Raw genomic sequence first — 55,389 nt, 5'->3', positions numbered from 1 at the left:
AATGGTGAGGTCGTACTCGGCGTCTTCGGTGCCATCGACGTGATCGATCTGGCCCCCGGCGAGCCGGTGACCATCGATACCGGGCATGTGGTGGCCTACGACCTGGCCATGAACTTCACCATTCGGCGGGCCGTGTCCGGGCGGTCGCTGCAATCGCTCAAGTCGGGCGAAGGCTTCGTCTTCGACTTCACCGGCCCCGGGCGGGTGCTGTTGCAGACCCGGAATCCAGGGGCTTTCGCGGCCTGGGCGGGATCGGTAGCATCCTCGGGCTAGTCTTTGTGACCCAGAACACAGTAGCGCTGCGCAAAAAGGCTCCCTCAGGACATGTGAATCGTGCATGCTTCACATGTTCGACGTGTCACCAGATAGATGAGGAGTAGCGCATGTCCGGATCCGCTTCGGATTTCCTGGCCCAGGTACTGATCAAGGCCGTGCAAGGCCTGTTCGCAGGTAGCTCCGGCCAGTAGCCGCCCACACGTGCCACAGCCCATCGAGTCGCGCGGGACTCGATGGGCTGTTTGCGTTTTCGACGGTACGTGCCGGAACAGATAGGTGGACAGCGAATTTCGCTGGAGGCGGGTCGGGTCAGCGGAGGAGGTCGGGGATGAGGACTCGGGTGTCGGGGACGAAGGGCCAGGTGGGGTTTTCCAGGTGGGAGAGGAGTTCCTCGTCGGTCCACCACCAGCCTGCGACGATCTCTTCCGCTTGTAGGCGGATCGGGCCGTCGTAGCGGAGTTCGTAGGCGAAGAGGTGGCAGCGCATGGGGCGGCCTGCCCATTCGCCGTCCCAGGATGCGCCGGTGAGGGGGAGGGGGCGTTCGTCGCGTGGGCCCGTGACTATGCCGAGCTCCTCGCCGAGTTCGCGGATTGCGGCCTCGGCAGGATCTTCGCCCGGGCCGAGTACGCCACCGGCAAGGCAGTCGTGCATACCCGCGAATACCGCCTTGGTGTCGGTGCGTTTGTGGACGAAGACTCGTTTGCCGTCCTCGGAGCGCACCAGGACGCCTGCGCTGGCGTGCCAGAGGCCTTGCGCGTAGACGACGGACCGCTCCTGTGAACCGATCTCTCGGCCGTGCGCGTCGTATACCGCGATCATCTCCGACATGAGCTGCGCTCCTTCCGCCCCCGCCGCGCGATCGAGCGGCCCTTCCTGCACCTTAGCGATGCCGCGCGCCCCGCCCGGCGTCGGCGTAGCCTCTGTGACGCAACCGTTTTCGTCGGAGAGGACGAGACCATGCCGCTGCCGCAATCGCTGGCCAAGATCAATCGGCGGATCAGTAACCCCGTGCTCGGGGTGATGGCCCGGGTCGCACCGGGATTCGGCATCGTGATTCACAAGGGGCGCAAATCCGGCAGGGTCTATCGGTCGCCCGTCATGGTCTTCGGGCGCGACGGCGGCTACCGGATCGCTCTCACCTATGGGCGCGATGTCGACTGGCTGAAGAATATCCGCGCCGCCGGGAAATTCGACTTCGAACACCGCGGCCGCACGGTGACCCTGACCGACCCGGTGGTCGGCCAGGACGCCTCCGCCTCCTGGGCACCGCCGATCGTCCGGCAGGTGCTCGTGGCGGTCGCGGCCGAGTACTACGTGCAGGCCCGCCCGGCGATCTAACCTGGTCCGGTCAGCGCAGAGTCAAGCGGATGACCACGCCGCCTTGCTGCCAGGTTTGGTAGATGTCGGCCTTGTTCGGATTGCCGGCGGCGTCGAAGCCGATGCCATTGAACTTGGCGTTCGCGTGGTTGTCGCGGGCGACGATCTCGAACAGGCGCATAACGGATTCGCTATCGGTGAAGACCTCGCCGTCGGCGGTGCGCTTCGGCCCGCCGAGCGAGACCTGAACGGGGACGTCCTTGCGAATGTTCTTCACCCACGGCCGCAGCGAGGTGCCGATCAGGAGTTCGCCGTCGTGCCGGGTGTAGGCGACGGGGACGTCGTAGACCTTGCCGGACTTGCGGCCGGTCACAGAGATGACGAGCAGTCGCTTGCCGACTTGCCCACCCAGAACGGGGACGCGCAGCAGCGTGCGGATGAGGTTGTTGAGTACGCCCTGGTAGGAGGGGATGGGCCCCGGGCCCGTAGTGGACGGGGTGCCATAGGGATTGGTTTCAGGTGTTTGCTCGGACATGCCGGTCTCCTTCGCTGAATCGCGGTGCACGGCAAGCGCATACGGGTTCGAGTATAGGACCCTGACGGTCGGCCCGTAGGGGCATGCGCGGGTGCGCGGTAGATTTGCTGATGTCCGGACCAGTCCGCTCTGTTGAGGAGCCCGCTTTGACCGAGGTGATGGATCGTTCGGGTCGACCCGGCGGTCGCGGGCGGCATGCCGTGGCGGAGGAGCAGGCGGGGATGGCTTGGCGGGCGGTTTCGGGGGTGGCGGTTCCGGCTGCTGTGGTGTTGCTGCTATCGGCTACTCGGTATGGGTACTTCGGGGATGAGCTGTATTTTCTGGCGGCCGGGCGGCGGCTGTCGGCCGGATACGCCGATCAGGGGCCGGGCTTGCCATTGCTGGCTCGGGTGATGGATACGGTCGCGCCGGGGTCGTTCTTCGTATTGCGGCTGCCCTCGGTGCTGCTGACGGTGGCGGCAATCGTGTTGTGCGCCATGCTGGCTCGCGAGTTCGGAGGCGGACGCTGGGCGCAGGTACTGGCGGCGGTGGGGTACGCGACCTCACCATTTCTGCTCTTGCAGGGCACCATGCTGACCACCAATGCGGTGGATACGGCCCTGTGGGTGATCATCACCTGGCTGGTGGTGCGCTGGGTGCGGGTCCGCGATGACCGGCTGCTGCTGGCGGCCGCACTGGTCACGGCGGTGGATATGCAGGTGAAATGGCTGATCCCATTCTTCTGGATTGCCGTGGTGGTCAGCAGCCTGGTGTTCGGCCCGCGCGAGTTGGTCCGGCGGCCGCTGCTGTGGCTGGGCGGGCTGATCGTGGTGGCGGCGACCGTGCCCGAACTGATCTGGCAGGCGCGCCACGACTGGCCGCAATTCGAGATGGGACGAGTGATCAGCGCCGAACAGGGGATCCTCGGCGGGCGATTGCAGTTCGTGCCCCTCTCGATCAGCCTGGCCGGATTCCTGGGCGCGCTACTGCTCATGTGGGGCCTGTGGGCGCTGCTGGTGTGGGAGTCCATGCGGCTCTACCGATTTCTCGGCGCGACGCTGATCCTGCTGTACGTGGCATTCCTGGCCACCGGCGGCCGGATCTACTACGCGGCGGGCATGTACGCGGTCATGATCGCTGCGGGCGCAGTGGGATTGGTGACCACGGCCGAGCGACTGCGACCCCGCTGGCGGCGCACACTCACCGGCGGGACCGTGGCACTGGCGCTCGCCGCCGGAGTGTTCGTACTCTTCTCGACACCGTGGCGGTCGGCCGAGGACATTCACCCGCCCAAGGACGATGCCCAGGCCGCCATCAATATCGGCGTGTACGGATCCTTCGGCTGGCACGAGCTCACCGACCAGGTCGTCCACGACTACGACCAGCTGCCACCGGAGCAACGGGCGCACGCGGTGATCATTACCGACACCTATTGGCAGGCAAGTGCTTTGGATCAGTTCGGCCGTGATCAGCTGCCGCCGATCTATAGCCCCAGCCGTGGGTTCGGCTACTTTGGCACCCCGCCCGACGACGCCTCGGCCGTGCTCGCCGTGGGCGGCTACGACGCGGTGCTGCGCACCCAGTTCGACCACGTGGAGCCGGTCGGCAAGGTCGACACACGACTCGGCTTCCCGGGCAATACCCAGGACGTCACCATCTGGAAATGCACCGGCCCGAAGAAATCGTGGTCACAGGTCTGGCCGAACTGGATGCACCTCTAGCCCGGCTATTTCGCGAACAGCGGTGTGAGGGAACACGGCGGCGGCGACCAGCCGTGCTCCCTCGTCCCGACCCCCCGGGTCATTGGCGGGAAACCGTCAGTGCGAGAACGATCCCGCTGGTGCCAGCGGCACCACCAGGCTCGACGGCCACACCGAATTCCGCTGAATCTGCTGCGAAGTGCCAAGCAGTCGCGGCAGATCCGTCGGAATCGGAATCGTCGACGGGAAGGTGCCACTGGTGATCCGCACCCGCAGCGCATGTCCCGGCTCGAGCCGGTAGAAGGTGGGCCGCAGCTTGACCGCGATCGGCACCACCTCGCCCGGCGTGAGTAGCTGCTCGGTCTCCTTGGTGACAATATGCTCCGGCGCGTACACGGTGCCGTCCGGTGCGCGCCAGGTCTTGGCCTCGTTCAGCGTGCGCTGACTCGCCAATTGCGAACCGCCGGTGATGTTCACGGCCGAACCGTCCGGCGCGACATCGTCGAGCCACACCTGGAACGCCGCATCGGTGCCGGTGGAGGAGGCGTACAGATTCACGCTGGACGGCCCGGCCAGCACGGTCGGCTCGGTCACCGGATCCATGGTGTACCGGCTGCCCCCGGCCGGTTCCTGCACCCACTCCGTGCACGGGTTGTAGGCATTGAAGACGCGGAACACGAAGTCGAGCAGCCCGGCCGTGTACTGGCCCAGGGTCTGCCGGTTGCAGATATTGTCGATGCCCGAGTAATCCAACCGGTCGGACCCGTCGGTCGCGATCGGCGGCTGTGCCACCAAGCGGTTTCCATCGAACCAGCGCTGTGTGACCGCCGCCTGCTCGAACGGATAGCGCGCGGTATCGGCCGCATTATTATTCGCGTCGATGACATGCAGTGGCCTGTCGGTGTTCTCGACCCCGTTCTGAATGTCCTTGAGCCACCGGTCGAACCACGCCAGGGTGATCTTATCGGTATCGAGCCGCGAGCCCGGGCCCACGCCGATCCCCACGTGATACCAAGGCCCCATGAGCAATTGGTAACGCCCGTCGCCCGGCTGATCGCCCGCCATGGGCGCGAACTCATCCCGCCCCGCCGCCAGGTTCTGCAGCTGCGAGAAATTGCGCAGCGGCCCTTCCTGATACAGATCCCAGAAGCCGCCGATCTGGTACATGGCAATGCCCTTGTCGACCAGATTGTGCATATCGGTCTCGAAGCGGCGCTCCTGCCACCACGAGGTGTCATACGCCAGATTGCCGCCCGCGTATCCCTCCAGTAGCAGCTTGATCGGGCTGTCATTGGCGATCACGGCCTTCAGGTGATCGATCAACGAGGTGAGGAAGGTCTGCGGTGACACCACGGCCGTCAGGAACGGCCCCATCAAGCTCAGGTATGGCACCAGGAAGCAGATGGCGGTGAGCAGCAGCGGGCTCATCATGCCGTCGTGATTGAGCACTTCATTGAAGATATTGTTCGGCATCGCGATCGGCACAATGGCTTTCAGCGGCGAATCCGGCCCGACCGATTCGGCGGTGCGCATGGCGTCCAGGGCCGGGAACGAATACCCGAACATGCCGACCTTGCCATTGGAGCCGGGCAGTTTCGCCGCCCAGTCCACCAGCTCCACGCCGTCCAGGCCGTCCTGCTTGGACGCGGGATTCCATGCGCCCGTGGACCCGCCGGTGCCGCGCACATCCGCGATCACCTCGATGTACCCGTGCCGCACCAGCATGTCCTGCGCGCTGGTGGCCTGATTGATCACGCGGCGCACGTCTTTGAGCTGATCGGGCAGCTGAATGTGCAGATCGTCGATGACGCCGGTAATGGCCGCGGTGAGCGCGCTCGTCACCGCGCCGTAGGTCGTGAAGTTCACGATCACCGGGAAGTCCCCGGCCGCACGCTGACCGGTTGCCGGATCGGTCGGATACCGCACCTCGGCCTGCAATTGGGTGCCGTCCGAGAGTGGAACCACATGCCCCAGTTCATATCCGATGCCGTACTTCTCCGGCGTCGGCTGATAGTCGGCGGGCAGGCCGAAATTCGCGGGCGCGCTCGGCACGGGGCCACTCGTCGGCACCGCGCCGGCGGGGGAGGCGCTGGATATGGCCAGCGCCACCACGGTCAACCCGGCGGTGGCGAGCGGGGCGAGACGGCAGCGGCTCGGCCGGGGCTTGATTCTCAAGGATCTACCTCTGCGGATGGTCGGGAGGCTGCGGCGGGCAGGTGCCGCCCCGAGACCTCGTCGTCGGGATTCAGCACACCGCACAGTTGGGGGGCCGGGGTACCGGCAATCGCCAAGACTCGATCGAGCGGGATTGTGCTCATTGCACAAAGTGGAATTGGTCGTCCGGGATTCTCGGGAATGCTACGGTTGCTTCGGCGATCTGGCTGGTTGCCTTGGGTTTCATCCGGGGAAAGTGTTTCCAAATGGTGCTAATTGCGCCAGGTGTTGTAGGGGGAGAGATCGGCATGGCCGATGGTGTCAGCGTGCGTGTACCGACCGGTTGGTTGGTTGAAGTCAGATCCACCACGCATTCCGCTGTCCCGCAAAGAGTCCGGATCGTCTACGGCGGCAGGGAACTGAGCTACGAAGGCACCGGATCGGGGGAGGTCATCGCCACCGAGCACGTCGTTTTCGATGTCCCCGCGAAAATCATCTGCGAGTACTCGGCCGACGACGGGCAGACGTGGCTGGAAAGTCGCTACCGGATTCACGGTCCCACCAGTTTCCAAGGGCAGTACCAGTTCGCGGTGCGCGCCAATAATGGAGACGGCGAGGACCGGGTGTCGGCGCAGTTCCTATGGCGCGAGTGAAGTAGCGGCCGTCTGCTCGAATTACGGTGCGAAAGCGGCCGATTCGAGCCGACGGGCGATGCGCGCGGCCGACAGCGTCATGGCGTCGGTCGGGCGATGCGGGTCCAAACCCGTGAGCTCATGCACCCGGGCGAGACGGTAGGTGACCGTATTGCGGTGGATATTGAGCAGCCGCGCCGTGGCCAGCTGATTGAAACCGCTGTCCACGAACACTTCCAGGGTCTCGGCCAGCAGCGGCTGCGGATCCAGCGGGGCCAGGACGGCGGCCAGTCCGGTGCGGGCGGTGTCCCCGGCCGCGACGGTGTACTCGAACATGAGGTCCGCGCGGCGGCACACCACCTGCGGGCGATCCAGGCAGCGGCCCAATTCCGCGAGCATGCGGGCCTCGTGGAAGACGTCCGGAATGCGATCGCGGGATGGCGCGGTGGTCACGCCGACCCAGAACGGTGCGGGCTGCGGCGTGCGCTGCGTCGGCGATTTCGCGGGCTGCGCGGCGGGTTGTGCAGACTGCCCGGTCGGCTGCGCGGGCAGGCGGGCGGCGAGGGCGGAGGCGGTCGCGGTGCCATCGTCTCCGGGTTGCAAGGGGAGCAGCGCGGTCCAGCCGCCGCTGTCCAGGCGCAGGAACACACCCGGAATGGCCTCGATGCGGTGCCGCAGCTCGCTGGTGTCCGCGCCCGCCCGGCCGCCGACCGCGCCGAGGCGGAACACCGCGATCAGGAAGGCATCCGGCACCGCGATGGCCGGTTCATCGGCCCATTCGATCGGATCGCGGCCGGTGAGCAGCGCATCGGCAATGGCCCGGCGGCGTTCCAGCAGCTCCCAGCGCGGATCGTGAATGCGCCGCACGCAGGCCGTCGCGATCCGGGTGGTCACCAGCGTCACGTAGCTCAGCAGCGGCAGCGCGGCATCGGCGAGGAGTTCGCGCTCGGTGTCGGAGGCGGCATCGCGAATCTGGGACCAGATGTACTCGGCCCCGATTCGGTAGCGGCCGAGCACTTCCTCCAGGGATTCGCCGTCGCGGACCCGGCCCAGCGCGATCTCCACCACCTCGCGGGTGTCGTCCTCGCTGGGGGTTTTGCCGGAGCGCAGGAAGTCGAAGAACAGGTCGACATTGAGCTTGGAGCCCCGCTCGAAGCCACTGGCCACCATCTGCTGCGGCAGATTGCGGTACGGCGGCAGCGTGGTCGGGAATTCCTCCCGCGCCACCACGGCGCGCCGATACAGCTCTTCCAGCGCACGATCCCGGGTTCGCGGTTGCATAACTCTCCTACTACGCGTACAGCGAGTCGATAGTAGCGGCGTAGTTGGTTGCTATTGGTTTGCGCCTCAGTTTTCCGGTTGCCGTGAGGTTGTCGCTGCCCGGCGCCCACACCTCCGGCAGGACCGCGAACTTCTTGATCTGTTCCACCCGGGAGAGCTTGGTATTCGCCACATCGACGCCGGATTGGATGCTCGCCAGCACGATCGGATCCTGGGCCAGCGCGGCAATACTGCGATCCGGTAGCTGGTGGCGTTCGGCGAATGCGGCGGCCAGATCGGGGTCCAGGCAGATGAGCGCGGTGTTGTAGGAGCGGCCCTCACCGATGGCGACCACCGTGCCCGCGAGGGGAGTGCTCTCGGTGACGGTGTTCTCGATATTCGTCGGCGACATGTTCTTGCCGTGCGCGTTGATGATGAGTTCCTTCTTGCGATCGACGATCCTCAAGAACCCCTCCGCATCGATCTCGCCGACATCGCCGGTGTGCAGCCAGCCGTCGGCGTCGACGGTCTCGGCGGTCTTCGCCGGGTCATTGCGGTAGCCGCGCATGACCATCTTGCCGCGGATCAACACCTCACCGTCCTCGGCGATGCTGACCTCCGCGCCCGGGAACGCGGTGCCGACCGTGCCGATCTTCACGCGATTCGGGCGGCCCATGGTCGCGCCCGCGGTGCACTCGGTCATGCCGTAGCCCTCGACCAGCGGCAGGCCCAGGCCGAGGAAGAACTCGTGGGTGTCCTTCGGGATCGGAGCCGAACCGGTGACGGCGATGCGGACCTTGTCCAGGCCCAGCTTCTCTCGAATGGTGGACAGGACCAAGCGGTCGGCCAGTGCGTACCGCGCGGACTCCAGGAAGTTCTGGGCGCGGCCATCGGAGACGGCGCGGGCGCGGGCGCGGCCGGTGCCGACGGCCCAATCCACCAGCAGGCGACGGGCTCGGCTCGGTTCGGCGGCGAAGCGTTCCTCCAGGGACGCTTTGACTTTCACCCACACGCGGGGGACGCCCAGGAATACCGTCGGATGCACCTCACCGATGGCGGCGGCGACCTGCTTCAGATCCGAGCAGGTGGTGATCTCGCCACCCGTGAGCAGGGACAGATAGTGCGCCAGCCAACGGTTGGCGGCATGGGCGTCCGGCAGGTACGAGATCACCCGATCCTCGGCGGTGCCGCCGCCGAATTCATCGATGACGCGGGCGTTCTCGATGAAGTTCGCGTGCGTGAGCTCGACGCCCTTGGGCGGGCCGGTGGTGCCGGAGGTGTAGACGATGGTGAGCAGATGCTCGGGATCGACCGCGCGCCAGGCGGCTTCGAAGTCGTAGTCGGCATTCGCGGTCGCCTCGACGGCCGCCAGGGCGATTGTTCCGGCCGGGGCGTCGTCGATACAGATCACGTGGTCGACCTTGACGCCCTGCTCGGCGGCCTTTGACACCGCGGCCAGCACCTGTGGCGCGAACTGGCTCTCGCAGATCACGACCTTATTGCCCGCATTGCCGAACTGGTAGGCGAGCAGGTCCACCGGATTGGTGTTGTAGACCGAGAACGGGGTCGCGCCGGTGTGCAGGATCGCGGTGTCGCACAGGTGGAATTCGGGGCGATTGGTCATCATCAGCGCGACGGTGTCACCGGGGGAAACGCCCAGTGCGGCCAGGCCGGTGGCGATGGCGCGCACCCGGTCACCGTATTCGCGCCACGTGATGGCGACACCGCCGCCGAGCGTGCGCACCGCGACCGCGTGCGGATACCGCGCCACATTGGCCTGGAAGGCCTCGCACAGTGTGCGGGGGGCGTCCGCTACCGATGATGAACTCACGACCTACCTCTGGCTAGCACGATATCGAGGCCCCTCGGCCCCGAGTTGTATCCAGCACACCGCACAAAGATGGGTGCTGGCCAGGGGCAATGGACAAGATCTGAGGTGATCGACTTGTGCAATATGCCCAAATGGCGATGAGTCGGAATTGCCGATTCGGCGCGAGGTTTACCATCTCGCGCCCGAGTTCACATGAAAATAACGAATGATCTTGTTGGGCAATCTGATTCGCTTCCACGGGGGTGGCCGTCGGACGTATCGTGTTAGCACTAAGAGGACCGCCGGAGCCCGACCGGGCCGTCCGATCGGGTAGCGGTGAGACTGCACGAGGAGCCAGCGGTGATCACCCCTACTACCCATGGAGTTCAGGACTACATCAGCGCCGAGGAAGTCCAATACGTCGACATCCGATTCTGCGACGTACCCGGCGTACAACAGCACTTCTCGATTCCCGCCAAGATGTTCGGCGAGGATCTGGTCGAGAACGGCATCGCCTTCGACGGGTCGTCGGTGCGCGGCTTCCAGGCGATCCACGAATCCGACATGCTGTTGCTGCCGGATCTGCGCACCGCCCAACTGGATTCGTTCCGCGCCGCCAAGACGCTCAATATCAACTGCTTCGTGCACGACCCGCACACCCGCGAGGCCTACAGCCGTGATCCGCGCAATGTGGCGCGCAAGGCCGAGGAATACCTCAAGAGCACCGGCTACGCCGACACCGCTTACTTCGGGCCCGAAGCCGAGTTCTACATCTTCGACTCGGTCCGCTACGACACCACCATGAACGGGGCCTTCTACGAGGTGGATTCGTCCTCCGCGGACTGGAACACCGGCGCGCGCCTCAATGCCGACGGCACCCCCAACCGCGGCTACAAGGTCCGCCCCAAGGGCGGCTACTTCCCCGTCGCCCCCTACGACGCGGACGTCGACCTCCGCGACCGCATGTGCACCAACCTTCAGAACGTCGGCTTCGAATTGGAGAAGGGCCACCACGAGGTCGGCACGGCGGGTCAAGCCGAAATCAACTACCGCTACAACACTTTGCTCGCCGCCGCCGACGACCTCATGCTCTACAAATACATCATCAAGAACACCGCCTGGGAAAACGGCAAGACCGTCACCTTCATGCCCAAACCCCTCTTCGGCGACAACGGTTCCGGCATGCACGTGCACCAATCCCTCTGGAAAGACGGCTCCCCCCTCTTCTACGACGAGGCAGGCTACGCGGGCCTGTCCGACCTGGCCCGCCACTACATAGGCGGCCTCCTACACCACGCCCCTTCCCTCCTGGCCCTCACCAACCCCACCGTGAACTCCTACAAGCGCCTGGTCCCCGGCTACGAGGCCCCCGTCAACCTCGTCTACAGCCAGCGCAATCGCTCAGCCGCGGTACGCATCCCGGTAACCGGCACCAGCGCCCCCGCCAAACGCCTCGAATTCCGCTGCCCCGACTCCTCCGGCAACCCGTACCTCTCCTTCGCCGCCATGATGATGGCGGGCCTCGACGGCATCATGAACAAAATCGAACCCGCCCTCCCCGTCGACAAGGACCTCTACGAACTAACCCCCGAAGAATCCGCCCAAGTAACCCAAACTCCCCCCAGCCTCGAAGCGGTAATCGACCGCCTCGAATCCGACCACGACTACCTCACCAACGGCGGCGTCTTCACCGAAGACCTCATCGAAACCTGGATCCGCATCAAACGAGAAACCGAAATCGCCGAAATAGCCATCCGCCCCCACCCCTACGAATTCGACCTCTACTTCGACGTATAGGCCTGCCTCGGTGCGACTTCCATTGTCGCCGCGCTCATTTCGACGCACAGGGGGTGAGTGTCGCTAGGATCGCGGCATGGAGAGTCGCATTGTCGATCGGACGTCCGGTGAGAGCGTTCGGCGTTCGGTTGTTCTGGGTGGGGGCGGCATCCCCGGGACGGCGTGGATGACGGGCTTGGCTGCTGAATTGCGCCGCCGTGGAATCGATCTGGGTGCGGCCGACTCGATCGTCGGCACCTCCGCGGGCGCGGTGGTCGGGGCCGCGCTGATAGCGGGACGGGATCTGGACGCGTTCGCCGACGATCCACGTCCCCCCGGCAGCACGCAACCGCCGACAGCGGTGAAGCCCGAACTGGTCGCCACCGTCTTCTCGGTGTTGTCGGACCGGACATTGGATCGCGACACGGCGCGGCGCACAGTCGGTCGACTGGTGATGGCCGAGGAACCGGCGCAACCGGCGCACATCGAACCGATGGAGTGGCTGGTCGGTGGCAACGACTGGACGGATCACAGGCTGCAGATCGTCGTCGTGGACGCGGCCACTGGCCAGCGCCAGGTCTGGGACAGTAGCAGCGGCGTTCCCCTGCCGACCGCCGTCACCGCAAGCCGTTCCTTCCCCGGAGCCTTCCCGCCCGTCGTCGTCGGAGACCGCTACTACATCGACGGCGGAGTCTGGTCGCCCACCAACGCGGACCTCGCCCCGAACTCGGACGCCGCACTGATCATTGAGCCGCTGGCGCACCGGTTCCCGCCCGAACAAGTCCGAGCCGAACTCGCGAAGACCGTAACCGACACCGTCATTCGGTTCGCCCCCGACGCGGCCACGATCGACGTATTCACCAGGTCCGCAACCAATCCGGACGTCCTCGCTGCCTGGCCGGAAGCGTTCCAAGCCGGGATCCGCCAAGCAGACGACCTGGCAAAGCAATTGATCGACGCAGGCTGGTAGCCGCCGAAGCGCTGATCCGCACCCGAGCCGAGCTAGCGGTCCTGAGTCGATACGGCGATAACTGGATTCGTCAACGCGATCACCCGCTACCGCCGCCCGTGGCCTCCCGCCGCACGGTTTCTGCGATTCGGGACAAGGCCGTGCCGAGGTTGCGGCGTTGTCCGGCGGTGAGGGGGTCGAATACGAGGCGGCGGACCTGCGCGACGTGTCCTGGTGCGCTGTCGATCACCTGTTGTCGGCCTGCCTCGGTCAAGGTGGCAAGGGTGTAGCGGCCATCGCTGGGGTCGATTCGGCGTGCGATCCATCCGCGTGCCTCGTAGCGGTCCATCAGCTTCGACAGGCGTGGGAGCGTGCTGTCGCAGTCACGGGCCAGCGCGCTGAGCCGCATGGTGTCCTGATCTGTCATCGACAATCGCGCGAGCACGCTGTACTCGAAGTTCGACATGCCGGCGTCGCGTTGCAGCTGACGATCCAGCGCTGCGGGCAGCGCGATCACGACGGTGAGAAGGTCCTGCCACAGCCGCTGTTGCTCGGCGTCCAGCCATGGTGACGGTTCGTCCATGCCGACCACTTTACTTGCCCAGGAAATAGATTTCTATTGCTCAGGCAAGTAATTGTCGCTAGCGTATGAGTTGCCTAGGCAAGTGAAACCGTGACATCGAGGAGCTTTCCGTGATCAAACTCAGCATCTTCCTGACCCGCCGGGCCGACCTCACCCACGAGGAGTTCGTGGACTACTGGACACAGCAGCACACCCCGCTGATCGCGAGCCTGCCCGGCGGGGAAGTCCCGGTCCGGCGCTACGTCCAGCTCCTGCCCACCGGTGACGAGATCCCCGGCGTCAGCAGCGTCTTCTACGACGGTGTCGCCGAGGTGTGGGTCGACGACATCGCCGACGCCGCACGCTGGTTCACCTCCGACACCTACACCACCACCATCGCCACGGACGAGGAGAAGTTCATCGACCGCTCCCGAACCCGCTTCCTCTACACCACCGAAACCCCGATCTTCGCCTGATCCAACCGGATTCGCCTCGACGGCGATGAGCGGTGCGGAGGCACTGACATCTGGCCCGCCGCCTCGGCGACGGATAACAACCGAACCCGCAGGCTGATCGGTTCAAGTTTGGGCGGGTGCTCGGCGGAGACCGAGGTATTCGAGTTCGGCGAAGGCGGCGACGACGGCCGCGCCGATCAGCATGAAGGCAACTCCCCACGTGGTGAGGGGGAGTGCGCCGGACGCTATCAGGGCGAGCATTGCTGCGGCCGATGTGGCATTTGCGGCGATCACTGTAATGGCGAGGCGGCGTGGGATTTCGGGGTAGCCGGCTATGAGGAGGAGGGCGGCTGCGCCGCCGAGCATGGCGACGCCGAAGGGGATGGACCAGTGGGAGGGGAGGCCGAGGGGGTCGCGGAGGAGGGGGCCTGCGGCCAGTAGTGCAGCTCCGAATGTTCCGGTGCTCCAGCCGTCTACGCGTAGTGCTGTGCGTAGGAAGTTCGAGCCCATTGTGATGGCGGCGGCGGGGGTGGGCAGCGTCGTCGTCATTTCTTCTCCTGTCCGAGCACCCGAACTGTTGGGGTGTCGAGTACGAGGGTGCCGGGGCGCGATCATGGTCTCAATGACCTCGGAGGTTATGGCGGGGCGGATCGGGGTGGATATTCTGCGGAAATGACCGCGAATCAGACAGGGCAACAGTCTCAGGTCGGGCCGTTGCTGCGGGAATGGCGGCAGCGGCGGCGACTGAGCCAATTGGAATTGGCATTGACGGCGGAGACCTCGTCCCGCCATGTGTCGTATGTCGAGACCGGGCGTGCGCTGCCAAGTCGTTCCATGGTGTTGCGCCTGTGCGAAACCATGGATGTTCCACTGCGCGAACGCAATACGCTCCTGCTGGCGGCGGGGTATGCCCCCGCGTACCGCGAAAGCAGCCTGGATCAAGCCGAATTGGCCTCGGTCCGTTCGGCGCTCGACACCATGCTCGCCGCCCATGACCCGTATCCCGCCGTGGTCGTGGACCGGTACTGGAATGTGGTGACCGGCAATCCCGCCATGTCCGTCCTCATGACCGGCATTCCCGACCATCTGCTGACCCCGCAGCCCAATGTCTACCGCCTGGTCCTGCACCCGGAGGGTTTGGCCGCCCATCTCGTCAATCGGGCACAGGTTCGCGCCGTCTTCCTCGAACGCCTGCTCCGCCAGGTCAATGCCACCGGCGACCCCCGCCTGCGCGATCTCTACGACGAAGTCCGCGCCTACCCGCTGCCCATCGACCCCGACGACGCCGAGGAAGCTCCCGGCCCCTTCGAGGTCCCCATCCGAATCCGCACTCCCATGGGCGAACTCCGCATGTTCAGCACCATGGCCACCTTCGGCGCGCCCGCCGACGTCACCCTCTCGGAACTCGCGATCGAATTGTTCTATCCCCTGGACGATTTCACCGCCACGGCGCTGCGCACGCTCGCGGCGGCTCGCTGAGCGGGACGGTCGCGGGCCGCCGCGATCAGACAGCGGCCGCGAGTCGTTCCTCGCGCCGCTGCCGACGACGAATGAGATAACGGCGAATCCGGCTCGCGGCCAGGTACAACACCATCAGCCCGATCACCAGCAGTACGCCCGCGCACACCGCCGCGAGCACCGGGTGGAAGATCGCAAGGGTCACAATGCCCGCGACCGTGACGTCCTCGACCAGGCTCATCACAATATTGCTCGCAGGCTCAGGCGACGTATTGATCGCCATCCGCGTGCCAGCCTTCACCAAATGGCTTGCCAGCGCGGTAGTTCCACCCACCGCTCCCGCCGCCAACTGCGGAAGAGACCCATCCTGCCCGGCGAGCAGCGCAGCCACCACCGCCCCGGCAGCAGGCCGCACCACGGTATGCAACGCATCCCAGAACGAATCCAAATACGGAATCTTGTCCGCCACAGCCTCGATCAAGAACAGCACCGCCGCCGCGATCAACACGTCGGTCCGCTGCAACGCCTCCGGCACCTCATCAGAAATCCCGGTCACGCCGAAAATGCCGAGCAGCAGCACCACCGCATACGCATTGACGCCACTGGCCCAGCCCGCAGTAAAGATCAAGGGCAGTGCAGTCACCGGCCCATCCTAGGCTGACCACCCCACTCCCGCTGCCCTCAAAATCTTGGCCACCGCCCGGTGGGATCCGTGACGTCGGTCCGGAAGGGAGCAGTGTCAGCGATCCAAGCAACGGCTTCACGTTGCCGTGTGAGCAGCTGAACGAGGTCGGGCTCCGTGACATCGCTGATGTCCTCAGGTGGTTCGTCCACAGCCACAATTGTGGCACTGTTTCCTACTTTGATTGATAAACTTGGGAGATGTCGGAGCCTGCGTTCGAAATCGGTGAAGGCCCCGCGACCCGGGTGAGTCTGTCGCTGCCGGAGGGGACGGCGGCGGCGATTCGGCGGCGCGTGGGGAAGCGGGAGTTCTCGTCGTTCATCACGTCCGCCGTCGAGCGGGAACTCCGTGGGCTGCTGCTGGATGAGTACTTGGCCGACTATGAGGAGCGCAATGGGCCACTGTCCGAGGCGGTTCGGCGGCAGGCGGCGGAAAAGTTCGATAGGGCGCTGCTAGGCGAGGCTCCGTGGCAGAGCGCAGGGTGAAGGGGAAGCGGCCGGCGCAACAGGGCACCGTTGTTCTCGATAGTGAGGGTCTGTCGAGACTTGTCGATGATGAGCCGGGCGTCGTCGCGCTGATCGCGGAGGCCCGCATGCGACGAATGGAAGTCGTCATGAGCGCGCTGACGATCATCGAGGCTACGCATCGAAAGACCGATCGAGCACGGCTGACGTGGCTGCTGTCCACTATTCGGGTCGAGCCCGTCGATGACGCGAGCGCGAGATCGGCTTCGGAACTACTGCTGGGCAGCGGATTGCACGGGCACAAGTACGCGATCGACGCGGTGGTGGCGGAACTTGCTGTGCGGCAGCCGCAGCCGGTCCTCCTGATCACCAGCGATCCGGAGGATATGCATGCGCTGTGTGGCGATGCTGTGCGGATCGTCACGGTCTGAGGGTGCCTGGCTTTACCTGACACGTAATCGACTTGGTGCGGGCTGGCGAAGATGCTTGGTACATGAGCGAATACGAGAACGTTGCACAGCGGTACATCGAGATTTGGAATGAGCAGGATGGGGGGAAGCGGCGGGCTTTGATTGATGAGTTGTTCGCTGCGGATGTGGCGTTCACCGATCCGCTGACGCAGATCACGGGGACGGATGCGATCGAGGCGATGGTGGCCGGGGCGCAGGAACAGTTCGCGGGGTTGAGCTTCGGGCTGGGGCCGGTGGATGGGCATCACGATATTGCTCGGTTCACGTGGACGTTGGATGCGCCTGGCGCGGATGAGCCAATCGTGATCGGGTTCGACGTGGTGACCTTGGCGGAGGGGCGGATCAGCCGGGTGACGGGATTCCTGGACAAGGTGCCGGGCTGAGTTCCGATTTGCGGCCGACCACCTATGTGCGATCGAATACGACTGCGGCGCAAGGTGGTCGGCCGTGCGGGGGCTCTGTCATGCGGATGTGTCCAAACTATGACCTTGCCCTCAGTGCGCCCGGGAGTCGTGCGGTGCGCCATACGATCCGGGCTGAATTTTGCGGGAAGGCGAAGAGGCCATGGATCGAAATGCGTTCGTCGAAGTGATGAACGAGGCGAGCGGCATGCTGGAGTCGGGCCAGGCGGATCAAGCCCTGGTCCGGCTATCGGCGTTCGATGATGGGCTGCTGGACGCGCCGGACCCCAAGGACTACGGCTGGATCGTGTCCTACCGCTTCCGGGCCGCCTTCGCCGCGGGCGATTTCGCCCAGGCCCTGCACATCGCCGAACGCGGCCCCGCCCGCTTTCCCGCCGATATCCCGCCCAGCACCCTCGCCACCATGTACTCCATGGGTGTGGAGGCCGCCACCCAGCTCGGCCGCGCCGAAAGCGCCGTCACCATGGCCGACCGCTGCATAGACCTGCGCCGCGCACACGGCGAACACGGTGAAGTGCTGATGGCCGCCATGACCGCCTGCACCCTGCTCGGCGATATCGAAAGACACGATCTGGCGGGCCGATACGCACAACTGCTGGTCGTCGAGGGCGAAGGCTACGACGACTATCGCGGCTACGGCTACTACGCCATGTGCGCAGCCATCGAACACGGCGTCGGCGGCCACCTCATCGACACCCTGCGCGCGGGCCGCGAATGGCTCACCGGCCATGACAATGAATTCGCCCGCGTAGCACTGGAATACCTGGACGAATCCCCGGTCGTGCACGATCCGGCCGCCGCCCCGCCTCTTCCTGCCGCCGGCGCGGCCACCGAACTGCTACGCATCGGCGACGCCGCACCGCCCGTCGTGACCGGCCCGCAGCAGCCGCCCGCCGAACAGATCGCGGGCGGCGAAACCGCCGACGCCCTGATGGACGCGCAACGCTACGCAATCGCGGCCGCCGCCTACCGCGCCCTCGTCGACGATGCCGTCGCCACCGGCAACCCCGATCCGCTGATCATGGGCAAATCCGTGCTCGGCCTGCTCATGGCGCTCATCTTCGACAATCAGGTCGGCGACGCGCATTCGGTCTGGATCGACGAGCAGGGCCCCACCTACCTCGGTATCTGGTCCCTGGAAAACGGCCAGACCTCCGTCCACGACGCCATGGCCTACAACCTGGTCGCCGCCTTCCTGCACTCCCTGAGCACCGGCGACCGCAATGCCTCCAACCACGCCGTCGACTCCCTCATGGGCCGCACCCTGGATTGGGCGTTCGAACACGACCCGCAGGCCGTCCCCCCGATCCTCAATACCTGGCGCCGCCACCTGCACGAAATCCACGAAGGCGATCCGGCTCCCGAATACCTCTGGAACTTCGACCAGGCCGCCCAACGCTGGAACGGCCCGATCCCCGAGGGCGGCCTGTACTGGATGCGCCCCTACCGCTGGGTCGTGGACTGGCTCTGAGCGGCGTCATCGCTGCGTAAGAATGTTCCCGGCCTCGCCCATTCGATGTCGTGATCCACGAGCCCGGGATACCCGGCCAGCCGCGCGGGAGTCATTCCGGTGAACGCCAGCACATCTCGATGCAGATGCGACTGGTCGACATAGCCACCCTCCGCCGCGACGCGGGCCGCGCTGTCGCCCGCGACCAAACGCCGCGTGGCACAGTCGAATCGAACCAGTTTCGCGGCGAGCTTGGGTGGCACTCCGAGCTGTGAGCGGAACCGCGACCACAGACGTTTGCGACTCCACCCGACCTCGACCGCCAACTCCTCGACCCGTATTCCGCCTCGGCTCACCATGATCCGATTCCAGGCCCAGGCCACTTCCGGATCCGGTGCCCGTCCCGCGTCGTGTCGGCGGGCCATCCATTCCTCCGCCAGCGCGAAACGGCCTGTCCACGAGGGTGAATCACACAACTGCTGCCCGATACGCGCCGCGTCCCGCCCCCACACGTCGTCGGCGGCGACCACCGCATGGTCCAATTCCGCTAGGGACGTACCCAATACGGCGTGCGCGACCACCGGAGATATGCGCATCTCCACACACTCGATTCGCTCGCCCCGCATCCGAATCGCCTGGGGTCCAAGCCCTGCGACCAGACTTCCCCGCTGCTCCCGCCCGGCGGCGTCCTCCACGAGGAGATTGCCCTCACCGAATTGCAGAATCACCGTGACGGCCGGATGCGGAAACACCGGCTGCGCGACCGGTCCCGCGCTCAAATCCCGGAATCCGATCATCCCGATACCGGAAATCCGGCCGGGCCGCGACGGCCGCGCGACATCCCACCTGCCCGCGAGATCATGCTCATGCCCGGTGGCTCGCATCGCCCCATGCTACTGACGGCGCACCGGCGCTGATGTTTTAAGCTGCCGATATGGCATCCGAACCGACCGAGATCTGGCATAACCCGAAGTGCTCGAAGAGCCGCAATGCCAAGACCGTGCTCGATGAAAACGGTGCAGATTATGTCGAGCGGCGCTATCTCGACAATCCGCCGTCGGCCGCCGAAATCCGGGCTGCGCTGGGCAAACTCGGCCTGGAACCGTGGGATATCACACGGACCGGTGAGGCCGAGGCCAAGGAATTGGGGGTGTCCGCGTGGGGCCGTACGGCCGCCGATCGGGACCGCTGGATCGAGGCGCTCGCATCGCATCCCCGATTGCTCCAGCGGCCCATCGTATTCACCGCGGATGGTCGTGCGTTCATTGCTCGCAGCGATGAGGCGCTCGACGAACTGCGCTGAGGCGCACTGATCACGCGAGGGCGAAGACCGGGAATCCCGGTGCGATCTCGGCCAACTGAGCATCGGTCGCGTTCTTGTCGACTCCCTCGAAGAAGCGGCCGACCTCCCAGCCCCAGCGATCCAGGTAGGCGCGCAGCACGGGGATCTTGTCCGCGTCGGAAACCTCGGTGGCGGAGAAGACTTCGGCCTTTCGGCCCAGGCGCAGCTCGCCGGTGCCGACGGCGCGCAGGTTCCGCACCCACTGGGTGTGCCCGCGCGGCGCGACCAGGTAGCGGGCGCCGTCGTCGGTGGTGAGGACATTGACCATGGTGGTGCGCCATTCGCCGCTCTTGCGGCCGCGCACCGCCAGAAGCCGGGAACCGGCGACGCTGATGCCGAGCTTCGGCAGCATATTGAAGATGCGGTTCATGATCGGGTCCAGGCCGGAGGGGCCGATGTAGCGGGTGGCGGCGTTCTTGGCGTCCATGACGGTTCCTTTTTGTCTCCGCGAGAGCGGTGCTCTCTGATGTGATCAGTGTGCGCGCAAAGGCGACGCGCTGTCAAGAGCGGTGCTCTCGAAATAGTCCGGTGATCCGAAACGTGGCACACTGGGCGGATGAACGCCCCTCGAACGGCCCGGGAACGGGCCCGCGCCGAGATCACCCGCGAGATCACCGATGCCGCGCGCCGACAGCTCGCCGAATCCGGCGCGCCCGCGCTCTCCCTGCGTGCCATCGCCCGTGAACTCGGCATGGTCTCGTCCGCGCTGTACCGGTACTTCCCGAGCCGCGACGACCTGCTGACCGCCCTGATCATCGAGGCCTACGACGCCATCGGCGCGGCCGTCGAAAAGGCCGCGGGCGCAGCGCAAACGCCGCGCGCGCAATGGCGTGAGGTGTCGAAAGCGGTGCGGGCGTGGGCGATTGCGCATCCGCACGAGTACGCGCTGGTCTACGGCTCACCCGTGCCCGGGTATCAGGCTCCGGAAGCCACCGTCGCGCACGCCGCCCGGGTGCCGATTGTCGCGCTCGGTATCGTGCGCCAGGCATGGGAGAACGGAACTCTCGACGTGACCGCGGAGACCCTCGCGCCCGAACTCGCGGCCCAATCCGGAGGTATCGCAGCACAAGTCGCGCCCGGGGTGCCGGAGGTGGCCGTCGCCCGCACGGTGCTGGCGTGGACGCAGCTCTTCGGTGCGGTGACCTTCGAGCTGTTCGGGCAGCTGAAGAACAGCATGGACCCGGCGGAACCGTTCTTCGACTACTACGTCGAGTCCATGGCCGACTTCATAGGCCTGCGAACTTCATAGGCCTGCGAACCTAATTCGCGAACGGCGGCGCGCCGATACCGACAATCCGCAGGTTGCCCCACGGGTCGCGCTCCTGAAGCTGACCCCGGGCCGGAGTTCTGCCCGGGATCGTCAGGATCACTTGCCCGCGTCCGGGATCGGGCAGTTCGACGCCGTCCGGCGCGGAAATCCGTCCGTACCAATGGAAATGGCCGTCGATCGGATCGAGATAGCCGCTCAGGGCAACCGTGACCGGAAGCTCCGCACCGGGTGCGTCCAGCAGCGCCGGACCCGAATACTCCGGCGCGGGTTCGGGTTCCGCGAGTTCCGGGAAATTCTCGGCGGCGTGCTTCCCGAGCCGCGACAGCCGCATCACATCAGCCCCCGACGCCGCCAGATCCGCTTGCCGATCGGCCCGATCAACCCCTGCTTGTCCAGGAACGCACCGAGATTCGCCGCGCCCACGCCGAGTACCCGCTTGGCATGCGGATTGTTCCGGGCAATGCGGCGCGCACCCCGGCCATCCTCGATCCCGGCGCGAACATACATATGCCAGTTCGTCATCAGATATACGAACAGCGGCGCGGCCACCGCGACGCACAACCGCACGTACGCCAGCTCCGTCCGCGACATGGTCGGCACCCGCCGTGCCAGCGCGTCCCGCGCGAACCCGATGTGCCGCGCTTCCTCGGTGACGTGAATTCGCATGGCGCGCGCCACGATCGGCTGTAGTTCCGGATCTTCGAGGGTCTGTCGCTGGATGGCGTCGAAGATCTCCTCGCCGACCAATGCGCCGACCCACACCATCGGCCCGCGCAGGAAGATCTGCAGCGAGCTGATCACCAGCCGCTCATGGCCTTTGGGCCAGTACGGCCGCGCCTCGATGCGGTCGATGAGCTTGCCGAACATCATCATGTGGCGGCATTCGTCGCCCATCTCGGTGAGCGTGTAATGCGAATGCCGGGAGGTGGGATCCCCGGACATGAGTTCGCGCAACAGCAGTCGATTGAGCAGGTTCTCGAACCAGATGCCGACCGACAGCACGCTGGCCAGTTCCTGGCGGGAGAGTTCGCGGCGCTGCTCATGGCTCATGGCTTCCCAGAGCGCGGTGCCGTAGAGCGAGACGACCTCGGGTGGCAGGAAGAGTTTGTCCGGGTCCAGTGGTGCGTCCCAGTCCATATCGACCACCGGGTCGTAGGACTTCTTCACCGATCCGGTCAGCAAACGTTGCGCGAAGGATTCCCGGGAGGTTTGTGCGGCCGTTGCTGTGTTGGCCACGGCATTCTTTGCTCCATTGGCTACGGCATTGTCGCCCATGGCAGCTCCTGACTCTTTTTAGTGCTACAAGCTGTTACACTCAGATTAGTGGTACATGATGTATCGGTCAATGGTCGGGTGGGTATCGTGAAGCGGGTGACCGGAACCAGCGCAACCCCATCGACCGCGGTCGCCGACGGCCGCAGCACCCGCTGGAACGGCCACAAGGCCCGCCGCCGCGCCGATATGCTCGACGCCGCCCTCGCCGTCATCGAGGAGAACGGCACCGAAATCTCGGTGCGCCAGATCGCGGATCGACTGCACGTCCCGCGCCCGGTCGTCTACCGCCACTTCGAGGGCCGCGCCGATCTCGATGAGCAAATCCGCGGCCACATCCTGGAAACGCTGCTCGCCGAACTGCTTCCGCGCCTGCGCCCCGACGGCACCGTCCGCGATGCCGTGCGCGGTGCGGTCGGCACCTACGTCGGCTGGGTCGAACGCCACCCCAACCTGCACCGCTTCCTCGCCGCCGCCGACCCCCAGGGCGAATCCTCCAGCGCCCTCGCGGGTGCGAAGGACCGCATCGGCGGCCAGCTGGCAAACATCTTCGCCGACACCCTCGCGCGATTCGGCATCGACCGAAATCGGGCCCGCCCCATGGCCTTCGGCATGATCGGCTTCGTCGACGGCGTGGTGAACAGCTGGCGGGCCGATCCCGCCACCACCCTCACCAGCGAGCAGGTCGAAGGCATCCTCGCCGAATCCGTTCTCGCGCTCCTGGAAGGCAATGCCCGCAGCCTCGACGTCCCGCTGACTCGCGACACGGTCGTCTCCGACCTCATCTCCCGAGTCGAAGCGGCCCGCGCGAACTGACCCTTACCGGGTGATGGCCCGATAGCTGTTGTTCCACAGCCATTCCACCGGCCCGCGCTCGAAGCGGCGCAACCAGAAGTGAGCGAAGGTCAGCATGAGGGCGCTGACGAGCAGGTAAATGCCGACGGTGAACGGCACGCGGGCGACGGGGGAGACCAGTTCAGCCAGGCCCAGCCCCCAGCCGTAGCAGATGCTGCCCGCCACCAGGTTTTGCAGGATGTAGCAGCTCAGGGCCATGCGGCCGACCTCGCTGAAGCGGCGGGCCACGAAACCCGATGTGGGGCGGCGGACATAGAGTTCGGCCACGAGGGCCAGGATCCCCAGCGAGACGAACGGGGCGATACCGTAGCGGGTGAAGACGGTGCCGCCGGTCATGCCGATCGCCAGGTCCAGCGGCGCGGCAATGCCGAAGCCGATGATCATGAGCCGCTTACGGATTCGCGCACCCCGCGCCTCGAACACCCCGGCGTGGAACAGTCGCGCGCCGAGCAGGAACAGCGCGATGGACATCGGGAAGATGAGGATCGGCTCCAGCCGGAACAGCAGCATGTGCTCCCAGCGGTAGACCACCAGATCCCAGAAGGAGCCATCCGCATAGGGATTCGGGTCGACCGGCTTCGAAGGCTCCTGTGAATCACCCAGCGCCAGGCCGATCCCGAGCAGCGTGAGCATGGTCACGTGGATACTCGACGCCACGATCAGCCAGCGCCGCCGCGCCTTCGGCCCGGTCGCCAGCACGAACGCCACCACCAGCCCGGTCACGGCATAGCCCATGAGCACGTCGAATTCCGCGACCAGGAAGAAGTTCAGCAGCCCGTCCACGAACAGCAGCCCGGCCCGGACCGGATAGCCGCCCGGCCAGGCCTGTCCGCCGCGCACCGCCGAGGCCTGCTGAATCGCCAGCCCGATCCCGAACATAATGGTCAGCAGTCCCAGGAACTTGCCCTGCGGGAGCTGTTGCAGGAACTTCTCCGCCCAGAGCCAGGCGCCTTCGGGCTCATCCTGCTGCTCGACGTAGCCCATCAGGCCCGCGCCATTGGTGAAGATCCAGATATTGGTGCCCAGCGTCCCCAGAATGGCGATGCCGCGCAGGACATCCAATGCGGGCAGCCGTGCCGGACGGGTTTCTGCGGCAAGCGGATTCGGTTCGGCGGCGACCACGTCAGCCGGGCCTTCCGGGTGCGGCGGGGATACCGATTCGACCATGCGTGACAGTGTGCCGTCGGTCCAGGTCAGCGCGAATCGCCCGGGAGGACGACCCGCGATACGCCGCAGGAATGATGCGACCCGGAGATCGGGCTCACCCCGGGCGCGCCCGATTCGCGGCATCGTCGCCTAGGCTCGACCTATGGAGCGCATCATCGGAATCGAGGTCGAGTACGGCATTTCGACGCCTTCGGAGCCGTCGGCCAACCCGATTCTCACGTCCACTCAGGCGGTGCTCGCCTATGCCGCGGCCGAGGGCGTGCCGCGCGCCAAGCGAACCCGCTGGGACTACGAGGTGGAATCGCCATTGCGCGACGCGCGTGGTTTCGATCTCGGCCGGCTCAATGGGCCCGCGCCGGTGATCGATGCCGACGAGGTCGGCGCGGCGAACATGATCCTCACCAATGGGGCCCGCCTCTACGTCGATCACGCACACCCGGAGTACTCCGCGCCCGAGGTCACCGACCCGCTGGACGCGGTCATCTGGGACAAGGCGGGGGAGCGCGTCATGGAGGCCGCCGCCCGCTACGCCTCCAGCGTGCCCGGCGCACCGCGAATGCAGCTGTACAAGAACAATGTCGACGGCAAGGGCGCTTCCTACGGCACCCACGAGAACTACCTGATGAGCCGCGAGACGCCGTTCAACCAGATCATTGTCGGGCTCACGCCGTTCTTCGCATCCCGGCAGGTCATCTGCGGTTCCGGCCGCGTCGGTATCGGCCAGTCCGGCGACACCCCCGGCTTCCAGCTCTCGCAGCGCTCGGATTACATCGAGGTCGAGGTCGGCCTGGAGACCACGCTCAAGCGCGGCATCATCAATACCCGCGACGAACCGCACGCCGACGCCGACAAGTACCGCCGCCTGCACGTCATCATCGGCGACGCCAACCTCTCCGAATGGTCCACCTACCTCAAGGTCGGCACCACCGCCCTGGTCCTGGACCTGATCGAGGCCGGTGAGGACCTCTCGGATCTGCAGCTGGCCCGCCCGGTCACCGCCGTGCACACCATCAGTCACGACCCGACCCTGCGCGCCACCGTCGCCCTGGCGGACGGCCGCGAGCTGACCGGCCTTGCGCTGCAACGCATCTACCTCGATCGTGTCGAGAAGTTCATGGACCGCGAGGGCATCGACGACGCCCGCGTGCAGGACGTCATCGAGAAGTGGGCGCACGTGCTCGACCTGCTCGAGCGCGACCCCATGGAAACGGCCGATCTGCTCGACTGGACCGCCAAACTGCGCCTGCTGGAAGGCATGCGCACCCGCGAGGGCCTCACCTGGTCCGCGCCCAAGCTGCACCTGGTGGACCTGCAGTACTCCGATGTGCGCCTCGACAAGGGCCTCTACAACCGCCTGGTCGCCCGCGGATCCATGCAGCGCCTGGTCTCCGAACAGCAGGTCATGGACGCCATGACCAACCCGCCCACCGACACCCGCGCCTACTTCCGCGGCGAATGCCTGCGTCGCTTCGGCGCGGATATCGCGGCGGCCAGCTGGGATTCGGTCATCTTCGACCTCGGCGGCGACTCCCTGGTCCGCATCCCGACCCTGGAACCGCGCCGCGGCACCAAATCCCATGTGGGCAAGCTCCTCGACGGTGTTCACACCGCCGCCGAACTGGTGCAACAGCTCACGCACTAAGAAGAGATCGATCGACCCGGTATGCCGGTCCGGCAGGCTGCCGGGAGGTCGCGGGCAGGCGTCATTGCGGTTAATCCGGCATCTTGTCGCCTGCTCTGGGTACTGTTGGTGACACGAGCTTCGGGTTTTGACCGGAGCTCGCCGATGATCACAGAGGAGGTCGGCTGCTATGGCACAAGAGCAGACCAAGCGCACCGGTGGTGGCGACGAGGACGAGGGCCCCGAGGGGGCCGGCGCTGCCGGTCAGGAGCGTCGCGAGAAACTGGCGGAAGAAACCGACGACCTGCTCGACGAGATCGATGACGTCCTGGAGGAGAACGCGGAGGACTTCGTCCGCGCCTACGTGCAGAAGGGCGGCCAGTGACACCAGGTGACCCCCTGCGGCTCCAGACGGGGTTCGCCCTCTCCTCCTTCTCGGAATACCTGCGGATGTACGCCCCGGAACTCTTGCCCGGCAATGGTTTCGGATCCGGCAGCGCACCCTCGCACGGGGGTACGCCGTCGGATATCGCACCGCACGGCACCACCATCGTCGCGGTCAGCTACCGCGGCGGCGTGCTGATCGCGGGCGACCGCCGGGCCACCCAGGGCAACCTGCTGGCCCAGCGCGATATCGAGAAGGTGTACATCACCGACACCTTCTCCGCGGCGGGCATCGCGGGCACCGCGGGTATGGCCATCGAGATGATCCGGCTCTTCGCCGTGGAACTCGAGTACTACGAGAAGATCGAGGGCGTCCCCCTCACCTTCGACGGTAAGTCCAACAAACTCTCGAAGATGGTGCGCGACAACCTCCCCGCGGCCCTGCAGGGCCTCGCGGTGGTGCCGCTGCTGGTCGGTTTCGACCCGGATCAGCAGGACCCGGACAAGTCCGGGCGCATCGTGTCCTACGACGTGGTCGGTGGTCGCTCCGAGGAGCGATTCGGTTACACGGCGGTCGGTTCCGGTTCGCTGTTCGCGAAGTCTTCGCTCAAGAAGACCTACCGTCGCGGCATCGATCAGGCTCGGGCGCTGAGCATTGCGGTGGAGTCGCTGTTCGACGCCGCCGACGATGACACCGCCACCGGTGGCCCCGACACCATGCGGGGCATCTACCCGACGGCGATCATCATCGATGCCGAAGGCTCCGAAGAGGTGCCGGAGGAGCGGCTGGCCGAGATCACTCGCTCGATCGTGAGCGCGCGCGAGGCCGAAGAAGGGGGTGCCTCAGCATGACGTTGCCGTATTACGCGTCCGCCGAACAGATCATGCGCGACAAGACCGAACTTGCGCGCAAGGGCATCGCCCGCGGCCGAAGCGTCGCGGTGCTGGTGTACGACAAGGGTGTGGTGTTCGTGGCCGAGAACCCCTCGGCCACGCTGCACAAGGTGAGTGAGTTGTACGACCGGGTCGGTTTCGCCGCGGTCGGCAAGTACAACGAGTTCGAGAGCCTGCGCCGCGGCGGCATCCTGCAGGCCGATCTACGCGGGTACCAATTCGACCGGCGCGATGTCACCGGCCGGTTCCTGGCCAACCTGTACGCGCAGAGCCTCGGCAGCATCTTCACCGATCAGCTCAAGCCGTTCGAGGTGGAGATCTGCATCGCCGAGGTCGGCTATCCGGATCAGGTGCAGAACTCGGTCCTGTACCGGATCAACTTCGACGGATCCATTGTCGACGAACGGGAATTCGTGGTGATGGGCGGCAATACCGACCCCATCGTCGCGGCGCTCAAGGAGTCCTACCGTCCGGGCATGGACCTGCACACCGCCGTCACCGTGGCGACGGCAGCGCTGGCCAAGGCCACCCCGGAAGGTGCCGACAAGGACAAGCCGCGGACCGTGGGAGTGTCGTCGCTGGAGGTGGCGACCCTCGAACAGTCCCGGCCCCGCCGCGCCTTCCGGCGTCTCGCGGGTTCGGCGCTCCACGAGTTGATCACCGGAAAAGCGCAAAGCGCCAAGGCCGCGGCCGAGTCCGACAAGCCTTCCTCCGGAGACCCCTCCAAGGCATAGAAATACCCGATTCCCCCGGCCGCGCGGACAGCGTTTTCGTCATGAATGCGCGGCCGGGGGTTTCGTCTGCGCGCATAGCCGCGAAATGCCCGGCGGCACTTTGCACTCGGGTAGTCCGAGTGTTTGCACTCGGGACAGCAGAGTGCAAAGGGCACTTACTTTTTGGCAGGTGGCACCGCGTGCGGCGTTGCATCCCGTGCGAAATCGTTGCCAAGACGTTTGCATCGGCTGCCCGCTAGCACCTATATGCGGCACTACATCGCTGTAATGTCGAAAGAGTGCAGCGACGAATCATGGGGATCGAAACCGAATTCGGGGTGACGTGCACGTTTCACGGTCACCGTCGGTTGAGTCCAGACGAGGTGGCCCGGTACCTTTTCCGCCGGGTAGTTTCCTGGGGCCGTAGCTCTAACGTGTTCCTCCGCAACGGTGCCCGGCTCTACCTTGATGTCGGTTCCCATCCGGAGTACGCGACGGCCGAGTGTGACAGCCTGGTGCAGCTTGTCACGCATGACCGGGCCGGTGAGCGGGTCCTCGAGGATCTGCTGATCGATGCCGAGCAGCGGCTGGCCGAAGAGGGGATCGGCGGTGACATCTACCTCTTCAAGAACAACACGGACTCGGCCGGAAACTCCTACGGCTGCCATGAGAACTTCCTCGTGGTGCGCGCCGGAGAGTTCTCCCGGATCTCCGATGTGCTCCTGCCCTTCCTGGTGACGCGGCAGCTCATCTGCGGGGCCGGAAAGGTGCTTCAGACGCCGAAGGCCGCCACCTTCTGCCTGTCCCAGCGTGCCGAGCACATCTGGGAGGGCGTGTCCTCGGCGACCACGCGTTCGCGGCCGATCATCAATACGCGTGACGAGCCGCATGCCGATGCCGAGAAGTACCGGCGCCTGCATGTGATCGTCGGCGACTCGAATATGGCCGAGCCGACCACCATGCTCAAGCTGGGCACCGCCTCGCTGGTCCTGGAAATGATCGAGGCCGGTGTCGCATTCCGAGACTTCGCTCTGGACAACCCGATTCGGGCCATTCGCGAGGTGTCGCACGATCTCACCGGGCGGCGTCCGGTGCGCCTGGCGGGCGGTCGGCAGGCCTCCGCGCTCGATATCCAGCGCGAGTACTACGCCCGCGCCGTCGAGCACCTCAACAACCGCGACCGCGACCCGCAGGTGGACGCCGTGGTGGATCTGTGGGGCCGCACCCTCGATGCCGTCGAGGCGCAGGATTTCGCCAAGGTGGACACCGAGATCGACTGGGTGATCAAGCGCAAGCTCTTCCAGCGCTACCAGGACCGCTACAACATGGAGCTGTCCGATCCCAAGATCGCCCAGCTGGACCTGGCCTACCACGACATCAAGCGCGGACGCGGCGTCTTCGACCTGCTCGCGCGCAAGGGCCTGGCCAAGCGGGTCACCGAGGACGAGGCGGTCGACGCCGCGGTCACCACGCCGCCGCAGACCACCCGCGCCAAGCTGCGCGGTGATTTCATCACCGCCGCGCAGGAGGCAGGCCGCGATTTCACGGTCGACTGGGTGCACCTGAAGCTGAACGACCAAGCCCAGCGCACGGTCCTGTGCAAGGACCCGTTCCGCTCGGTCGACGAGCGCGTGGACCGCTTGATCGCCTCCATGTAGCTGGTCAAACGCGATGCCGGGCCGCGAACCCCACTGAGGGTTCGCGGCCCGTCTCGGTTCTGGACTGAGTGGAGCGGGGGAGCGAAGCGGAGGAGCGGAGGGAGGGAAGAACCGAGACTTCGGGGGCCGCGAACAGCCGGAGCGAAGCGGAGGCAAAACAAACACAGCCCGCCAAACGTCTCGGCGTTGGGCCTACTACTCTCTTGGGGGTGGCGATATCCAAGGTCGAGCGGTTGATGAATCTGGTTATCGCGCTGCTGTCGACCCGCCAATTCCTGACCGCGGAACGCATCCGCGACAGTGTCGCGGGATACGAGGAGTCCGCGAGCGATGAGGCGTTCAGCCGCATGTTCGAGCGGGACAAGAACGAGCTGCGCGATCTGGGCATACCCCTGGAAATCGGCCCGGTGAGCCGACTTTCGGGAGTCGAGGGCTATCGGATCAATCGGGATGCCTACGAGCTACCCGATATTGATCTGTCCAGTGCGGAGGCCGCCGCCGTCGCGGTGGCGGCGCAATTGTGGGAGTCCCCGGAGCTGGCGACCGCCATCGAGGGCGGTCTGCTCAAACTGCGCGCCGCGGGCATTCATGTGGAACCCGATGCGGGCGTGGCCGCCGTACCCGCCGTCCCGGCGCGCACCCGCGGCTCGGAACCGGTGCTGGGCAAGCTCCTGTCGGCCATCGACGCGGGCCGCGCGGTCCGCTTCCAGCACCGCCAATCCCACGGCGAACCCGTTGAACGCGATGTGGACCCGTGGGGCGTGGTGACCCATAACGGCCGCTGGTACCTGGTCGGGCACGACAATGCCCGCGATGCCACGCGCACCTTCCGCATCTCCCGCATCGGCGCGGAGATCACCGAATACGGCCCGGCCACCGTGCACAAGCCCGAAGACCTGGACCTGCGCGAGCTGGTCGCCACGGTCACCGGACAGGCCCCGATCACCGGATCGGCGACGGTCTGGGTGGCGAAGGGGCGCGGTCAGGAGATTCGCCGCCTGGGCGCGACCATGGAGGAGCACGTTCTGGGTGGCCGCCCGGGTTCGATCGTGGAGGTACCGATCCGTTCGCGCGACTGGCTGGCCCGGCTCATTACCGGCCTCGGCGCGGACGCCCTGGTGCTGGCCCCGGAAGATCTGCGGGACAATGTGATTGCCCGGCTCGAATCGGTTCTGAAGCGTACGGAGGTCACGGCGTGAGCGACGGAGCCGGAGGCGAGCGTAACCACGGAGGCGCCCGGGAACGCCGCGGTGGGCAGAGCGTGAACGCGCGCGCATCCGATGGGCGTCGTGGCAATGCCGCAGCGGCGGGCAGCCGATTGTCGGTGCGCATGGCGCGACTGCTGAACATGGTGCCGTACTTCCAGGCCAATCCGGGTATCGGAGCGGCCGAGGCCGCAGCCGAACTGGGCGTCACCACCAAGCAGCTGATGACCGACCTGAATCAGCTGTGGATGTGCGGCCTGCCGGGTTATGGCCCAGGCGATCTCATCGACCTGTCGTTCTCCGAGGAGAGCATCGAGGTCACCTTCTCCGCGGGCATCGACCGCCCGCTGCGCCTCACCTCGCTGGAGGCGACCGCGCTGCTGGTGGCCCTGCGCTCGATCGCGGACCTGCCCGGCATGGTCGATCCGAGCGCCGCGCATTCGGCCATCGCCAAGATCGAATCCGCCATCTCCGGACGGGAATTCACCGGTCCGACCCTGCCGGTGCCGGTGGAGGCGCCGTCCGTGGCGACCGTCCGGTCCGCGCTCGAGCATGACCACGCCCTGCGCCTGGTCTACTACTCCGCCAGCCGCGATGAGGTCTCCGAACGCGTCGTGGACCCGATCCGAATCGTGCTGGTGGACAACAACAGCTACCTGCAGGCCTGGTGCCGCCAGGCCGAGGGCGTGCGCCTGTTCCGCCTCGATCGCATCGAGGAGGCCACCGAACTGGAGGAACCGGCCCGCCCGCCGGTGGACGCCACCGACGAGATCGCCGCCCTGGACCTGTTCGTCGATGATCCGGCGGTTCCCTTGGCGCGCTTGCTGGTTCACCCCGACTACGCCTGGGTGCTCGAGCAGTACCCGATGCACCTGGTCGCCACGCATGCCGACGGCGGCATCGAGGCGACCATGCGCTTCGCCACCCTGGATTGGATGGCGCGGCTGCTCTTGGGCTTCGGCGCCGGTGTCACGGTGCTCGGCCCGCCGGAGTTGGTCACCGCCGTGCGGGAACGCTCGGGTGCGGCCCTGTCCGCGTATTCGGCTCTGGCCGAGGACAATGCGTTCGCCCGGACCGGTTTGGAGGAGGTCGGTCCTTGACCTTTCGAGTAACCGTGCTCGGCGCGGGCAGTATCGGGGTGTATGTCGGCGGCAAGCTGGCGGCGGCGGGCGCGGATGTCACCTTTGTCGGCCGTCCGCGCATGCTCGACGAGATCACCGCCTCCGGGCTGCGACTGACCGATCTGGACGGCAATGACGAGCGGGTCGAGCCGATCGCGTTCCGCACGGCCACCGAGCCGTCGGGTGACGCCGATCTGGTCCTGATCACCGTCAAGTCCGCCGATACCGCGAACGCCGCCCAGCAACTGTCCGGCCTGCTGAAGCCCGGCACGGTCGTGCTGAGCCTGCAGAACGGCATCGGCAATGATGCGGTGATCCGGGAAATCCTCCCCACCTGCGTGGTGCTGGCGGGCATGGTCATGTTCAATGTCGTGCACCATCCGGGTGGTCGTTTCCACCGCGGCACCGCGGGCGGGGTCGATATCGCCGATGATCCGGTGCTCGATCGGTTCGCCCCGGTGTTCCGCCAATCCGGGCTGGGCATCAAGCGTTATGCGGATCTGCTGCCGATCCAGTGGGCGAAACTCCTTCTGAACCTGAACAATCCGATCAATGCCCTTTCCGGCCGCCCGCTGCGCGAGGAACTCGGCACCCGCGACTACCGCCGTTGCCTGGCATTGGCTCAGGCCGAGGCCCTGGCGGCCATGGAGCGGGCCCGAATCCGTCCGGCCCGGCTCACGGTGCTGCCGCCGGAGGTCATGGTGCGGCTGCTAACCGTGCCCGATGGTCTGTTCCGCCGGGTTGCGGGCAAGGTGCTGGCCATCGATCCGGTGGCGCGATCGTCCATGGCCGATGATCTGGCGGCCGGGCGCAAGACCGAAATCGCTTGGCTGTGCGGTGAAATCGTGAGCCTGGGCGCCATGGTCGGACTTCCGACTCCGGTGAACCGAAAGCTCATCGAACTCGTTACCGCGGCAGAGGGTGGTGACCGTCGTACCTGGTCCGGCCCCGAACTGCTGGCGCAATTGAGCGGTGCGGCGCACCGCGGCTCTTGACGACGCAAGCGCTCATATGCATGTCCGGTAGCATTTGAAACACCACAGTCTTTGGAGGTTGGAATTATGGGCAGCATCAGCCCGTGGCATTTGCTGATCGTCGCACTGGTCTTCCTGCTGTTCTTCGGCTCGAAGCGGATGCCCGACGCGGCCCGCAGCCTGGGCCGCTCCATGCGGATCTTCAAGAGCGAAGTCAGCCAGATGCAGACCGAGGCCGCCAAGCCGGCCGAGACCGCCCCCGAGGCGGCCGCCCCGCAGCAGCTCCCCGCCGCGCAGCCGGTGCAATCCACCGCCGCGCAGCCCGTGAATGTCGAGAAGCCCCAGGTCTGACACTTTCCTGACGCCCGGGGTCGAGTGAGGCACTCACCCCGGGTGAAGCGTTGTCCAGGTCCGGGGCGTTCATTCGCAGCGAGGCAGTCACACACACATGCGCATTCCGTTCGATCCGCGCCGCAGTAAGCGCCGGACCAATCCCGAGGGCACCATGTCCCTCGTCGAGCATCTGGCCGAGCTGCGGTATCGCCTGCTCGTCGCGCTGGCGGCCATTTCGGTCACCACGCTGCTCGGGTTCTTCTGGTACTCGCATTCGTTCCTCGGCATCGAGAGCCTCGGCGATCTGCTGACTGGACCGTATTGTGAACTCCCCGCGTCCTCGCGCGCCAATATCAGCCCCGATGGGGCGTGCCGCCTGCTGGCCACCGCACCGTTCGAGCAGTTCATGCTGCGGCTTCAGGTGGGCGCGACCGCGGGTGTGGTGCTGGCCAGCCCGATCTGGCTGTATCAGCTGTGGGCGTTCGTCACGCCCGGGCTGTACTCGAAGGAGCGCAAGTACGCGATCTCCTTCGTCACCGCGGGCGCGACCCTGTTCGTGGCCGGTGCGGTGCTGGCGTACTGGATCGTCGCGCACGCCCTGAGCTTCCTGCTCACCATCGGCAACAACACCCAGATCACCGCGTTGAGTGGTTCGCTGTACTTCGGGTTCATCATCAAGCTGCTGATCATCTTCGGCGTGAGTTTCGAGACCCCGCTCTTGATCGTGGGCCTGAACTTCCTGGGTGTGCTGACCTATGAGCGGCTCACCAAGTGGCGGCGCGGGCTTATTTTCGGCCTGTTCGTGTTCGCCGCCATCGTGACTCCGCAGGACCCGTTCTCCATGCTGGCGCTGGCTCTGGCGCTGACCGTGCTGTTCGAGATCGCGGTGCAGATCGCGCGCATCAATGACAAGCGCAAGGCCCGTGCGGCCGAGAACTGGGCGAACCTGTCCGACGATGAGGCCTCACCGCTCGACGAGAGCAGCGGCGGCATCGACGGCGTGACTCCGGTGGACACCCCCGAACCGGTTCCCGCGGCCACGCCCGAAAAAACAACGCGAGGCGTGTCGGATTACTCGGATACGCTCTGACGCGTGGCATCAAGGTCGCTTACTGGCGAACTCGCGGCATTCGCCGCCGAACTGAAATTCGAGCTCGATCCGTTCCAGCGGGACTCCTGTGTGGCCCTCGAGGGCGGGCACAGTGTGCTCGTCTGCGCGCCCACCGGTGCGGGTAAAACCGTCGTCGGTGAGTTCGCGGTGCATCTGGCGCTGGCCTCGGGCGGCAAATGCTTCTATACGACGCCCATCAAGGCGCTGTCGAACCAGAAGTTCGCCGATCTCACCGCGCGCTACGGTCGCGATACCGTCGGCTTGCTGACCGGTGACCAGTCCATCAATCCGGGCGCCTCGGTCGTGGTCATGACCACCGAGGTGCTGCGGAACATGCTGTACGCGGGTTCCGATGCGCTGCACGGGCTTTCGTATGTGGTCATGGACGAGGTGCACTACCTGGCCGACCGGTTCCGCGGCGCGGTGTGGGAGGAGGTCATCCTGCACCTGCCGCCGGAGGTGAAGCTGGCGAGCCTGTCCGCGACGGTCAGCAATGCCGAGGAGTTCGGCGCGTGGATGGAGACGGTGCGCGGCAATACCACGGTCATCGTGGACGAGGTGCGGCCGATTCCCTTGTGGCAGCACGTCATGGTGGGCAAACGGCTGTTCGATCTGTTCGATCAGCGCTCCAGCGACCAGAAGGTGGTCGTGGACGAGGACCTGGTGCGCTATATCAAGCATCGGGAAGCCACCGACCGCATGGACAATTGGGCGGTTCCGGGCCGGGGGCGGGGTGGGCCGCGGCGCAATTTCCGGCCGCTGCCGCGTCCGGAGATGATCGCGCAACTCGATGCGGCGGGGCTGCTTCCGGCCATTACGTTCATCTTCAGCCGGGCGGGCTGCGATGGCGCGCTCGCGCAGTGCGTGCGCTCGCGGCTGGATCTTTCGCGCGAGGAGGACCGCGAGGAGATCAACGCGATCATCGAGAAGCACACCGGGGATCTGCCGCGCAGCGACCTCGAGGTGCTGGGCTACTACGAGTGGCGTGAGGGCCTGCACCGCGGTTTCGCCGCGCATCACGCGGGGATGTTGCCCGCCTTCCGGCATACGGTCGAGGAACTGTTCGTGCGCGGGCTGGTGAAGGTCGTATTCGCCACGGAGACACTGGCTCTGGGCATCAATATGCCCGCGCGCACGGTGGTGCTGGAACGACTGGTCAAGTTCAATGGCGAGACGCACGCCGAGCTGACCCCGGGTGAATACACGCAGCTCACCGGGCGTGCCGGGCGGCGTGGCATCGATGTCGAGGGTCACGCGGTGGTCATGTGGCAGCCGGAGGTGGACACCAGTGCGGTGGCCGGTCTGGCCTCGACCCGGACCTATCCGCTGCGCAGTTCGTTCCGGCCCGGCTACAACATGTCGATCAATCTGATCGACCGGATGGGTGCGGCGGAATCGCGGGCGCTGCTGGAGCGGTCCTTCGCGCAGTTCCAGGCGGACCGGGCGGTTGTCGGACTGGTGCGCGGCATCGAACGCAATGAGGCGCAACTGCGCAAGCTGCGCTCCCAGCTCGGCGATGACGACTTCTTCGAGTATTTCCAACTGCGCGAACGCATTCGGGAACGGGAGCGGACGATCGAACGGCAGGGCCGCACCGATCGCCGGTCCGAGGCCGTGGCGGCGCTGATCGCGCTGCGGCGCGGTGATGTGGTGGCGATTCCGTCTGGCCGTCGCCAGGGCCTCGCCGTCATTCTGGAACCCGATGCGACACCGGGTGATCCGCGCCCGCTGGTGCTCACCGAGGACAAGTGGGCCGGACGCGTCTCGGCCGCCGACTTCCCGACCCCGGCGCAGGCGCTGGGCCGATTGCGGCTGCCGCGGCACGTCGATCACCGCACCGCGCGGGTGCGCCGGGATCTGGCTTCGTCTTTGCGCAATACCGGCATCATTGCGCCGGGGCGGGGTCGGCGCGGCGGCGGACCGAAGTCGAAGGCCGCCGACGATCGCCAGTTGCAGACCTTGCGCACTGCCCTGCGTAATCACCCGGCGCATCAGCGCCCGGACCGGGAACAGCTGGCGCGCATCGGCGAACGCTACAACCGGGTGGAACGCGAAACCGAGTCCATGCGCCAGCAGGTCGCGGCTACCACGAATTCGCTGGCCCGCACCTTCGATCGGATTCTCGCGCTGCTGGATGAGCGCGGCTATGTCGACGAAGGTGAGGTGACCGCCGACGGTCGTCGCCTGGCCCGCATCTACGGCGAGGCCGATCTGGTGGTGGCCGAAAGCCTGCGCCAGGGTCTGTGGCGGGGTCTCGGCCCGGCCGAGCTGGCGGCCGCGGTGTCCATCCTGGTGTACGAATCCCGCCAGGAGGGCGGCTATCTCGGTGCTTCCGGCCCGACCGAGCCGATTCGCCGGGCGGTGGATGCCACGATCGGCGTGTGGTCGCAATTGCGCACCGATGAGGCCAAGCATCGGCTGCCGCCGACCCGTGAACCGGACGTCGGATTCATTACCGGCATCTATACGTGGGCGCGCGGGGACGATCTCGCCGATGCCCTGCTGGCCAGTGGCGATCGCGGAAACTCGCTGTCTGCGGGCGATTTCGTGCGCTGGTGCCGACAGGTCATCGATCTGTTGGATCAGATCCACAACACCGCCGACGATGTCGAGGTCGCGGGTACCGCGTCCAAGGCGGTGCGGGCAATTCGGCGGGGTGTCGTGGCCGTGGACGCGGCGTAGTAGATATGACTGTGCTTTGATTCTTTGACACCGACCGCAGTGGGTTCACGAGCGTGTACCCGCTCGGGGGGCTAGCGTGTGTAGGACGGATTGCGAGTGGAGGCAAGCAAATGAGCGGCCCGTACGGACCGAACGACGCCCCTGGCACAGGGGAGGGACGCAACGATCCGACGCAGCACTGGGGTGGCGGTCAGCCCGCGCCCGGTGGCGCCGGACCGACTCAGCAGTGGGGTGGGCAACCGCAGCAGCCTGGGCAACCGCAGCAGCCTGGGCAACCGCAGCAGCCGGGGCAACCGCAGCAGCCTGCGCAACCGACCACCCAGTGGGGCAGTGACCCCAACCAGCCGCAGCAGCCGGCTCAGCCGTGGGCGCAGAGCCAGCCGCAGCAACCCCAGCAGCCGCAGCAGAATTGGGGCCAGAGCCAGCCGCAGTGGCCGCAGCAGGGTCAGCCGGGGCAGCCCGGTCAGCCCGGGTGGGATCAGCAGCAGCCGCAGACCGGTCAGCAGCCGTGGGGGCAGCAGTCGCAGCCGCAGTGGCCGCAGCAGGGTCAGCCCGGTCAGCCGGGTCAGCCGGGTTGGGATCAGCAGCAGCCGGGCCAGCCGTGGCAGCCGCAGCCGCCGAAGAAAAAGAAGACCGGTCTCTTCATCCTGCTCGGTCTGGTCGCGGTGATCGTGGTCGGCGCGATCGTCGGTGGCGTGTTCTACCTGACCGCCAAGGATCAACTGGACGACAAGGCCGTCGCGACCGGTGTCCAGAAGGTGCTCAAGGATTCCTACGGCATCGAGGATGTCCAGGATGTGAGCTGCCCGTCCGGCCAGAAGGTCGAGGTCGACAAGACCTTCGACTGCACCCTCAAGGTGGGTGGCGAGGCCAAGAAGGTCACCATCAAGGTCACCAAGGACGACGGCACCTACGAGGTCGGTCGCCCGAGCTAGTTCAGTTTCATCGGCACGGTGTTTCAGTCAGCACAGTGGATGGGCGCTCGCGTGGTGCGGGCGCCCGAGCTGTTTTCCGAGGATTTCTGGGGAAGTGATGTCGAAAAGTTTTGCGCGCCGGGCGAAATGGGGCCTGGCGGTCGCCGCCCTCGCGCTGACTGCGAGCTGCTCCCAGTCCGGTTCCGATGGGGCGGAATCGAATTCGCAGAAGACCGTCACCAGTACGGCCGAGATCGCCTCGTCGCCGTTCGTCAATGACTGCATCGCCAATAATCCGGTGACGCGGCCGGGACGCATGCTGCTCGCCTGCGGGGACGGCGGTTTGAGCGTGCAGAGCATCACCTGGAGCACTTGGGGACCGGACACGGCCGAGGGGGAGGGGACCCAGTACCGGCGCATCTGCGAACCCAATTGCGCTGCCGGGCATGAGGCGACCGCGCCCACGCACATCACGCTGCGGAAGGTGTCGAAGGGTTACTTCACCGAGGCCGTGATCACCGATCTGAACGGTAAGCCCGAAACCTGGCCGATCGCCCCGCTGCGCTGAGCTTCGTTCTCAGCGCAGGGTTCTCGGCGCAGGGCTCTCAGCGGTTCTCGGTGCAGGCTCAGCGCTTGGCCATGGCGGAAAGCAGTCGCTTGACAGGGCTTTCGGCGTTGTAGGCGACCGCGAGGGCATTCAGGCGATCGGGATCGGCCGGGGTGCGGGGGAGTAGATCCGGGCCGGAGAGCTCCACGTCGGCATCGCGGACCACCCGGACCACGGGGGCCGCCGCCTTCAAATAGTCGTCCGCGGCAAGGAGTTTCGCGCGCACGCCCTTGGCGAGATCGGAATCCGGATCGGCCGCCGCGGCGCGCAGGGCCTCGACCGTGCCGTAGCGGGTGATCAGCTGGGCGGCGGATTTGTCGCCGACGCCCGCGACACCGGGCAGGCCGTCGGAGGCATCACCGCGCAGGGTTGCCATATCGGCGTAGGCGGGGCCCGCATTCTCTTCCGGCACACCGTATTTGGCCGATACCTCGGCCGGTCCCCACAGTTCGGCCTTGGACAGGCCACGGCCGACGTAGAACACGCGCACGGGCGGGGTGGGGGTGTCGCGCACCAGTTGCAGGAGGTCGCGGTCGCCGCTCACCACGATGACCTCGCTGTCGGTTTCCGTGGTCGCGAGGGTGCCGATCACATCATCGGCCTCCAGGCCTTCCGCCCCGGCGGTGGCGATTCCCGCGGCCTCGAGCATCTCCATGATCATGTCGACCTGGGGCGTGAGGGTATCGGGCACCTCCTCGGCCTCGACGGCGGCGGCATGGCCGTCCAACGCCGCGACGTCGACGGTCTCGGCGACCCGATGCGCCTTGTAGGACGGAATCAGGTCCACGCGGAACTGCGGTCGCCAATCCAGATCCAGGCACACCACGAGGCGGCTGGGGGAGTGCTGTTTGGTCAACGCCGCGATCATGTCGGTGAAGCCGCGCAGGGCATTGACGGGTCGACCGTCGGGTGCGGTGATCTTCTCCGGAATGCCGTAGAACGCGCGGAACCACAGACTGGCCCCGTCGAGCAGCAGCAGCGGACCGGCGGCAGGAGTGCTCATGGGCTCTGACGCTACCGGGAGGGCGGGCTGAGCGGGTGTATTGGGGGCGGGCGGTGTCTGCGGGTAACTTGGGTGGACATGAGCGATCATGACGAGTCACGGTTCGCGGCGGCGGTCTACGGGGCGCGGTTGGAGCGGGCGGCGGAGTTGGCGCGCAATGCGCACCTCGATGCCCTGCTCATCACTCCCGGTTCGGACCTGCGCTATCTCATCGGTTCCCGGGCGCAGTCCTTCGAACGGCTGACCTGCCTGGTGATTCCGGCAAGCGGGGAGACGCCCTCGGTGGTGATTCCGAAGATGGAACTGGCGGGGCTGAAGGATTCCGCGACCGGGGAACTCGGTCTGCGAGTGCTGGATTGGGTGGATGGCGTCGATCCGTATCGGATCGTGAAATCGGTGCTGAATGCCGGTGCGCGCACCGCGGTCGATGACGCCATGCCCGCACTGCATCTGCTGCCGATCGCCGATTCCTTCGGCACCGTACCGGTTTCGGCCACCCCGGTGCTGCGACAGCTGCGAATGTACAAGGACGCCAGCGAGATCGACGCGTTGCGTCGCGCGGGTGCGGCCATCGATCGGGTGCATGCCCGCATGGGTGAATTCCTGCGCGCCGGGCGCACCGAGGGCGAAGTGGCGGCCGATATCGCCGCCGCCATTCTCGAAGAGGGCCACACCGCAGCGGCTTTCGTCATCGTGGGCAGCGGCCCGCACGGTGCGGACCCGCATCATGAGGTGTCGCAGCGCGTGATCGAGGACGGTGACGTGGTGGTCATCGATATCGGCGGGCCGGTCGAACCCGGCTACTACTCCGACTCCACCCGCACCTATGTGCTCGGTGAGCCGGAGGAGGAAGTGGCCGCGCAGATCGCGGAACTCGAACGCGCGCAGGCGGCTTCGGTCGCCGCGGTGCGGCCGGGCGTGACCGCCGAGTCGGTCGACGCCGCCGGACGCGATGTGCTGACCGCGGCCGGACTCGGCGAGTACTTCGTGCACCGCACCGGCCACGGCATCGGCCTGTCCGTGCACGAGGAGCCCTACATCGTGGCGGGCAATGATCTGGTGCTCGAGGCGGGCATGGCATTCAGTATCGAACCGGGCGTGTACTTCCCGGGCTCGTGGGGTGCGCGCATCGAGGACATCGTGGTGGTGACCGAGGACGGCTGCGAGTCCATGAACAACCGCCCGCACGGCCTCACCCGGCTGTAGGTCCTTCGAGAGTCGTTGGGTAGCTCCAGAAGTCCCGGATCCACGGATCCGGGACGGGGCTGTCCGCGCCGACTTGAGTGAGCAGAATGGCGATCGAACCCGTCGACGGCACGATGTGCGCCGAGGTGCCGGTGCCGCCGACCCAGCCGTAGCGGCCGGGCACATTCCAGGCATCGATCGGGGCGATATCCACAGAGCCGCCGAAACCCCAGCCCTGGCCGTCGAGGAACAGTTCGCCGAACTTCCGGCTGGCGGGGGTGGTGTGATCGGTGGTCATGAGTGCGATCGATTCGGTGGACAGCAGTCTGTGACCGTCCGTGCTGACGCCTTCGGCCAGCAGCATCTCGCCGAATCGCAGCCAGTCCCCGGCGGTTCCGGCCAGGCCGCCCGAGCCGAGCGGGAAGGCGGGCGGGGTGCTCCACTGACCGTTCGGTCCGTCCGCGAGCTTGAGGCCGTCCTCGCCCTGCCGGTAGTAGCTGGTGAAGCGGTGGCGTTCGGACTTCGGCACCGTGAAGCCGGTATCGGTCATGCCGAGCGGCTCGAAGATTCGCTCGGACAGGAAATCGGGCAGCGAATGGCCCGACGCCCGGGCAATGAGCACACCTTGGATCGCCGAACAGGTGTCGTAGAGCCAGGCGGTGCCCGGCTGGCTCAGCAGCGGAATCGCGCCGAGCGCGGCCATCCATTCATCCACCGGCGGGAAGCTCTGCGGCTCGCGGCCGTCCTTTTGCACGGTGAACAGCGCGTGCATGACCGGCAGGTCGAAGTCGGAGGCGAACCCGTATCCGGCGTGGGAGCTGAGCAGGTCGAAGACCGTGATCGGCCGGTCCGCCGGGACCACATCGTCGATCGGGCTCGCGGGCGTGCGCAGCACCTTCGGGTGCGCGAGTTCGGGCAGCCATCGATCCACGGGATCATGCAGCCCGACCTGTCCGTCATCGACGAGCATCAGAAGTGCCGCAGCCGTAATGGGTTTGGTGAGCGAGGCGAGCCGGAAGATCGAATCCGGCGTCATGGGGACCGTGTCGCCCGCATGCGCGAATCCGACCGCGGCTTCCTCCATACCGTTCCGGTCGGCGACGATCGCCACCGCGCCCGGCAGCGCGCCGTTGTCGACATGGGTTTGCAGGACATCGTGCAGCGTGGCCATGATCTACCGTCTTTCCCTGGTGTGAGCTCGGGAATGTAGACGCCGCGGACGGCCGGGAATGATCAGGCGATGCGGCGTAGGCCCGCGAGCATGCGCTTGATATCGGCCGCCGAGACCGAATAGTCCTGGTCGTCCTCGGCGATGCCCTCGTCCACCCAACTGCGGATGAGCGAGGCGAGATCGGTGCCGCGCTTGGCCGCGATCTCCTCCGCGCGCCGGCGCTGGCGCACGGTGAGCCGGACGGTGGTCACCACCAGGGTGTCGTCCGCGGTGTCGCGGACGGCGAGCCGCGAGGGCAGCACCTTGTCGGCGTCCAGGGTGTCGCCGAAGATCAGTTCCCCCGCGGCGGCTGCGGCAGCGAGGTCCTCAGCGTCCGCCAGGCCACGGAAGTCATTGTCTTTCGTGCTCATTGGTTCGCCTCCCATTCTTCGAACGCGGTCACCTGGTCGGCGGTCATCGGCGCGGCGTGCACGATCTGGTGATCGAACCCGCCGAGTGGTCGCAGGACCACCAGGATCGGCATGTCGTCCCAGGTGCGGGTCCATACCGCCAGTCCCGGAGCCCCGGTTTTGGTCGATACCGCCTGTACCCAGCGCCGTCGCGAATCGGAGAGTGCTCCGAGGACCGCTTCGGCTGTGAGACCGCCGCTCAGGTTGGTTGCCGATGACAACCATTCGTAACCCATCCCTAGAGAATACAGGGAGCATCTCCGCATGTCAGCGGCCCGTACCTCGGAAAGTCGCAGGCCCTCTCGATAGCTGCGGGCCTGGCAACCCTGCAGATATCGAGAAGGCCTGCGACTACGGTGCGGTCAGTGGTCGGTGGCGGGAGCGCCGGGCTTCAGGAGGCTGCTGGCCAGGACGCGCTGCACGGTGATGGCGATGACCACGCGGGTCGGGTTCTCGCGCGGCTGGCGGTAGCGCCCGGCATAGCGATTCACGGCGTCGGCTACCGATTCCGGATCCTCCAGAATGGTGGCCGGGCCCTCGAGGGTGATCCACTTCGGCCCCTCGACCTGACTCACGGCCGCATACCCGGACCGCCGCACATTATTGACCTTCACAGACCCGTCATTGGTGATGATCCGCGCGATCCCGGCCTCCGGATCCCAGGTGAAGCCGACCGCGACCACATGCGGGGTGCCGTTGGCGCGCAGGGTGGTCAGCGTGGCGAGGTGGCGCTCGGTGACGAACTCGGCGGCGGCGGGCGTGAGCTCGGGGCGCGTGGTGGTGCTGGTCATGGCTCCGACGCTACAGCGTGCATGTCGGCCGGGCGCGGATCGGGAGACTCGGCGAGGGGATCGGTGGCGGGTGGCACACTGTCTGCCATGGCATTCGGATCGCGGGACGTCGATGCAGGCGTCGTGCTGTTGCTCGGCGGGCGGAGTGAGATCGGACTCGAGGTGGCGCGGCGCCTGTCGCCGGGCCGCGTGGTGATTCTGGCCGCGCGACGCAGTGAGGAACTGCGCGAACAGCGGCGGGAACTGGGGCAGCACGGGGCGGCCGCGGTGCACTGCGTGGAGTTCGACGCGGACGATCTGGACAGCCATGCGCCACTATTGGACAAGATCATCGCCGAGCACGGGCGCATCGGCGTGGCGGTACTGGCTTTCGGCATTCTCGGGGATCAGGCTCGGGCGGAACAGGATCCGGCGCACGCGGTCGCCGTCGTGCACACCGACTACGTCGCACAGGTCAATGTCCTCACCAGCCTTGCGAATCTGCTTCGCGCACAAGGCGATGGCCAGATCGTGGTCTTCAGTTCCATCGCGGGCGTGCGGGTGCGTCGCGCCAACTACGTCTATGGTTCGGCCAAGGCGGGCCTGGATGGTTTCGCCTCCGGCTTGCAGGATGCTTTGCACGGCAGCGGAGTTCACCTCCTGCTGGTCCGCTCCGGCTTCGTCATCGGCCGCATGACCGCGGGCATGGAACCGGCCCCGCTCTCCAGTACTCCCGATCAGGTCGCCGACGGAGTCATCGCGGGGCTCTACCGCCGCGCCGGAGTGGTCGTGGTGCCGCGCCGTCTGCGGCTGGTCTTCACTGCCATGCGCTTCACCCCGCGATCGATCTGGCGGCGGGCTCCGCGGTGACGTCGACTCCCGCTGTGCCGTGGCGAAAGAACCGTCCCCTCGTCGTGGTCGGTATCGGAGCCGACGGCTGGGACGGCCTCGGCGGCCCGGCGCGGCGAGAGATCGCGGCGGCGGCGGTGCTGCTGGGATCCGAGCGTCAACTGGCGCTGGTCCCCGACGGTGAATCCGCCGCACAACGGGTGGCGTGGCCGTCGCCGCTGGTTCCGGCCCTGCCCGGATTGCTGGAACAGTTTGTAGGACAGCGGGTTTGCGTGCTCGCCAGCGGTGACCCCATGTTCTTCGGCATCGGGGTCACGCTGGCCCGCCTGGTGGGGCCCCAGGCCCTTCGTGTCCTACCGCAGCCGTCCTCGGTATCACTGGCCTGCGCGCGCCTTGGTTGGGCGCTGGCAGAAACCCCCGTGGTCAGCGCCGTCGGTCGCCGCCTTGAAACGGTCCTACCCGAACTGGCCGACGGTCGCCGCATTCTCGTCCTGAGCCCCGACGAGCACACCCCCGCGCAACTGGCGGAACTGCTGTCCCGCAATGGTTTCGGAGAATCCACTCTGACGGTCCTGGAACAACTCGGCGGCCCGGCCGAGACTACCGACAGCGCGACGGCCGCGGGCTGGACCCGCCCATCCGGCGATGTTCTGAATATCGTCGCAATTGAATGTGTCGCTGCACCCACCGCACCGCGCCTGACCCGCCTGCCCGGCCTCCCCGACAGCGTCTACAGCGGCGACGGCCAACTCACCAAGTACGAGATCCGCACCCTGACGGTGGCCGCCCTCGCCCCCGCCCCGGGCGAACTGCTCTGGGACATCGGCGGCGGTTCCGGCACCATCGCCATCGAATGGTGCCGAACCCATTCCACCTGCCGCGCCGTCACTTTCGAATGCCTCGAAAGCCGCCGCAAACAAATCACCGAAAACGCCGCAGCCCTAGGCGTCCCCCAAGTAGAGGTCCACCCCGCAGCCCCCGAGTCCTTCGCGGACCTACCCGCCCCGGACGCGATCTTCATAGGCGGCGGCCTAACCCAACCCGACATGTTCGAATCCTGCTGGCAGCGACTCCGCCCCGGCGGCCGCTTGGTCGCAAACGCGGTAACCGCCGAATCAGAAGCCTTCCTCACCAAGCTTTCCGCCACCCACGGCGGCACCCTCCACCGCTTCCAAATCTACCGATCCGAACCCCTCGGCACCTTCACCTCCTGGCGCCCCCAACTCCCAGTAACCCAATGGTCGGTCCAGAAGCCCTGAGGGCCAGGAGGTTTCGTGCGGTCGGACTACGAGGCTATTTGCGGACCACGTACCGCAGATGCAGGACGCCGGGATCCTCGAGGGTGCGCACCAGATCGAGTTCGGTGTGCTCGGGTGGCAGTCCATCGAAGAGCCGTCGACCCTGCCCGAGCAGCACCGGCCGCAACTGGATGTCGATCATGTCCAGCACCCCGGCCTTCAATGCCTCCCGCCCGGTATAGGCACCGTGCATCATCACGTCCCGTTCCCCGGCAGCCTGTTTAGCCTGCCGCACACACGAAACGATGCCATCGGTAATAAATCGCACCCGCTCGAACGGATTGTGCTCCGGCGCCTGATGCGTCGGCACAAAGATCGGCACCCCATTGTGATGATCCCCGCCCCAATACCCGGCAAACTCGCCCGTCCGCTTCCCCGCGATCACCGCACCGGTCGCCAAAGCCTCATCGAACACGAGTTGGCCATGGGAATACTTGGGCCGCATCGCCTCCAGCCCTTCTGCGCCAGGATCCCCGCCGCCAAGCCAATCCATCAGCCGCATCCCATCGGTGCCCGCCGGATTCTCGGCATTGTCATCCGGCCCAGTGATGAACCCATCAAGTGACATGGCCATGGTCAGAAATACCTGAGACATTCCTCTGCCCGCTCCATCGTCGAGTAGTCGATATTCACGTGGTAGCTGTGTGAATCACGCTAACTCACACCACCGGTCCGGGCTGCTGGATACAGGCAAGCGTTCCGGTCTGCCTCAGCTAATGCCGTCCTGCACCGGATAGTCGATGACGACCACACCGCCGGTGGCGTAGTTGACGACATCGGCGGACACCCGCTGACCTTCCGCCGACGACCGCGCCGCGGCCATGGCGGCAGCGTCCGCGAAGTCGGCCTCGAAGACCGCGAAATACGGCGCTTCTCCCTTCGTAGTCGCCACGTCGAAGCTGTAGCGACACGCAAGCAGTCCGGGCCAATTCATAACCAGTGGAAGATGGTTGGCCACGTAGTAGTCGCGGAAGTGGTCAGGATCGACAGGCTTGGGATACAGGACTAGCAACCTGTGCATGACTGCCTCCCGGCGTGTGTGAGCGCGGTCCTCAGTACCGCGGTCAGTTGAATCGTCATATGCGCAGGTTAGGACTTGATATGTGGTCGAGGGAAAGACCGGAACGGAATAGACTCAGAACAGATTGTTATCAATCGACCGTGAGGGCATGTGGCGCCGGATACGGTGACCCTGCGGTATTGCCCACGGCCGCTGCGGCTTTGGCGTGTGGTGTCCGGTTATGCGGGTACTCGTTGGCCTGCGTGGGTGCGGCGCCAGGCGTAGGTGAGGAAGGCGATCAGGCCCAGGAGGGGGAGGGTGCTGATGGCCCAGCTGATTCCCAGTGGGGGGCCGGGTTGTTTGAGGACGGTGAGGTTTTGGAGGTTGCCTTCGCCGTGGCCTTGGGGGCCGTCGATGGCGAAGTGGAAGGTCCAGGTGCCTTCCTTGTCCAGGGATTTCACGTCGAGGCCCCAGACGTCGCGTTTGCGGGGGTGACGGGAGAGGGGTTGGGTGTTGCGGGGTTTTCCGTTGGGTTGGATCGTGTTGCATGGTCTGCGGCGCGTCAGGCGTTCCCCCGCTGTGCCTATCGAGCGGTCTTAACCGAATCGGTTGTCAGGTGTCAACGTTCGGAAGTGTCCCAATGTCGGGGCACCAGGGGGGACGAAATCCGCGTATGGTCTGTGCGCGGGACCAGAGAGGGTGCTTGGGGTGGGGAATGTGTTGCGGCCGGGGGAGTTGTTTGCCGGCTATCGGATCGTAAGGGCGTTGGGTGCGGGCGGGATGGGGGAGGTGTACCTGGCCCGCGATCGCGACCTGCCGCGTCTGGTGGCGTTGAAGTTGCTGACCTGCACCGCCAGCGGCGACCGGGAACTTCGGAGCCGGTTCGAGCGGGAAGCGAATACCATTGCACGCCTGAGTCATCCGAATATCGTCACAATCTATGCCCGTGGCGAGGAGATCGACCAGCTGTGGATCGCGATGGCCTTCATCGAAGGCACCGATGTCGCAAGGGAATTGGACGATGCCCGCGCGATGGACCCGGGGCGCGCCGTCCGAATCATCGCCGAGACCGCCGATGCGATCGATTACGCGAACGACGCGGGCATACTGCATCGTGACGTGAAACCGGCGAATATTCTGCTCGCCGCCGGAACCCGAGAACGGGCCGTGCTCACCGATTTCGGGATCGCCAGCTCCTTCGAAGACGGCGCTCAACTGACGCGAACCGGCGAGGTTCTCGCCAGCTTCCAATACTCCGCGCCGGAGCGATTGGATTCCTCTGTGATTGCGGATCGCCGCGCTGACGTGTATTCGCTGGGTTGCACGCTGTACCAGATGCTTACCGGTTCGCTGCCGTACAACGGAGTCAATGCGGCACAGCTGATGGCCGGTCACCTGAACTCACCGGTCCCTCGCCCCAGCTGGCAAAACCCCTCTGTCCCACCGAGGTTCGACGATGTCATTGCGCGAGCCCTCGCCAAGAACCCAGCCGACCGATTCGCCACCTGCGGCGAACTGGCCGCAGCCGCGGAGCATGCGCTGAACCATCGGGTGACATCACGACCAGGGTGGTCGCCGCTCACCGACTCCGGCCCTCCAGTCGGGTATGCCGCAGCGGGGCCGCAACACACGGGATTGTCGCAATCGGTGCATGATTCTCGACCTCAGCCATGGTCGAATCCACGCCCGACGAGGCGTCCGGTGCGGATCGCCATCGGCATCGTCTTGCTGGTTACGGCGACGATAGCCGCCGGGGGCTACGGTGTCAGCAGGCTTGCTGATAGTTCTTCCGCGACGGCCGCGAGCGACACGTCGACTCCCAGCACACCGGCCACCACAACCGTCAAGAAGGACCTACGGGACGACGCCAAGACGGACATCACCCCGTACACGTCGATCGGCCTGTTGGCCGCGAATTTCACCGACGACCGAGGTGCCAAGTTCACGTTGCAAACCGGCGGTCCGCCGCAGAACGATACCCCGCCCGACTGTAGCCATGCCGGTGGCACCAAAGTGGTGGAAATGCTTGCCGAACATGGCTGTTCGGGCATGATTCTCGGCATCTACCTGGAGCAGACTAGTCCCGACGGACCGCCTCCCGTCATGGTCTCGGTCGAGCTTTTTCCACTCCAGGACGCGGCAACAGCCAAAGCGGCCGCCAACGACCTGACCAGCGACCTTCAGTCGGACCTCGTCATCTGGCATCCCCTGACCGGACCCGGAAACAATGTGAACAACGCCGGCGGGAACAACCCCCACCGCATGGCGGCGTACTCGGTCAACCATCGCTACCTCATCACCGCACTGGCCGCGCGCACCGACTTGAGCCAAGACCCCGCCATCGACCCATGGCTGAAGTCCGCGGCTCGCAGGGCCACCGAGACCTGCGGGCCGCAGTGAATCGACGATTCGCGCCTGCACACAGTGGATTTCGCGATTCAACCCCCGGATTACCTAACAAACGTTGCCCGACACGGCACTAGCGCGGATGGCGGGGCGGGTGCGGCGCCAGGCGTAGGTGAGGAAGGCGATCAGGCCCAGGAGGGGGAGGGTGCTGATGGCCCAGCTGATTCCCAGTGGGGGGCCGGGTTGTTTGAGGACGGTGAGGTTTTGGAGGTTGCCTTCGCCGTGGCCTTGGGGGCCGTCGATGGCGAAGTGGAAGGTCCAGGTGCCTTCCTTGTCCAGGGATTTCACGTCGAGGCCCCAGACGTCGCGTTTGCGGGGGTGACGGGAGAGGGGTTGGGTGTTGCGGGGTTTTCCGTTGGGTTGGATTGTGTTGAAGGTTCCGGATTTGTCGTCTACTCCGCCTTCGGGCATGAAGGTGAAGTCGAGGGATTGCATTGCGCGCAAAGGCCATTCGCTGAAGCCGATGGTGAGGCTGTAGGGGCCCGCTTGGACGTGTTCGGTGTGGACGATATTGACGGGCTGGTAGGCCGCGGCGGTGGCGGCGGTGGCCGTCATGAGGCCGAGGAGGGCCAGAAGTGTTGCGGCGGCGGTCAATAGGCGGTGGATCATGCGCGGGCTCCGGCGGTGGGGGCGGCCAGGCGGAGCATGGCGCCGAAGCCCGAGCCCAGGAAGCCGCCGAGGGTGCCGAGTACGGCTCCGGCGATGGTGGTGGCGATGATGTTCGCGGTGAGCGGTAGGTGCGAGCCGTAGATCATGATGTTCTGCCAGGGGGCGGCGAGGGAGATGATCGCACCGCCGAGGGCGCCTGCCAGGGTGGGGATCAACCAGGTGGGTCCGCCGGAGCGGCGCACCAGCAGGTCGACCACGATCCCGACCGGAATCAGGCAGAACGGAATCAGCGCCGGGGTCGACGGGAGGCCCCGAATATGTTCGCGCATGGGCAATCCCACGAAGTCGGCATAGGCGCGCGCGGCCCACGGCGCGAACCACCAGAACACGCCCTGAATGGCGGACCCGGCTACGGCCACCATGGTCGCGCCCCAGCGCCGGAAGGCCGCACCCGCGACAAGCAGAAGAATCACCATGAACGCGGTCACGGCGGTGGTCCAGCGGATGGTTCCTACGCTGAGCCGCTGCACGGCCAATGCGGTTACCGTGCTCGAAGTCAGCAGGTGCGCGAGGCTGACGAGCGCGCCGATATCGCCCCAGCGCTGTCCGCGCGCGGCCGCGAACACGATCACCGTGCCCACCGAGATGGCCGTGCTGGACAGGAACAACCCGATATGCGGCGGCGAGTCGATGATGGCATCGAAGCCATAAAGGCTGTGCCACCACAGATCCCACAATCCGTACAGCAGGAACGAGGCCGCGCCCAGCGCCGCGACCATGTACCCGAGCGGCGCGGTGAAGGTGCGGCGGAAGACGCCGATGCCCGGCCCGCCGAGTTCACCGTCCACGCTCCGTCCGGCCCGCCCCGCCGCGGTGGTGGCGAGAATGACCGCGAGACTGGTGAATCCGGCGATCGCCGCACTGGCATAGATGAACAGATGCGGCAGCGTGAAGAAGGTGTCCGGGCCGACATCGGAGTGCCACTGGATATCCCAGGTGGAGCCGACCGCGAAGGTCATGCTGGCGGCGAACAGGATGGATGCGGGCAACCAGGGTCGAACGGTGAGCGGGGCAGCCGCGGTGGCGGTCATGCCGCGGGCATTGGCGGTGAGGTCCATTTCCTTTTCTCCCGGATCAATTGGCCTGGATGGCGAAGGTGGCGCGCCCGGATCCCTGCGATCCGGACAGGTTCACGGCGATCTCCCACTGGCCCGGCATGGGCAGGCTCACGGTGGCGCGATAGTGGCCGGGTGCGGCGGAGGTCGCGGGATTGGGCGGCACGGCATGACCCATCTGGGGCATGGCGGGCTCCACCGACACCTTGTCGGGTGCGGCGGGATCGCCCTTCTGGTCGGTGATTTCAAGGTCGACGGTGTTGTCGCCGGTGCGGGGCGTGCCATCGGCGACGGTCAAGGTGACGAGATACGGCCCGGCGCTCATGCGCTGCACCGTTTTCGCGTCGTCGCTGGGCCAAACCCACCACGCCACGAGTGCCGCGACAATCACGACGGCGGCGGCGATGAGCCCCCGGCGCGCGGTCATCGCGGCACTGCCGCGCGGACATCGACCGTGGCGGGCACGGTCAGCACGGAATATCCGCGTTCGGCCTGCGCCCAGACCAGATAGCGGCCGGGCAGCGGAAAAGTGAAGGTGAAGGCGACATTCGGGCCATAGGCGGCGACGGTCTCATCCGGTGCCTGTGCCCCCACCGCGAGCGTCGGCGGCATGGCATGCGCATGCGCCCAGATCGGAGCCGTGCCCGCGGTGGTGCCGGGGGAGGTGCCCTCGGGCAGCGGGCCGACCGCGATGAGATGGCCGACCATACCCAGCCACGGCTGCAGATCGGCCGCCCCGCCGAAACGCGCGGTGAGCGTGCCGGGCTCACCCGCGACCAGATCGGTGGCATTCAATTCGGTGCCGGGAGCGGCCGTATCGCCGGTGCCGGGTGCGGCATCCCCGGAGATCCGTAGTGACGACCGGAGCAATTGCACCCCTCCTCCTCGCCGGGCAATTTCGGCGGCAATGGCGTAATCCCCGGACTCGGTGAAGCCGAGCCGAATCCGATACTCCCCGGGCGCGGTGCGAATGGGATGCCGATGCCACAGCCGCCCGGACGGCCCGACGATCATGAGATGCATGAGCGCGTCATCGGTGACCAGCAGATCGTCGACGGGACGTCCGGTCGCCGAATCGGTCAGCGAGAGCTGCACGTCGGTCGGATGGCCGGTCGAGACCGATTCGGCACGCACGGTCAGATTCGCCGGTGGGCGTGAGTAATTGGTGGTCAGCGGCAATCCGAGTTCCGGATACGGGTCGCCGATATTCCCGGAGGTCGGATCCAGCAGGCTGCCCGCGGGCCGCGGCTGCGGTGCGCTCGACGACAGCAGCGCGGCGGTGACCGCCACGGTCAACGCCGCGATGGTCCCACCCACGGGCACCAGCGCCACCCAGCTCCGCTTGGCGATGAGCGCGGTCCCCAGCGACACCAGCACCAGCGCCCCCGCGGTGAAGAATCCGCCGTAGGCCGCGCGCTCCCACGGCGTCACGACCTGCGCGGCAACGAGAAACGGTATGCGCGAAGTCTGTTCGCCATCGGACACCGTGAGCTCCCACGGCCCGGCATGATCGACTCGCAGTGTCGCCGGATAGGGCCCCACCCGCTCGGTGAGCTGCACGGTCGTCGAGGACCCCGCCCCGCCGCGATCGGTCGGCATCGCCCCGAGCGTGAGCGTCCCCGCCGCCGTCCCGGCATGACTGACCACCTCAACCTGCAGGGGCCCCGGCACCGGTTGCGCCCGATGCACGATGATCGTCAACTCCCGTTCTCCCAGTGACTGCGCCACCATCAACTCCGCCCCACCGGCCGGCCCGTCGGCACGAGCCGGGGGAGCGGTGAGCAGGCCCACGGCGAACAGGCACGCACCGAACACGATCGCCACACGGCACCCACCTCGTAAGCGGGCGGTCCACGGCGGCTGCATGATTCCGAAGCTACCGAAACAATCTCGGAAGCGAATCCCACCTGCGGGGGATATCGGGTCAGGGATCACCTGGGGTATCCACCTCACCCGGCCGAGGGATCCGCCCCCCGACTCGACGGAGGAGGGAGTTCAGTACCCGCGCGCGTGCCGGTATTGTCGGCGCTTGCAGCTGCATTGGAGGAATAGTTGGGTGGGCAACTCCGGACGGGGGTTATCTTCGCCGGGTATCGGATCGAGCGTTTGCTGGGCACCGGCGGGATGGGCGAGGTGTACCTGGCCCGGGATCGGGACCTGCCGCGGTTCATCGCGCTGAAGGTGCTCAATCGTGTAGCGAGTGCCGACGAAGAGGTTCGGCAACGCTTCCGGTGGGAGGCGAATACGATTGCGCGACTATCCCATCCGAATATCGTCACGATCTTCGCGAGCGGCGAGGAAGAGGGCCTGCTCTGGCTCTCCATGGCCTATGTCGACGGGGCCGATCTGGCCGCCGTACTGGATGGCGGCCCGCTCGAGCTGCGCCGTGTAGCCGCCGTCACCGCGCACGTGGCCGCGGCCCTGGACTACGCGAACGACGCGGGAGTGCTGCACCGGGATGTCAAGCCCGCCAATATCCTCTTGACCGCGAACCCGCGAGAATGGGTGCTGCTCACCGATTTCGGCATCGCGAAGTCGGTCCACGAGGGAAACAGCCTCACCGATGTCGGTTCGATCGCGGCGAGCTTCTCCTATGTCGCCCCGGAACGATTCCACCGCGCGGTGCCGGTCGACCGTCGCGCCGACGTCTACTCCCTCGGCTGCACGGTGTTCGAAATGCTCACCGGCGTACCGCCGTTCCCCGACGGGGATCCGCAATATCTGATGTACAGCCATCTCAGCGGGGCGATTCCCGCACCCGATGCCGTGAAACCGGGTCTCCCGGTCGCGCTGCGCCCGGTGATCGCCCGCGCGATGGCGAAGAATCCCGCCGATCGATACGCCACCTGTCTCGAGTTGTCCGCGGACTTGACCGCGGCGATCACCCCGGCGGAAGCGGCCACCCGTCCCGTGCCCACCGTGGCCGCCCGCCCGCGATCGAACACCGGCCCATCGCGAAAGCCCCCCGCCTCAGCGACATTCGCGACGGTCGGCCGTAAACCCGCAACTCCCGTTCCCGGCGGCCGTAAACCCGCAACTTCCGTTCCCGGCGGCCGTAAACCCGCAACTTCCGTTCCTGGCGGCCGCAGACCCGCAACTCCCGTTCCCGGTGGGCGTAGACCCGCGGCCGTTCCCCGTGGCGGTAACTCGCCCCGCTTGCCGCTGCTGGTTGTCGTCGTCACCCTGATCTGCGCGGCCGGTGTGGCCGTCACCGGGCTCATCTACTCGGTCACGGATACCGACTCGTCGTCCGCAGCCGCCACGTCCTCCCCGTCGACAACCTCCACGCGCCCGACCGGATCGGCCGTCACCTCCGCCCTCGCCGCGGGCCCAGCGGTCGATGGATGCCCCTCACGCCGCAATTCAACCGTGGTGGCCGGTACCGATCCGGGCGGAACCGCCAGTGGCCCCGACGCCATCCTGGCCTTCCAATATGCCTACTACGTCCTGCGTTCGGGCACCGCCGCCCGCAAGGTCGTCGCCGACGGTTCCAACATCTCCGAGGCCGCGACCCTCCAACAGGCCATCGACAGCTACGTCCCGTCCGGCACCCGCTACTGCGTGCAGGTCACGCCGGACGTGAGTGCCGCCATCCCGCCCGGTTCGGAGATGTGGACCGTCGAGGTCACACAGCAGCGTCCGGGTGCCTTGCAGGAAAGCTTCAAGCAAACAGTGACGACCCGTCGCGACGCTGACCGCACACTCATCACCGCCATCGAGCAACGCGGGTAGGCGCCGGATACTCGTCGTCGGGAAATTCAGCTTCACCGCCTCGCGGCCGAGGAACCACCTCACTTTTGTGGGCGATCGCGGCCCGTTCCCGGGTGTGATTGGGGCATTCTGATGGTGCGTGCGTGGCTTTTTCGCTACTGCGGCGCAATGAGGACTCGAGGGAATGCGTAACTCGTACTGAAACATTCACGCTTCAGCAGGTATGGTCGGTTCCGTGACCCGATCGTTATCGGGTTCGGTACTAGTTGTCTTGGGAGATTCATGAAGTACAAGAAGTTCGCCGCCATCGCAATGCTTGCTGTCGCTGCCACCGGGATCGCTTCCGGTACCAGTGCTGCCGCGCCCGTCGATCCGGCCCCGGTTGTGCAGGATCAGCAGGTCGCGCCGCAGGTGCAGGGCAAGCAGCAGGGCGTTGATTACATCGTGAAGCTGGCCGAGGTCGGCAATGGTGTGATCACGCAGGTGACGGGTGGGCAGTTCAGCCTGGACAGCACCGGTAAGAAGGTGGTGCTGAAGAACGAGGCCGGTGTGGTGGTCACGCAGGTCGCGCTGGCCGGGGAGCTGCAGGGCAAGCCGGTCGAGCTGGCCGCGGGCATCGACAATGACGGTAAGCAGCTCACGTTGACCCCGGTTACCGCTCCGCTGGTCACCGCGAAGGAGATCGGCTCGCAGGAGTGGTTCTTCTCCGAGTTGCAGCATGCGGCGCTGGGCGGCGTGATCGGCGCGATCATCGGTGCGTTCTTCCTGGGCATCGGCCTGCCGTTCGGTGCGCTCATCGGCCTGCTGGTCGCCGGTGGACAGCCGCTGATCGATTCGGGTTCGGCCTACTTCAGCGGGCAGCCCTGAGAATTCTGATTCTGGGCGGCACCCGGGAAGCCCGGGAACTGGCCGACATCGCCTCCGGCGAGCGAGGATTCGATATCGTCTCCTCGCTCGCCGGTCGTGTGCGCCAACCCATCCTGCCGGCGGGACAGGTGCGCATCGGGGGCTTCGGCGGCGTGGATGGACTGCGAAGCTGGTTGGCCAAGAACGGCATTCAGGCGGTGATCGATGCCACACATCCCTTCGCCGGGGGGATGACCGCCAATGCGGCCGCGGCGGCGACCAGTTTGGGGTTGCCGGTGGTGCACCTGCGCCGCCCGGCGTGGACCGAGCAGGCCGGGGACAATTGGATTCGCGTGCCCTATTTGGTCGTGGCGGCGGAAACCGTTGCCGGACTGGGGGATCGCGTGTTCCTGACCGTCGGCCGCCAGGGTGTGGCGGCCTTCGCGGAGTCGGAGCAGTGGTTCCTGATCCGCGCCATCGATCCGCCCGAATGCGCCGTGCCG

General features: G+C 66.3%; 60 protein-coding genes (2 of these 60 running past the window's edge). 35 read left to right on the top strand and 25 right to left on the bottom strand.

Translation table 11 applies throughout. From position 1 onward, the window contains the following. On the top strand, positions 1-273 hold the end of the coding sequence (locus tag AB0N05_RS26345) for a TIGR00266 family protein (RefSeq protein ID WP_364698528.1). The gene continues 408 nt to the left of window position 1, outside the view; the window shows 273 of its 681 coding nt (coding positions 409-681); its start codon lies off the left edge, out of view; it ends in the stop codon at positions 271-273. A gap of 312 nt (positions 274-585) precedes the next feature. Here the strand turns inward: AB0N05_RS26345 and AB0N05_RS26340 are convergent, their stop codons facing one another. Beyond that, positions 586-1,104, bottom strand: a complete 519-nt coding sequence (locus tag AB0N05_RS26340; RefSeq protein WP_364698527.1) for an NUDIX domain-containing protein — start codon at positions 1,102-1,104, stop codon at positions 586-588. Between the two features lie 129 nt (positions 1,105-1,233). Between AB0N05_RS26340 and AB0N05_RS26335 the strand changes: the two genes are divergently transcribed. Further along, positions 1,234-1,614, top strand: a complete 381-nt coding sequence (locus AB0N05_RS26335) for a nitroreductase family deazaflavin-dependent oxidoreductase (RefSeq protein WP_364698526.1) — start codon at positions 1,234-1,236, stop codon at positions 1,612-1,614. Between the two features lie 10 nt (positions 1,615-1,624). On the opposite strand, the gene AB0N05_RS26330 is transcribed toward AB0N05_RS26335, so the two are convergent. Further along, positions 1,625-2,128 (bottom strand): nitroreductase/quinone reductase family protein, encoded by a 504-nt coding sequence (locus tag AB0N05_RS26330; RefSeq protein WP_364698525.1) that lies wholly within the window; start codon positions 2,126-2,128, stop codon positions 1,625-1,627. A 155-nt stretch (positions 2,129-2,283) separates the two neighbouring features. Here AB0N05_RS26330 and AB0N05_RS26325 point away from each other — a divergent pair, with 155 nt between their 5' ends. Then, entirely contained in the window at positions 2,284-3,828 is a 1,545-nt protein-coding gene (locus AB0N05_RS26325) for a glycosyltransferase family 39 protein (RefSeq protein WP_364699101.1), read from the top strand. 96 nt (positions 3,829-3,924) lie between these two features. On the opposite strand, the gene AB0N05_RS26320 is transcribed toward AB0N05_RS26325, so the two are convergent. Then, positions 3,925-5,982, bottom strand: coding sequence for a CocE/NonD family hydrolase (locus tag AB0N05_RS26320; RefSeq protein WP_364698524.1), 2,058 nt, complete (start codon positions 5,980-5,982; stop codon positions 3,925-3,927). A gap of 305 nt (positions 5,983-6,287) precedes the next feature. On the opposite strand from AB0N05_RS26320, the gene AB0N05_RS26315 reads away from it, so the two are divergent. After that, positions 6,288-6,614, top strand: coding sequence for a hypothetical protein (locus AB0N05_RS26315; protein ID WP_364698523.1), 327 nt, complete (start codon positions 6,288-6,290; stop codon positions 6,612-6,614). A 21-nt stretch (positions 6,615-6,635) separates the two neighbouring features. Here the strand turns inward: AB0N05_RS26315 and AB0N05_RS26310 are convergent, their stop codons facing one another. Then, positions 6,636-7,874, bottom strand: coding sequence for a helix-turn-helix domain-containing protein (locus AB0N05_RS26310; RefSeq protein WP_364698522.1), 1,239 nt, complete (start codon positions 7,872-7,874; stop codon positions 6,636-6,638). A gap of 10 nt (positions 7,875-7,884) precedes the next feature. Continuing rightward, positions 7,885-9,684, bottom strand: coding sequence for an AMP-dependent synthetase/ligase (locus AB0N05_RS26305; protein ID WP_364698521.1), 1,800 nt, complete (start codon positions 9,682-9,684; stop codon positions 7,885-7,887). Between the two features lie 339 nt (positions 9,685-10,023). Between AB0N05_RS26305 and glnA the strand changes: the two genes are divergently transcribed. After that, a complete protein-coding gene (glnA, locus tag AB0N05_RS26300; RefSeq protein WP_364698520.1) occupies positions 10,024-11,460 on the top strand; it encodes a type I glutamate--ammonia ligase in 1,437 nt (478 codons plus the stop codon). Positions 11,461-11,536: 76 nt separating this feature from the next. Continuing rightward, a complete protein-coding gene (locus AB0N05_RS26295) occupies positions 11,537-12,409 on the top strand; it encodes a patatin-like phospholipase family protein (RefSeq protein WP_364698519.1) in 873 nt (290 codons plus the stop codon). 79 nt (positions 12,410-12,488) lie between these two features. On the opposite strand, the gene AB0N05_RS26290 is transcribed toward AB0N05_RS26295, so the two are convergent. Continuing rightward, a complete protein-coding gene (locus AB0N05_RS26290; protein ID WP_364698518.1) occupies positions 12,489-12,971 on the bottom strand; it encodes a MarR family transcriptional regulator in 483 nt (160 codons plus the stop codon). Between the two features lie 110 nt (positions 12,972-13,081). On the opposite strand from AB0N05_RS26290, the gene AB0N05_RS26285 reads away from it, so the two are divergent. After that, on the top strand, positions 13,082-13,426 hold the full coding sequence (locus AB0N05_RS26285) for an EthD domain-containing protein (RefSeq protein ID WP_364698517.1): 345 nt from the start codon (positions 13,082-13,084) through the stop codon (positions 13,424-13,426). Positions 13,427-13,528: 102 nt separating this feature from the next. On the opposite strand, the gene AB0N05_RS26280 is transcribed toward AB0N05_RS26285, so the two are convergent. Continuing rightward, entirely contained in the window at positions 13,529-13,954 is a 426-nt protein-coding gene (locus AB0N05_RS26280) for a hypothetical protein (protein ID WP_364698516.1), read from the bottom strand. 123 nt (positions 13,955-14,077) lie between these two features. On the opposite strand from AB0N05_RS26280, the gene AB0N05_RS26275 reads away from it, so the two are divergent. After that, positions 14,078-14,884: a helix-turn-helix transcriptional regulator gene (locus AB0N05_RS26275; protein WP_364698515.1), complete on the top strand. Its 807-nt coding sequence runs from the start codon at positions 14,078-14,080 to the stop codon at positions 14,882-14,884. 25 nt (positions 14,885-14,909) lie between these two features. On the opposite strand, the gene AB0N05_RS26270 is transcribed toward AB0N05_RS26275, so the two are convergent. Beyond that, on the bottom strand, positions 14,910-15,506 hold the full coding sequence (locus tag AB0N05_RS26270) for a DUF4126 domain-containing protein (RefSeq protein WP_364698514.1): 597 nt from the start codon (positions 15,504-15,506) through the stop codon (positions 14,910-14,912). 239 nt (positions 15,507-15,745) lie between these two features. Here AB0N05_RS26270 and AB0N05_RS26265 point away from each other — a divergent pair, with 239 nt between their 5' ends. The 4 genes from AB0N05_RS26265 (at position 15,746) to AB0N05_RS26250 (ending at position 18,372) form a co-directional block, all read left to right on the top strand. After that, entirely contained in the window at positions 15,746-16,030 is a 285-nt protein-coding gene (locus AB0N05_RS26265; RefSeq protein WP_364698513.1) for a hypothetical protein, read from the top strand. Then, entirely contained in the window at positions 16,012-16,440 is a 429-nt protein-coding gene (locus AB0N05_RS26260; RefSeq protein ID WP_364698512.1) for a DNA-binding protein, read from the top strand. The genes AB0N05_RS26265 and AB0N05_RS26260 overlap by 19 nt, the downstream gene beginning before the upstream one ends. A 62-nt stretch (positions 16,441-16,502) precedes the next feature. Beyond that, positions 16,503-16,862, top strand: coding sequence for a nuclear transport factor 2 family protein (locus AB0N05_RS26255; RefSeq protein WP_364698511.1), 360 nt, complete (start codon positions 16,503-16,505; stop codon positions 16,860-16,862). A 181-nt stretch (positions 16,863-17,043) separates the two neighbouring features. Continuing rightward, positions 17,044-18,372: a hypothetical protein gene (locus AB0N05_RS26250; RefSeq protein ID WP_364698510.1), complete on the top strand. Its 1,329-nt coding sequence runs from the start codon at positions 17,044-17,046 to the stop codon at positions 18,370-18,372. On the opposite strand, the gene AB0N05_RS26245 is transcribed toward AB0N05_RS26250, so the two are convergent. Beyond that, positions 18,345-19,235, bottom strand: coding sequence for a helix-turn-helix domain-containing protein (locus tag AB0N05_RS26245; RefSeq protein ID WP_364698509.1), 891 nt, complete (start codon positions 19,233-19,235; stop codon positions 18,345-18,347). The two genes, AB0N05_RS26250 and AB0N05_RS26245, sit on opposite strands and share 28 nt — an antisense overlap. Before the next feature lie 50 nt (positions 19,236-19,285). On the opposite strand from AB0N05_RS26245, the gene AB0N05_RS26240 reads away from it, so the two are divergent. Further along, a complete protein-coding gene (locus tag AB0N05_RS26240) occupies positions 19,286-19,654 on the top strand; it encodes an arsenate reductase family protein (protein WP_364698508.1) in 369 nt (122 codons plus the stop codon). Between the two features lie 10 nt (positions 19,655-19,664). On the opposite strand, the gene AB0N05_RS26235 is transcribed toward AB0N05_RS26240, so the two are convergent. Then, positions 19,665-20,120, bottom strand: a complete 456-nt coding sequence (locus AB0N05_RS26235) for a nitroreductase family deazaflavin-dependent oxidoreductase (RefSeq protein WP_364698507.1) — start codon at positions 20,118-20,120, stop codon at positions 19,665-19,667. A gap of 129 nt (positions 20,121-20,249) precedes the next feature. On the opposite strand from AB0N05_RS26235, the gene AB0N05_RS26230 reads away from it, so the two are divergent. Further along, a complete protein-coding gene (locus tag AB0N05_RS26230) occupies positions 20,250-20,942 on the top strand; it encodes a TetR/AcrR family transcriptional regulator (protein ID WP_364698506.1) in 693 nt (230 codons plus the stop codon). Positions 20,943-20,952: 10 nt separating this feature from the next. Here the strand turns inward: AB0N05_RS26230 and AB0N05_RS26225 are convergent, their stop codons facing one another. Then, on the bottom strand, positions 20,953-21,294 hold the full coding sequence (locus AB0N05_RS26225; protein ID WP_364699099.1) for a DUF4873 domain-containing protein: 342 nt from the start codon (positions 21,292-21,294) through the stop codon (positions 20,953-20,955). After that, a complete protein-coding gene (locus AB0N05_RS26220) occupies positions 21,294-22,199 on the bottom strand; it encodes a diiron oxygenase (protein WP_364698505.1) in 906 nt (301 codons plus the stop codon). Before AB0N05_RS26220 ends, AB0N05_RS26225 begins: the two co-directional genes overlap by 1 nt. 135 nt (positions 22,200-22,334) lie before the next feature. Between AB0N05_RS26220 and AB0N05_RS26215 the strand changes: the two genes are divergently transcribed. Beyond that, positions 22,335-23,051: a TetR/AcrR family transcriptional regulator gene (locus AB0N05_RS26215; protein WP_364698504.1), complete on the top strand. Its 717-nt coding sequence runs from the start codon at positions 22,335-22,337 to the stop codon at positions 23,049-23,051. A gap of 3 nt (positions 23,052-23,054) precedes the next feature. Here AB0N05_RS26215 and AB0N05_RS26210 read toward each other — a convergent pair whose 3' ends face one another. Further along, positions 23,055-24,257 carry a DUF418 domain-containing protein gene (locus AB0N05_RS26210; protein WP_364698503.1) on the bottom strand — a complete coding sequence of 401 codons (1,203 nt, stop codon included), beginning with the start codon at positions 24,255-24,257 and terminating at the stop codon, positions 23,055-23,057. A 142-nt stretch (positions 24,258-24,399) separates the two neighbouring features. Between AB0N05_RS26210 and dop the strand changes: the two genes are divergently transcribed. The 13 genes from dop to AB0N05_RS26145 all read left to right on the top strand — a co-directional run bounded on the left by dop (position 24,400) and on the right by AB0N05_RS26145 (position 38,435). Next, entirely contained in the window at positions 24,400-25,899 is a 1,500-nt protein-coding gene (gene dop / locus AB0N05_RS26205; RefSeq protein ID WP_364698502.1) for a depupylase/deamidase Dop, read from the top strand. Positions 25,900-26,068: 169 nt separating this feature from the next. Continuing rightward, complete coding sequence (locus tag AB0N05_RS26200; RefSeq protein ID WP_201944403.1) at positions 26,069-26,263, top strand: ubiquitin-like protein Pup; 195 nt, start codon at positions 26,069-26,071, stop codon at positions 26,261-26,263. A 65-nt stretch (positions 26,264-26,328) separates the two neighbouring features. Beyond that, positions 26,329-27,114 (top strand): proteasome subunit beta, encoded by a 786-nt coding sequence (gene prcB / locus AB0N05_RS26195; protein WP_364699097.1) that lies wholly within the window; start codon positions 26,329-26,331, stop codon positions 27,112-27,114. Beyond that, positions 27,111-27,890, top strand: coding sequence for a proteasome subunit alpha (gene prcA / locus AB0N05_RS26190; protein WP_364698501.1), 780 nt, complete (start codon positions 27,111-27,113; stop codon positions 27,888-27,890). The genes prcB and prcA overlap by 4 nt, the downstream gene beginning before the upstream one ends. A gap of 278 nt (positions 27,891-28,168) precedes the next feature. Further along, the gene (gene pafA, locus AB0N05_RS26185) at positions 28,169-29,527 is read left to right on the top strand and encodes a Pup--protein ligase (protein ID WP_364698500.1); all 1,359 of its coding nucleotides are present in this window, start codon (positions 28,169-28,171) and stop codon (positions 29,525-29,527) included. Positions 29,528-29,736: 209 nt separating this feature from the next. Beyond that, positions 29,737-30,726 (top strand): YafY family protein, encoded by a 990-nt coding sequence (locus AB0N05_RS26180; protein WP_364698499.1) that lies wholly within the window; start codon positions 29,737-29,739, stop codon positions 30,724-30,726. A 131-nt stretch (positions 30,727-30,857) separates the two neighbouring features. Next, entirely contained in the window at positions 30,858-31,832 is a 975-nt protein-coding gene (locus tag AB0N05_RS26175) for a YafY family protein (protein ID WP_364699095.1), read from the top strand. Further along, positions 31,829-32,848: a 2-dehydropantoate 2-reductase gene (locus AB0N05_RS26170; protein ID WP_364698498.1), complete on the top strand. Its 1,020-nt coding sequence runs from the start codon at positions 31,829-31,831 to the stop codon at positions 32,846-32,848. The genes AB0N05_RS26175 and AB0N05_RS26170 overlap by 4 nt, the downstream gene beginning before the upstream one ends. 66 nt (positions 32,849-32,914) lie before the next feature. Continuing rightward, a complete protein-coding gene (gene tatA / locus AB0N05_RS26165) occupies positions 32,915-33,178 on the top strand; it encodes a Sec-independent protein translocase subunit TatA (protein ID WP_364698497.1) in 264 nt (87 codons plus the stop codon). 97 nt (positions 33,179-33,275) lie between these two features. After that, positions 33,276-34,250 carry a twin-arginine translocase subunit TatC gene (tatC, locus tag AB0N05_RS26160; RefSeq protein ID WP_364698496.1) on the top strand — a complete coding sequence of 325 codons (975 nt, stop codon included), beginning with the start codon at positions 33,276-33,278 and terminating at the stop codon, positions 34,248-34,250. Positions 34,251-34,253: 3 nt separating this feature from the next. Continuing rightward, positions 34,254-36,953: an RNA helicase gene (locus AB0N05_RS26155; RefSeq protein WP_364698495.1), complete on the top strand. Its 2,700-nt coding sequence runs from the start codon at positions 34,254-34,256 to the stop codon at positions 36,951-36,953. Positions 36,954-37,063: 110 nt separating this feature from the next. Further along, positions 37,064-37,888, top strand: a complete 825-nt coding sequence (locus AB0N05_RS26150; protein WP_364698494.1) for a DUF4333 domain-containing protein — start codon at positions 37,064-37,066, stop codon at positions 37,886-37,888. A 97-nt stretch (positions 37,889-37,985) separates the two neighbouring features. Continuing rightward, positions 37,986-38,435 carry a hypothetical protein gene (locus AB0N05_RS26145; protein WP_364698493.1) on the top strand — a complete coding sequence of 150 codons (450 nt, stop codon included), beginning with the start codon at positions 37,986-37,988 and terminating at the stop codon, positions 38,433-38,435. A gap of 58 nt (positions 38,436-38,493) precedes the next feature. On the opposite strand, the gene AB0N05_RS26140 is transcribed toward AB0N05_RS26145, so the two are convergent. Next, positions 38,494-39,477 (bottom strand): 5'-3' exonuclease, encoded by a 984-nt coding sequence (locus tag AB0N05_RS26140; RefSeq protein WP_364698492.1) that lies wholly within the window; start codon positions 39,475-39,477, stop codon positions 38,494-38,496. 78 nt (positions 39,478-39,555) lie between these two features. On the opposite strand from AB0N05_RS26140, the gene AB0N05_RS26135 reads away from it, so the two are divergent. Then, complete coding sequence (locus AB0N05_RS26135; RefSeq protein ID WP_364698491.1) at positions 39,556-40,683, top strand: Xaa-Pro peptidase family protein; 1,128 nt, start codon at positions 39,556-39,558, stop codon at positions 40,681-40,683. Here AB0N05_RS26135 and AB0N05_RS26130 read toward each other — a convergent pair. The 4 genes from AB0N05_RS26130 to AB0N05_RS26115 form a co-directional block, all read right to left on the bottom strand. Continuing rightward, positions 40,670-41,833 (bottom strand): serine hydrolase domain-containing protein, encoded by a 1,164-nt coding sequence (locus AB0N05_RS26130; RefSeq protein ID WP_364698490.1) that lies wholly within the window; start codon positions 41,831-41,833, stop codon positions 40,670-40,672. The genes AB0N05_RS26135 and AB0N05_RS26130 overlap by 14 nt on opposite strands. A gap of 62 nt (positions 41,834-41,895) precedes the next feature. Beyond that, on the bottom strand, positions 41,896-42,243 hold the full coding sequence (locus tag AB0N05_RS26125) for a hypothetical protein (protein ID WP_364698489.1): 348 nt from the start codon (positions 42,241-42,243) through the stop codon (positions 41,896-41,898). Continuing rightward, positions 42,240-42,518 carry a hypothetical protein gene (locus tag AB0N05_RS26120; RefSeq protein ID WP_364698488.1) on the bottom strand — a complete coding sequence of 93 codons (279 nt, stop codon included), beginning with the start codon at positions 42,516-42,518 and terminating at the stop codon, positions 42,240-42,242. Before AB0N05_RS26120 ends, AB0N05_RS26125 begins: the two co-directional genes overlap by 4 nt. Positions 42,519-42,644: 126 nt before the next feature. Next, complete coding sequence (locus AB0N05_RS26115) at positions 42,645-43,073, bottom strand: PPOX class F420-dependent oxidoreductase (protein WP_364698487.1); 429 nt, start codon at positions 43,071-43,073, stop codon at positions 42,645-42,647. Positions 43,074-43,160: 87 nt separating this feature from the next. Here AB0N05_RS26115 and AB0N05_RS26110 point away from each other — a divergent pair, with 87 nt between their 5' ends. Continuing rightward, on the top strand, positions 43,161-43,922 hold the full coding sequence (locus AB0N05_RS26110) for an SDR family NAD(P)-dependent oxidoreductase (RefSeq protein WP_364698486.1): 762 nt from the start codon (positions 43,161-43,163) through the stop codon (positions 43,920-43,922). A gap of 14 nt (positions 43,923-43,936) precedes the next feature. Further along, positions 43,937-45,160: a precorrin-6y C5,15-methyltransferase (decarboxylating) subunit CbiE gene (cbiE, locus tag AB0N05_RS26105; RefSeq protein ID WP_364698485.1), complete on the top strand. Its 1,224-nt coding sequence runs from the start codon at positions 43,937-43,939 to the stop codon at positions 45,158-45,160. Positions 45,161-45,194: 34 nt separating this feature from the next. Here cbiE and AB0N05_RS26100 read toward each other — a convergent pair whose 3' ends face one another. From AB0N05_RS26100 to AB0N05_RS26090, 3 genes are all read right to left on the bottom strand, one after another. After that, a complete protein-coding gene (locus AB0N05_RS26100; protein WP_364698484.1) occupies positions 45,195-45,794 on the bottom strand; it encodes a dihydrofolate reductase family protein in 600 nt (199 codons plus the stop codon). 114 nt (positions 45,795-45,908) lie between these two features. Then, positions 45,909-46,220: an EthD family reductase gene (locus AB0N05_RS26095; protein WP_364698483.1), complete on the bottom strand. Its 312-nt coding sequence runs from the start codon at positions 46,218-46,220 to the stop codon at positions 45,909-45,911. Between the two features lie 218 nt (positions 46,221-46,438). Next, on the bottom strand, positions 46,439-46,660 hold the full coding sequence (locus tag AB0N05_RS26090) for a hypothetical protein (protein WP_364698482.1): 222 nt from the start codon (positions 46,658-46,660) through the stop codon (positions 46,439-46,441). A 238-nt stretch (positions 46,661-46,898) separates the two neighbouring features. On the opposite strand from AB0N05_RS26090, the gene AB0N05_RS26085 reads away from it, so the two are divergent. Then, a complete protein-coding gene (locus tag AB0N05_RS26085) occupies positions 46,899-48,599 on the top strand; it encodes a serine/threonine-protein kinase (RefSeq protein ID WP_364698481.1) in 1,701 nt (566 codons plus the stop codon). 54 nt (positions 48,600-48,653) lie between these two features. Here AB0N05_RS26085 and AB0N05_RS26080 read toward each other — a convergent pair whose 3' ends face one another. The 4 genes from AB0N05_RS26080 to AB0N05_RS26065 are packed head-to-tail and all read right to left on the bottom strand — an operon-like array spanning position 48,654 to position 52,153. Further along, positions 48,654-49,160: a hypothetical protein gene (locus AB0N05_RS26080; RefSeq protein WP_364699093.1), complete on the bottom strand. Its 507-nt coding sequence runs from the start codon at positions 49,158-49,160 to the stop codon at positions 48,654-48,656. Between the two features lie 50 nt (positions 49,161-49,210). Continuing rightward, entirely contained in the window at positions 49,211-50,332 is a 1,122-nt protein-coding gene (locus AB0N05_RS26075) for a hypothetical protein (protein ID WP_364698480.1), read from the bottom strand. A 16-nt stretch (positions 50,333-50,348) separates the two neighbouring features. After that, positions 50,349-50,756: a FixH family protein gene (locus AB0N05_RS26070; protein WP_364698479.1), complete on the bottom strand. Its 408-nt coding sequence runs from the start codon at positions 50,754-50,756 to the stop codon at positions 50,349-50,351. Continuing rightward, a complete protein-coding gene (locus AB0N05_RS26065; protein WP_364698478.1) occupies positions 50,753-52,153 on the bottom strand; it encodes a hypothetical protein in 1,401 nt (466 codons plus the stop codon). The genes AB0N05_RS26070 and AB0N05_RS26065 overlap by 4 nt, the downstream gene beginning before the upstream one ends. Before the next feature lie 228 nt (positions 52,154-52,381). Between AB0N05_RS26065 and AB0N05_RS26060 the strand changes: the two genes are divergently transcribed. From AB0N05_RS26060 to AB0N05_RS26050, 3 genes are all read left to right on the top strand, one after another. Next, a complete protein-coding gene (locus tag AB0N05_RS26060) occupies positions 52,382-54,061 on the top strand; it encodes a protein kinase (RefSeq protein WP_364698477.1) in 1,680 nt (559 codons plus the stop codon). A gap of 261 nt (positions 54,062-54,322) precedes the next feature. After that, the gene (locus tag AB0N05_RS26055) at positions 54,323-54,907 is read left to right on the top strand and encodes a hypothetical protein (RefSeq protein WP_364698476.1); all 585 of its coding nucleotides are present in this window, start codon (positions 54,323-54,325) and stop codon (positions 54,905-54,907) included. After that, positions 54,904-55,389, top strand: the 5' portion of a protein-coding gene (locus AB0N05_RS26050; protein ID WP_364699091.1) for a cobalt-precorrin-6A reductase. The gene runs 252 nt beyond the window's last position; the window shows 486 of its 738 coding nt (coding positions 1-486); the start codon lies at positions 54,904-54,906; the stop codon falls past the right edge of the window. The genes AB0N05_RS26055 and AB0N05_RS26050 overlap by 4 nt, the downstream gene beginning before the upstream one ends.

Source organism: Nocardia sp. NPDC051030 (genome assembly GCF_040683015.1).
Lineage (GTDB): Bacteria > Actinomycetota > Actinomycetes > Mycobacteriales > Mycobacteriaceae > Nocardia.
Note: the sequence above shows the minus strand (reverse complement) of the source record. Positions and strands in the feature narration are given on the sequence as shown.

Excerpts from the sequence above, each read along its gene's own strand:
- AB0N05_RS26340 (WP_364698527.1), bottom strand. The coding sequence starts at position 1,104 with ATGTCGGAGATGATCGCGGTATACGACGCGCACGGCCGAGAGATCGGT.
- AB0N05_RS26335 (WP_364698526.1), top strand. The coding sequence starts at position 1,234 with ATGCCGCTGCCGCAATCGCTGGCCAAGATCAATCGGCGGATCAGTAAC.
- AB0N05_RS26330 (WP_364698525.1), bottom strand. The coding sequence starts at position 2,128 with ATGTCCGAGCAAACACCTGAAACCAATCCCTATGGCACCCCGTCCACT.
- AB0N05_RS26310 (WP_364698522.1), bottom strand. The coding sequence starts at position 7,874 with ATGCAACCGCGAACCCGGGATCGTGCGCTGGAAGAGCTGTATCGGCGC.
- AB0N05_RS26295 (WP_364698519.1), top strand. The coding sequence starts at position 11,537 with ATGGAGAGTCGCATTGTCGATCGGACGTCCGGTGAGAGCGTTCGGCGT.
- AB0N05_RS26290 (WP_364698518.1), bottom strand. The coding sequence starts at position 12,971 with ATGGACGAACCGTCACCATGGCTGGACGCCGAGCAACAGCGGCTGTGG.
- AB0N05_RS26280 (WP_364698516.1), bottom strand. The coding sequence starts at position 13,954 with ATGACGACGACGCTGCCCACCCCCGCCGCCGCCATCACAATGGGCTCG.
- AB0N05_RS26275 (WP_364698515.1), top strand. The coding sequence starts at position 14,078 with ATGACCGCGAATCAGACAGGGCAACAGTCTCAGGTCGGGCCGTTGCTG.
- AB0N05_RS26265 (WP_364698513.1), top strand. The coding sequence starts at position 15,746 with ATGTCGGAGCCTGCGTTCGAAATCGGTGAAGGCCCCGCGACCCGGGTG.
- AB0N05_RS26255 (WP_364698511.1), top strand. The coding sequence starts at position 16,503 with ATGAGCGAATACGAGAACGTTGCACAGCGGTACATCGAGATTTGGAAT.
- AB0N05_RS26250 (WP_364698510.1), top strand. The coding sequence starts at position 17,044 with ATGGATCGAAATGCGTTCGTCGAAGTGATGAACGAGGCGAGCGGCATG.
- AB0N05_RS26245 (WP_364698509.1), bottom strand. The coding sequence starts at position 19,235 with ATGCGAGCCACCGGGCATGAGCATGATCTCGCGGGCAGGTGGGATGTC.
- AB0N05_RS26240 (WP_364698508.1), top strand. The coding sequence starts at position 19,286 with ATGGCATCCGAACCGACCGAGATCTGGCATAACCCGAAGTGCTCGAAG.
- AB0N05_RS26235 (WP_364698507.1), bottom strand. The coding sequence starts at position 20,120 with ATGGACGCCAAGAACGCCGCCACCCGCTACATCGGCCCCTCCGGCCTG.
- AB0N05_RS26230 (WP_364698506.1), top strand. The coding sequence starts at position 20,250 with ATGAACGCCCCTCGAACGGCCCGGGAACGGGCCCGCGCCGAGATCACC.
- AB0N05_RS26225 (WP_364699099.1), bottom strand. The coding sequence starts at position 21,294 with ATGCGGCTGTCGCGGCTCGGGAAGCACGCCGCCGAGAATTTCCCGGAA.
- AB0N05_RS26210 (WP_364698503.1), bottom strand. The coding sequence starts at position 24,257 with ATGGTCGAATCGGTATCCCCGCCGCACCCGGAAGGCCCGGCTGACGTG.
- dop (WP_364698502.1), top strand. The coding sequence starts at position 24,400 with ATGGAGCGCATCATCGGAATCGAGGTCGAGTACGGCATTTCGACGCCT.
- AB0N05_RS26200 (WP_201944403.1), top strand. The coding sequence starts at position 26,069 with ATGGCACAAGAGCAGACCAAGCGCACCGGTGGTGGCGACGAGGACGAG.
- prcB (WP_364699097.1), top strand. The coding sequence starts at position 26,329 with ATGTACGCCCCGGAACTCTTGCCCGGCAATGGTTTCGGATCCGGCAGC.
- prcA (WP_364698501.1), top strand. The coding sequence starts at position 27,111 with ATGACGTTGCCGTATTACGCGTCCGCCGAACAGATCATGCGCGACAAG.
- AB0N05_RS26175 (WP_364699095.1), top strand. The coding sequence starts at position 30,858 with ATGGCGCGACTGCTGAACATGGTGCCGTACTTCCAGGCCAATCCGGGT.
- tatA (WP_364698497.1), top strand. The coding sequence starts at position 32,915 with ATGGGCAGCATCAGCCCGTGGCATTTGCTGATCGTCGCACTGGTCTTC.
- tatC (WP_364698496.1), top strand. The coding sequence starts at position 33,276 with ATGCGCATTCCGTTCGATCCGCGCCGCAGTAAGCGCCGGACCAATCCC.
- AB0N05_RS26150 (WP_364698494.1), top strand. The coding sequence starts at position 37,064 with ATGAGCGGCCCGTACGGACCGAACGACGCCCCTGGCACAGGGGAGGGA.
- AB0N05_RS26145 (WP_364698493.1), top strand. The coding sequence starts at position 37,986 with ATGTCGAAAAGTTTTGCGCGCCGGGCGAAATGGGGCCTGGCGGTCGCC.
- AB0N05_RS26140 (WP_364698492.1), bottom strand. The coding sequence starts at position 39,477 with ATGAGCACTCCTGCCGCCGGTCCGCTGCTGCTGCTCGACGGGGCCAGT.
- AB0N05_RS26135 (WP_364698491.1), top strand. The coding sequence starts at position 39,556 with ATGAGCGATCATGACGAGTCACGGTTCGCGGCGGCGGTCTACGGGGCG.
- AB0N05_RS26130 (WP_364698490.1), bottom strand. The coding sequence starts at position 41,833 with ATGGCCACGCTGCACGATGTCCTGCAAACCCATGTCGACAACGGCGCG.
- AB0N05_RS26125 (WP_364698489.1), bottom strand. The coding sequence starts at position 42,243 with ATGAGCACGAAAGACAATGACTTCCGTGGCCTGGCGGACGCTGAGGAC.
- AB0N05_RS26120 (WP_364698488.1), bottom strand. The coding sequence starts at position 42,518 with ATGGGTTACGAATGGTTGTCATCGGCAACCAACCTGAGCGGCGGTCTC.
- AB0N05_RS26115 (WP_364698487.1), bottom strand. The coding sequence starts at position 43,073 with ATGACCAGCACCACCACGCGCCCCGAGCTCACGCCCGCCGCCGCCGAG.
- AB0N05_RS26110 (WP_364698486.1), top strand. The coding sequence starts at position 43,161 with ATGGCATTCGGATCGCGGGACGTCGATGCAGGCGTCGTGCTGTTGCTC.
- AB0N05_RS26100 (WP_364698484.1), bottom strand. The coding sequence starts at position 45,794 with ATGTCTCAGGTATTTCTGACCATGGCCATGTCACTTGATGGGTTCATC.
- AB0N05_RS26095 (WP_364698483.1), bottom strand. The coding sequence starts at position 46,220 with ATGCACAGGTTGCTAGTCCTGTATCCCAAGCCTGTCGATCCTGACCAC.
- AB0N05_RS26080 (WP_364699093.1), bottom strand. The coding sequence starts at position 49,160 with ATGACGGCCACCGCCGCCACCGCCGCGGCCTACCAGCCCGTCAATATC.
- AB0N05_RS26075 (WP_364698480.1), bottom strand. The coding sequence starts at position 50,332 with ATGGACCTCACCGCCAATGCCCGCGGCATGACCGCCACCGCGGCTGCC.
- AB0N05_RS26070 (WP_364698479.1), bottom strand. The coding sequence starts at position 50,756 with ATGACCGCGCGCCGGGGGCTCATCGCCGCCGCCGTCGTGATTGTCGCG.
- AB0N05_RS26055 (WP_364698476.1), top strand. The coding sequence starts at position 54,323 with ATGAAGTACAAGAAGTTCGCCGCCATCGCAATGCTTGCTGTCGCTGCC.